Source organism: Actinoallomurus soli, from assembly GCF_024055715.1.
Lineage (GTDB): Bacteria > Actinomycetota > Actinomycetes > Streptosporangiales > Streptosporangiaceae > Actinoallomurus > Actinoallomurus soli.
This window is the reverse complement of record NZ_JAMXMV010000003.1, coordinates 111,190-166,986: the sequence shown is the minus strand read 5'-3', so window position 1 is coordinate 166,986 and position 55,797 is coordinate 111,190. Positions and strand designations below refer to the sequence as shown.

At 71.6% G+C, this 55,797-nt stretch carries 55 protein-coding genes and 1 tRNA gene (2 of these 56 cut by a window edge); 27 read left to right on the top strand and 29 right to left on the bottom strand.

Annotated elements, in window-relative coordinates:
• From mshA to NDW01_RS09980, 4 genes are all read left to right on the top strand, one after another.
• Positions 1 to 1,239: the 3' portion of a D-inositol-3-phosphate glycosyltransferase gene (gene mshA / locus NDW01_RS09995; protein ID WP_406567709.1), read on the top strand. The gene continues 18 nt to the left of window position 1, outside the view; only the last 1,239 of its 1,257 coding nucleotides appear in the window; the start codon falls outside the window, past its left edge; it ends in the stop codon at positions 1,237 to 1,239.
• Positions 1,240 to 1,257: 18 nt separating this feature from the next.
• Entirely contained in the window at positions 1,258 to 1,800 is a 543-nt protein-coding gene (locus NDW01_RS09990) for a type III secretion system chaperone family protein (RefSeq protein WP_252819103.1), read from the top strand.
• Positions 1,801 to 1,961: 161 nt separating this feature from the next.
• Positions 1,962 to 2,774 (top strand): SAM-dependent methyltransferase, encoded by an 813-nt coding sequence (locus NDW01_RS09985; protein WP_252819100.1) that lies wholly within the window; start codon positions 1,962 to 1,964, stop codon positions 2,772 to 2,774.
• 30 nt (positions 2,775 to 2,804) lie between these two features.
• Entirely contained in the window at positions 2,805 to 3,551 is a 747-nt protein-coding gene (locus NDW01_RS09980; protein WP_252778134.1) for a phosphoglyceromutase, read from the top strand.
• A 68-nt stretch (positions 3,552 to 3,619) separates the two neighbouring features.
• Here NDW01_RS09980 and phoU read toward each other — a convergent pair whose 3' ends face one another.
• Positions 3,620 to 4,276: a phosphate signaling complex protein PhoU gene (gene phoU / locus NDW01_RS09975; RefSeq protein ID WP_252819096.1), complete on the bottom strand. Its 657-nt coding sequence runs from the start codon at positions 4,274 to 4,276 to the stop codon at positions 3,620 to 3,622.
• Between the two features lie 159 nt (positions 4,277 to 4,435).
• Between phoU and NDW01_RS09970 the strand changes: the two genes are divergently transcribed.
• Both NDW01_RS09970 and NDW01_RS09965 read left to right on the top strand, forming a co-directional pair.
• Entirely contained in the window at positions 4,436 to 5,608 is a 1,173-nt protein-coding gene (locus NDW01_RS09970; RefSeq protein WP_406566957.1) for a sensor histidine kinase, read from the top strand.
• A complete protein-coding gene (locus tag NDW01_RS09965) occupies positions 5,608 to 6,294 on the top strand; it encodes a response regulator transcription factor (protein ID WP_252819093.1) in 687 nt (228 codons plus the stop codon). The genes NDW01_RS09970 and NDW01_RS09965 overlap by 1 nt, the downstream gene beginning before the upstream one ends.
• A 562-nt stretch (positions 6,295 to 6,856) precedes the next feature.
• Here NDW01_RS09965 and NDW01_RS09960 read toward each other — a convergent pair.
• Together NDW01_RS09960 and NDW01_RS09955 are read right to left on the bottom strand one after the other, a co-directional pair.
• Positions 6,857 to 7,756 carry a hypothetical protein gene (locus tag NDW01_RS09960; RefSeq protein ID WP_252819090.1) on the bottom strand — a complete coding sequence of 300 codons (900 nt, stop codon included), beginning with the start codon at positions 7,754 to 7,756 and terminating at the stop codon, positions 6,857 to 6,859.
• Positions 7,757 to 8,017: 261 nt separating this feature from the next.
• Positions 8,018 to 8,740, bottom strand: a complete 723-nt coding sequence (locus NDW01_RS09955) for a hypothetical protein (protein ID WP_252819087.1) — start codon at positions 8,738 to 8,740, stop codon at positions 8,018 to 8,020.
• 284 nt (positions 8,741 to 9,024) lie between these two features.
• Here NDW01_RS09955 and NDW01_RS09950 point away from each other — a divergent pair, with 284 nt between their 5' ends.
• On the top strand, positions 9,025 to 9,507 hold the full coding sequence (locus NDW01_RS09950) for a CarD family transcriptional regulator (RefSeq protein WP_252778128.1): 483 nt from the start codon (positions 9,025 to 9,027) through the stop codon (positions 9,505 to 9,507).
• Between the two features lie 25 nt (positions 9,508 to 9,532).
• Positions 9,533 to 9,994 (top strand): 2-C-methyl-D-erythritol 2,4-cyclodiphosphate synthase, encoded by a 462-nt coding sequence (ispF, locus tag NDW01_RS09945; RefSeq protein WP_252819084.1) that lies wholly within the window; start codon positions 9,533 to 9,535, stop codon positions 9,992 to 9,994.
• Positions 9,995 to 10,140: 146 nt separating this feature from the next.
• Here ispF and fahA read toward each other — a convergent pair whose 3' ends face one another.
• On the bottom strand, positions 10,141 to 11,346 hold the full coding sequence (fahA, locus tag NDW01_RS09940; protein ID WP_252819838.1) for a fumarylacetoacetase: 1,206 nt from the start codon (positions 11,344 to 11,346) through the stop codon (positions 10,141 to 10,143).
• Positions 11,347 to 11,475: 129 nt separating this feature from the next.
• Between fahA and NDW01_RS09935 the strand changes: the two genes are divergently transcribed.
• Complete coding sequence (locus NDW01_RS09935; RefSeq protein ID WP_252819082.1) at positions 11,476 to 11,928, top strand: hypothetical protein; 453 nt, start codon at positions 11,476 to 11,478, stop codon at positions 11,926 to 11,928.
• Complete coding sequence (locus NDW01_RS09930) at positions 11,915 to 12,433, top strand: DUF3995 domain-containing protein (protein ID WP_252819080.1); 519 nt, start codon at positions 11,915 to 11,917, stop codon at positions 12,431 to 12,433. Before NDW01_RS09935 ends, NDW01_RS09930 begins: the two co-directional genes overlap by 14 nt.
• A 117-nt stretch (positions 12,434 to 12,550) precedes the next feature.
• On the opposite strand, the gene NDW01_RS09925 is transcribed toward NDW01_RS09930, so the two are convergent.
• Positions 12,551 to 13,963 carry a DUF2637 domain-containing protein gene (locus NDW01_RS09925; RefSeq protein ID WP_252819078.1) on the bottom strand — a complete coding sequence of 471 codons (1,413 nt, stop codon included), beginning with the start codon at positions 13,961 to 13,963 and terminating at the stop codon, positions 12,551 to 12,553.
• A gap of 218 nt (positions 13,964 to 14,181) precedes the next feature.
• Between NDW01_RS09925 and NDW01_RS09920 the strand changes: the two genes are divergently transcribed.
• From NDW01_RS09920 to rlmB, 4 genes are all read left to right on the top strand, one after another.
• Positions 14,182 to 15,015, top strand: coding sequence for a DUF6585 family protein (locus tag NDW01_RS09920; protein WP_252819076.1), 834 nt, complete (start codon positions 14,182 to 14,184; stop codon positions 15,013 to 15,015).
• 52 nt (positions 15,016 to 15,067) lie between these two features.
• Positions 15,068 to 16,459: a cysteine--tRNA ligase gene (cysS, locus tag NDW01_RS09915; RefSeq protein WP_252819074.1), complete on the top strand. Its 1,392-nt coding sequence runs from the start codon at positions 15,068 to 15,070 to the stop codon at positions 16,457 to 16,459.
• A gap of 131 nt (positions 16,460 to 16,590) precedes the next feature.
• Entirely contained in the window at positions 16,591 to 17,253 is a 663-nt protein-coding gene (locus NDW01_RS09910; protein ID WP_252819072.1) for a Clp protease N-terminal domain-containing protein, read from the top strand.
• Between the two features lie 73 nt (positions 17,254 to 17,326).
• A complete protein-coding gene (gene rlmB, locus NDW01_RS09905; protein WP_252819069.1) occupies positions 17,327 to 18,238 on the top strand; it encodes a 23S rRNA (guanosine(2251)-2'-O)-methyltransferase RlmB in 912 nt (303 codons plus the stop codon).
• A 52-nt stretch (positions 18,239 to 18,290) separates the two neighbouring features.
• Here the strand turns inward: rlmB and NDW01_RS09900 are convergent, their stop codons facing one another.
• The gene (locus NDW01_RS09900; protein ID WP_252819067.1) at positions 18,291 to 19,202 is read right to left on the bottom strand and encodes an SDR family oxidoreductase; all 912 of its coding nucleotides are present in this window, start codon (positions 19,200 to 19,202) and stop codon (positions 18,291 to 18,293) included.
• Entirely contained in the window at positions 19,199 to 19,810 is a 612-nt protein-coding gene (locus tag NDW01_RS09895; RefSeq protein WP_252819064.1) for a TetR/AcrR family transcriptional regulator, read from the bottom strand. Before NDW01_RS09895 ends, NDW01_RS09900 begins: the two co-directional genes overlap by 4 nt.
• A 135-nt stretch (positions 19,811 to 19,945) precedes the next feature.
• On the opposite strand from NDW01_RS09895, the gene NDW01_RS09890 reads away from it, so the two are divergent.
• Positions 19,946 to 20,018, top strand: a tRNA-Thr gene (locus tag NDW01_RS09890).
• 576 nt (positions 20,019 to 20,594) lie between these two features.
• Here the strand turns inward: NDW01_RS09890 and NDW01_RS09885 are convergent.
• The 6 genes from NDW01_RS09885 to NDW01_RS09865 all read right to left on the bottom strand — a co-directional run bounded on the left by NDW01_RS09885 (position 20,595) and on the right by NDW01_RS09865 (position 25,487).
• Positions 20,595 to 21,377 (bottom strand): hypothetical protein, encoded by a 783-nt coding sequence (locus NDW01_RS09885; protein ID WP_252819063.1) that lies wholly within the window; start codon positions 21,375 to 21,377, stop codon positions 20,595 to 20,597.
• Positions 21,367 to 23,514, bottom strand: a complete 2,148-nt coding sequence (locus NDW01_RS09880) for a S1 family peptidase (RefSeq protein WP_308211671.1) — start codon at positions 23,512 to 23,514, stop codon at positions 21,367 to 21,369. The genes NDW01_RS09885 and NDW01_RS09880 overlap by 11 nt, the downstream gene beginning before the upstream one ends.
• Entirely contained in the window at positions 23,511 to 23,846 is a 336-nt protein-coding gene (locus tag NDW01_RS09875; protein ID WP_252819060.1) for a trypco2 family protein, read from the bottom strand. The genes NDW01_RS09880 and NDW01_RS09875 overlap by 4 nt, the downstream gene beginning before the upstream one ends.
• 23 nt (positions 23,847 to 23,869) lie before the next feature.
• Positions 23,870 to 24,166, bottom strand: coding sequence for a hypothetical protein (locus NDW01_RS44300; RefSeq protein WP_406567708.1), 297 nt, complete (start codon positions 24,164 to 24,166; stop codon positions 23,870 to 23,872).
• A gap of 78 nt (positions 24,167 to 24,244) precedes the next feature.
• Positions 24,245 to 24,919, bottom strand: a complete 675-nt coding sequence (locus NDW01_RS09870; protein ID WP_252819056.1) for a hypothetical protein — start codon at positions 24,917 to 24,919, stop codon at positions 24,245 to 24,247.
• Positions 24,920 to 25,175: 256 nt separating this feature from the next.
• Positions 25,176 to 25,487 carry a hypothetical protein gene (locus NDW01_RS09865; RefSeq protein ID WP_252819054.1) on the bottom strand — a complete coding sequence of 104 codons (312 nt, stop codon included), beginning with the start codon at positions 25,485 to 25,487 and terminating at the stop codon, positions 25,176 to 25,178.
• 372 nt (positions 25,488 to 25,859) lie between these two features.
• Here NDW01_RS09865 and NDW01_RS09860 point away from each other — a divergent pair, with 372 nt between their 5' ends.
• Positions 25,860 to 27,065, top strand: coding sequence for a serine hydrolase domain-containing protein (locus tag NDW01_RS09860; protein ID WP_252819052.1), 1,206 nt, complete (start codon positions 25,860 to 25,862; stop codon positions 27,063 to 27,065).
• Positions 27,066 to 27,191: 126 nt separating this feature from the next.
• Here the strand turns inward: NDW01_RS09860 and NDW01_RS09855 are convergent, their stop codons facing one another.
• Both NDW01_RS09855 and NDW01_RS09850 read right to left on the bottom strand, forming a co-directional pair.
• Positions 27,192 to 28,784 carry a protein kinase domain-containing protein gene (locus NDW01_RS09855; protein WP_252819049.1) on the bottom strand — a complete coding sequence of 531 codons (1,593 nt, stop codon included), beginning with the start codon at positions 28,782 to 28,784 and terminating at the stop codon, positions 27,192 to 27,194.
• 9 nt (positions 28,785 to 28,793) lie between these two features.
• Positions 28,794 to 30,431, bottom strand: coding sequence for a serine/threonine-protein kinase (locus NDW01_RS09850; RefSeq protein WP_252819048.1), 1,638 nt, complete (start codon positions 30,429 to 30,431; stop codon positions 28,794 to 28,796).
• A gap of 104 nt (positions 30,432 to 30,535) precedes the next feature.
• Here NDW01_RS09850 and NDW01_RS09845 point away from each other — a divergent pair, with 104 nt between their 5' ends.
• The gene (locus NDW01_RS09845; RefSeq protein ID WP_252819836.1) at positions 30,536 to 30,961 is read left to right on the top strand and encodes a VOC family protein; all 426 of its coding nucleotides are present in this window, start codon (positions 30,536 to 30,538) and stop codon (positions 30,959 to 30,961) included.
• Between the two features lie 43 nt (positions 30,962 to 31,004).
• Here NDW01_RS09845 and NDW01_RS09840 read toward each other — a convergent pair whose 3' ends face one another.
• Entirely contained in the window at positions 31,005 to 31,934 is a 930-nt protein-coding gene (locus NDW01_RS09840; protein WP_252819045.1) for an MFS transporter, read from the bottom strand.
• Positions 31,935 to 31,981: 47 nt separating this feature from the next.
• Here NDW01_RS09840 and NDW01_RS09835 point away from each other — a divergent pair, with 47 nt between their 5' ends.
• A complete protein-coding gene (locus NDW01_RS09835; RefSeq protein WP_252819043.1) occupies positions 31,982 to 32,539 on the top strand; it encodes a TetR/AcrR family transcriptional regulator in 558 nt (185 codons plus the stop codon).
• 15 nt (positions 32,540 to 32,554) lie between these two features.
• On the opposite strand, the gene NDW01_RS09830 is transcribed toward NDW01_RS09835, so the two are convergent.
• The gene (locus tag NDW01_RS09830) at positions 32,555 to 33,445 is read right to left on the bottom strand and encodes a YwqG family protein (RefSeq protein WP_252819041.1); all 891 of its coding nucleotides are present in this window, start codon (positions 33,443 to 33,445) and stop codon (positions 32,555 to 32,557) included.
• A 197-nt stretch (positions 33,446 to 33,642) separates the two neighbouring features.
• Between NDW01_RS09830 and NDW01_RS09825 the strand changes: the two genes are divergently transcribed.
• Positions 33,643 to 34,818 carry an acyl-CoA thioesterase/BAAT N-terminal domain-containing protein gene (locus NDW01_RS09825; RefSeq protein WP_252819039.1) on the top strand — a complete coding sequence of 392 codons (1,176 nt, stop codon included), beginning with the start codon at positions 33,643 to 33,645 and terminating at the stop codon, positions 34,816 to 34,818.
• A 5-nt stretch (positions 34,819 to 34,823) separates the two neighbouring features.
• On the opposite strand, the gene NDW01_RS09820 is transcribed toward NDW01_RS09825, so the two are convergent.
• Positions 34,824 to 35,342 carry an inositol monophosphatase family protein gene (locus NDW01_RS09820; RefSeq protein WP_252819037.1) on the bottom strand — a complete coding sequence of 173 codons (519 nt, stop codon included), beginning with the start codon at positions 35,340 to 35,342 and terminating at the stop codon, positions 34,824 to 34,826.
• 73 nt (positions 35,343 to 35,415) lie between these two features.
• Here NDW01_RS09820 and NDW01_RS09815 point away from each other — a divergent pair, with 73 nt between their 5' ends.
• Together NDW01_RS09815 and NDW01_RS09810 are read left to right on the top strand one after the other, a co-directional pair.
• Complete coding sequence (locus NDW01_RS09815) at positions 35,416 to 35,958, top strand: DUF4365 domain-containing protein (protein ID WP_252819035.1); 543 nt, start codon at positions 35,416 to 35,418, stop codon at positions 35,956 to 35,958.
• Between the two features lie 161 nt (positions 35,959 to 36,119).
• Entirely contained in the window at positions 36,120 to 37,142 is a 1,023-nt protein-coding gene (locus NDW01_RS09810; RefSeq protein WP_252819033.1) for a hypothetical protein, read from the top strand.
• A 147-nt stretch (positions 37,143 to 37,289) separates the two neighbouring features.
• Here the strand turns inward: NDW01_RS09810 and NDW01_RS09805 are convergent, their stop codons facing one another.
• The 7 genes from NDW01_RS09805 to NDW01_RS09775 all read right to left on the bottom strand — a co-directional run bounded on the left by NDW01_RS09805 (position 37,290) and on the right by NDW01_RS09775 (position 46,780).
• A complete protein-coding gene (locus NDW01_RS09805) occupies positions 37,290 to 37,772 on the bottom strand; it encodes a hypothetical protein (protein ID WP_252819031.1) in 483 nt (160 codons plus the stop codon).
• 148 nt (positions 37,773 to 37,920) lie between these two features.
• Entirely contained in the window at positions 37,921 to 38,571 is a 651-nt protein-coding gene (locus tag NDW01_RS09800) for an ABC transporter ATP-binding protein (RefSeq protein WP_252778106.1), read from the bottom strand.
• A complete protein-coding gene (locus NDW01_RS09795; protein ID WP_252819029.1) occupies positions 38,558 to 39,484 on the bottom strand; it encodes an ABC transporter ATP-binding protein in 927 nt (308 codons plus the stop codon). Before NDW01_RS09795 ends, NDW01_RS09800 begins: the two co-directional genes overlap by 14 nt.
• Positions 39,481 to 42,045, bottom strand: coding sequence for an FtsX-like permease family protein (locus NDW01_RS09790; protein ID WP_252819026.1), 2,565 nt, complete (start codon positions 42,043 to 42,045; stop codon positions 39,481 to 39,483). Before NDW01_RS09790 ends, NDW01_RS09795 begins: the two co-directional genes overlap by 4 nt.
• Positions 42,042 to 45,140 carry an FtsX-like permease family protein gene (locus tag NDW01_RS43735; RefSeq protein WP_252819023.1) on the bottom strand — a complete coding sequence of 1,033 codons (3,099 nt, stop codon included), beginning with the start codon at positions 45,138 to 45,140 and terminating at the stop codon, positions 42,042 to 42,044. Before NDW01_RS43735 ends, NDW01_RS09790 begins: the two co-directional genes overlap by 4 nt.
• A 110-nt stretch (positions 45,141 to 45,250) precedes the next feature.
• The gene (locus NDW01_RS09780) at positions 45,251 to 45,712 is read right to left on the bottom strand and encodes a luciferase domain-containing protein (RefSeq protein ID WP_252819021.1); all 462 of its coding nucleotides are present in this window, start codon (positions 45,710 to 45,712) and stop codon (positions 45,251 to 45,253) included.
• 174 nt (positions 45,713 to 45,886) lie between these two features.
• A complete protein-coding gene (locus NDW01_RS09775; RefSeq protein ID WP_252819019.1) occupies positions 45,887 to 46,780 on the bottom strand; it encodes an NAD-dependent epimerase/dehydratase family protein in 894 nt (297 codons plus the stop codon).
• A gap of 142 nt (positions 46,781 to 46,922) precedes the next feature.
• Here NDW01_RS09775 and NDW01_RS09770 point away from each other — a divergent pair, with 142 nt between their 5' ends.
• Complete coding sequence (locus NDW01_RS09770; RefSeq protein WP_252819017.1) at positions 46,923 to 47,774, top strand: helix-turn-helix transcriptional regulator; 852 nt, start codon at positions 46,923 to 46,925, stop codon at positions 47,772 to 47,774.
• Between the two features lie 25 nt (positions 47,775 to 47,799).
• On the opposite strand, the gene NDW01_RS09765 is transcribed toward NDW01_RS09770, so the two are convergent.
• The gene (locus NDW01_RS09765) at positions 47,800 to 48,588 is read right to left on the bottom strand and encodes a DUF4097 family beta strand repeat-containing protein (protein WP_252819015.1); all 789 of its coding nucleotides are present in this window, start codon (positions 48,586 to 48,588) and stop codon (positions 47,800 to 47,802) included.
• Positions 48,589 to 48,687: 99 nt separating this feature from the next.
• On the bottom strand, positions 48,688 to 51,027 hold the full coding sequence (locus NDW01_RS09760) for a S8 family serine peptidase (RefSeq protein WP_252819013.1): 2,340 nt from the start codon (positions 51,025 to 51,027) through the stop codon (positions 48,688 to 48,690).
• A 308-nt stretch (positions 51,028 to 51,335) separates the two neighbouring features.
• Here NDW01_RS09760 and NDW01_RS09755 point away from each other — a divergent pair, with 308 nt between their 5' ends.
• Complete coding sequence (locus NDW01_RS09755; protein ID WP_252819011.1) at positions 51,336 to 51,593, top strand: SHOCT domain-containing protein; 258 nt, start codon at positions 51,336 to 51,338, stop codon at positions 51,591 to 51,593.
• Between the two features lie 94 nt (positions 51,594 to 51,687).
• Positions 51,688 to 51,915, top strand: coding sequence for a hypothetical protein (locus tag NDW01_RS09750; RefSeq protein ID WP_252819009.1), 228 nt, complete (start codon positions 51,688 to 51,690; stop codon positions 51,913 to 51,915).
• A 16-nt stretch (positions 51,916 to 51,931) separates the two neighbouring features.
• On the opposite strand, the gene NDW01_RS09745 is transcribed toward NDW01_RS09750, so the two are convergent.
• A complete protein-coding gene (locus NDW01_RS09745; RefSeq protein ID WP_252819007.1) occupies positions 51,932 to 53,152 on the bottom strand; it encodes an FUSC family protein in 1,221 nt (406 codons plus the stop codon).
• 40 nt (positions 53,153 to 53,192) lie between these two features.
• Here NDW01_RS09745 and NDW01_RS09740 point away from each other — a divergent pair, with 40 nt between their 5' ends.
• Genes NDW01_RS09740 through NDW01_RS09730 form a run of 3 tightly spaced genes read left to right on the top strand, consistent with a single transcriptional unit; the run spans position 53,193 to position 55,165 of the window.
• The gene (locus NDW01_RS09740; RefSeq protein WP_252819005.1) at positions 53,193 to 53,645 is read left to right on the top strand and encodes a MarR family winged helix-turn-helix transcriptional regulator; all 453 of its coding nucleotides are present in this window, start codon (positions 53,193 to 53,195) and stop codon (positions 53,643 to 53,645) included.
• 47 nt (positions 53,646 to 53,692) lie between these two features.
• Complete coding sequence (locus tag NDW01_RS09735) at positions 53,693 to 54,262, top strand: isochorismatase family cysteine hydrolase (protein WP_252819003.1); 570 nt, start codon at positions 53,693 to 53,695, stop codon at positions 54,260 to 54,262.
• An 18-nt stretch (positions 54,263 to 54,280) separates the two neighbouring features.
• Positions 54,281 to 55,165 (top strand): hypothetical protein, encoded by an 885-nt coding sequence (locus NDW01_RS09730; RefSeq protein WP_252819001.1) that lies wholly within the window; start codon positions 54,281 to 54,283, stop codon positions 55,163 to 55,165.
• A 313-nt stretch (positions 55,166 to 55,478) separates the two neighbouring features.
• On the opposite strand, the gene NDW01_RS09725 is transcribed toward NDW01_RS09730, so the two are convergent.
• Positions 55,479 to 55,797: the 3' portion of a MarR family winged helix-turn-helix transcriptional regulator gene (locus tag NDW01_RS09725; RefSeq protein ID WP_252819000.1), read on the bottom strand. The gene runs 233 nt beyond the window's last position; 319 of the gene's 552 nt are visible here — the last part of the coding sequence; its start codon lies off the right edge, out of view; it ends in the stop codon at positions 55,479 to 55,481.

Below are 55,797 nucleotides of genomic sequence, written 5' to 3'. Positions count from 1 at the left end.
GTAGCGACGATCAGTGTTCACACATCGCCGTTGGAGCAACCGGGGACCGGCGACGCAGGCGGAATGAACGTCTACATCGTCGAGGTCGCCAAGCGAATGGCCGAACGCGGCGTCGAGGTCGACGTGTTCACCCGCGCGACCTCGCGGACGCTCCCGCCCGTCGCCGAGCTGGCGCCGGGCGTCTCGGTGCGGCACGTCGCCGCGGGGCCGCTGGAGGAGCTCGACAAGTCCGAACTGCCGGGTCACCTGTGCGCGTTCACCTCCGACCTGCTGCGTACGGAGGCGGCGCACGAGCCCGGCCACTATGACCTGATCCACTCCCACTACTGGCTCTCCGGCCAGGCGGGCTGGGCCGCGCGGCAGCGCTGGGGCGTCCCGCTCGTCCACTCGATGCACACCCTCGCCAAGGTCAAGAACCTCTGCCTGGCCACCGACGACTCGCCCGAACCGCTCGGCCGGGTGCTGGGCGAGCAGCAGGTCGTCGACTCGGCCGACCGGCTCGTGGCCAACACCGCCGAAGAGGCCCGGCAGCTGATCTCGCTGTACGACGCCGACCCCGAGCAGGTCGCCACCGTGCCGCCCGGCGCGGACCTGTCCCGGTTCACGCCGCGCGGCGGCGCGCGGCGCCGGCTGGGCCTGCCGCAGAACGCGGCCGTCCTGCTGTTCGTCGGCCGCATCCAGCCGCTCAAGGCGCCGGACGTGGTCGTCCGCGCCGCCGCCCGCATGATCGAGGACGATCCGGGCCTCCGCGACCGGCTGATCGTCGCGATCGTCGGCGGGCCGAGCGGGTCCGGCCGCGCCCGGCCGGAGGAGCTGCGGCACCTCGCGCACCGGCTCGGCGTCGCGGACGTCGTACGGTTCGAGCCGCCCTGCCCGCAGGACGCGCTCGCCGACTGGTACCGCGCCGCCGACATCACCGTCGTCCCCTCGCACAGCGAGTCGTTCGGCCTGGTCGCCGTCGAGTCGCAGGCGTGCGGCACCCCGGTGGTCGCTGCGGCGGTCGGCGGGTTGCGCATCGCCGTACGGGACGGCCGGTCCGGAGTGTTGATCGACGGCCATGATCCTGCGGACTACGCTCGCGTGCTGCGCGGTCTGCTCGGTGCTCCCGGGCGGCTGCGCGCGATGTCGGAGGCCGCCGTACGCCACGCCAGGGCGTTCGGCTGGGACGAGACGGCCGACCGCCTCCTGGAGGTCTACGCCGAGGCCGTCGAGGCCCGCACCATGGCCGTCTCGGCCTGATCGACGAGAGGGGACGGCATGGGTGCTAACGCCGACGAGACACTGCGGGCGATCCTGGACGAGCAGGGGCTGGAGTACGAACGGCCGCGCCCCGGCGCGTACCTCGTCAAGCTGCCCGGACGCCACAAGCTGGCCACCATGACCTGGCTGATCGCCGGTGACCACAGCCTGCACGTCGAGGCGTTCTTCTGCCGGCAGCCGGACGAGAACCACGAGGAGTTCTACCGCTGGCTGCTGCGCAAGAACGGCGGGATGTACGGCGTCGCGTTCACCCTCGACCCGGTCGGGGACGTGTACATCGTCGGACGGCTGCCGCTCTCGGCGGTGGAGCCGGAGGAGATCGACCGCATTCTCGGCTGCGTGCTCACCTACTCTGACGACAATTTCGACCGCGCGTTGGAACTCGGGTTCGCCGAGTCGATCAGGCGCGAGTGGGAGTGGCGCGTGAGCCGCGGGGAGAGCGTCGCGAATCTCCGGCCGTTCGCGCGCATCCTGCCCGGAGGTGCCGCTGACGGCGCGGCGGAGAGCGCCGCCTCCGGCCCTTCGATCGGCCCTTCCTGACCGGTCCTTCCTGACCGGCCGGGCCGGCGGGAAGAGCGAGGGCGAGAGCGCCGGGCAGAGCGATAACGCGTTCCACCCTTCTATGCGTATTGCGCACCATTGGTGGCTTTAAGTAGCTAAACTACCTTGGGTCGCAGGAGTCAGGCCGGAGGGGGCATGGAGTGACGGATCGGGACGAGGCCCCTAAGAGTGTCGATCTGAGCACCCCCAACGCGGCCCGCATGTACGACTACTTCCTCGGCGGCAAGGACAACCTGGCGCCCGACCGTGCCGCCGCCGAGATGGTCCTGGGGATCGCCCCCCAGATCCGGTTCGCCGCCCAGCAGAACCGCGCCTTTCTCGGCCGGGCCGTGCGGTACCTCGCCGAGGCGGGCATCCGGCAGTTCCTCGACATCGGCACCGGGCTGCCCACCCAGAACAACGTCCACCAGGTCGCGCACTCGGTCGTCCCCGACGCCTCCGTCGTCTACGTCGACAACGACCCGGTCGTCCTCGCGCACGGCCGCGCGATCCTCGCCGGCGCCCGGAACGTCCACATCGTCCAGGCCGACCTGCGCCGCCCCGAGGAGATCCTCGAGAACCCCGAGGTTCGCGAGCGCCTCGACTTCGACCGGCCCATCGCGATCCTGCTCGTGGCGATCGTCCACTTCCTCCAGGACGCCGACGACCCCGAGAAGGTCGTGACGCGGTTCCGGGACGCCCTTCCGCCGGGCGGGTATTTCGTGCTGAGCCACGTCTGCGGGGACGCGCTCCCGGAGGCCGTCGAGCCCGTCACCGAGATCTACCGGCGCTCCTCGACCCCGATCATCGCCCGCGGCACGGAGCGGATCCGCGGCCTCTTCGGCGACCTCGATCTGGTCGAGCCCGGTCTGGTCAACGTCTCGGCGTGGCGGCCCGACACGGTCGAGTCCAAGCGGATCGCCGAGCGCTATGCGCAGAGCTACTTCCTCGCGGGTGTCGCCCGGAAACACTGAGGCCGAGACGAGGCACTACGCTCGTTTGCCATGGCGACTTTGGTACTTCTCCGGCATGGCGAGAGCGTCTGGAACGCCGAGGGGCTCTTCACGGGCTGGGTGGACGTCGATCTTTCCGAGAAGGGGGAAGAGGAAGCGGTCACCGGCGGTGACCTGCTGCTCGACGCCGACCTCAAGCTCGACGTCGTGCACACCTCGGTGCTCAAGCGGGCGATCCGCACGGCCAACATCGCGCTCGACGCGGCGGAGCAGCTCTGGATCCCCGTACGGCGGTCCTGGCGGCTCAACGAGCGGCACTACGGCGCCCTGCAGGGCAAGAACAAGGCGCAGACGCGTGAGGAGTACGGCGACGAGCAGTTCATGACCTGGCGCCGGTCGTACGACACGCCGCCGCCGCCGATCGCCGACGACGACCCGCTCTCCCAGATCAACGACCCGCGGTACGCCCTCCTGCCCTCGGAGCTCATCCCGCGCACCGAGTGCCTGGCCGACGTCGTCGACCGCCTGCTGCCGTACTGGTACGACGCGATCGTCCCGGACCTCGCGGCCGGCCGTACGGTCCTGATCGCCGCGCACGGCAACTCGCTGCGCGCCCTGGTCAAGCACCTCGACGGCATCTCCGACGAGGACATCGCCGGTCTCAACATCCCGACCGGCATCCCGCTCCTCTACGAGCTCGACGAGGACTTCGAGCCGCTGAAGAAGGGCGGCGAGTACCTCGACCCCGAGGCCGCCAAGAAGTCCATCGAGGCCGTCGCGAACCAGGGCAAGAAGTGATTTAACGCTTCTCCGACACAAAGAAGATCCCGGCAGCGCTCGCTGCCGGGATCCACTCGTCTCGGGGGCTAGTCGGTGATGTCGGCCGCGTGCTCGCCGGTGACCAGGTAGACGACGTTCTCCGCGACGTGGACCGCGTGGTCGGCGAACCGCTCGAAGTAGCGGCCGGCCAGGGAGATGTCCACGGCCGGCTCGACGCCGTGGCGCCATTTCGGCGACAGCAGCGCGTCGAACAGCTTCCGGTGCAGCCGGTCCATCTGGTCGTCGTCGCCGTCGAGCTCCAGGCCCATCTCGACGTCGTGGGAGGCGATGACACTGCCCGCCTTGGCGATCATGCGCTCGGCGATCTGGCCCATCTCCAGGACGGTCGCCTGCAGCTCCGGCGGGATCGCCGACTCGGGGTGCCGCCGGCGGGCGGTCTTGGCGAGGTGGACGGCGAGGTCGCCCATCCGCTCGATATCGCCGCTCATCCGCAGCGCGGCGATCAGCATCCGCAGGTCGCGGGCGACCGGCTGCTGCCGCGCCATCAGGTCGAAGACCGTCTCCTCGATCTCCGTGTTGAGCTTGTTGACCTGCTCGTCGCAGCTGATGACCTCTTCGGCGAGCCGCAGGTCGGCGTCCAGCAGGGCGGTGCTGGCACGTGTCATGGCCGACCGCACCAGCCGCGTCATCTCCACGAGCTTGTCGGAGAGCCCGTCGAGCTCCTCGTGGTAGGCGTCTCGCATAAAGATCCTTAAAAGAGGCGTGGATATCCAGTTGGCAGCATCGTCGGACGGCATGAACGGTCGCGGAGTTGCAGGTTAACTTTTGACGAACGTCCTTGCGTCCGACCTGGTCCGCGCGCGGAGCCCGGCAGGATTCCGCCTACGATCCAAAGTGTGAACGTGGAGGTTGTCGCCGGACTGGCGAGTGGCGTCGGGCTCCTCACCGGCCTGGTGGCAGGGCTGGCCGTGCGCGCGAGCGAGCGCGCCCAGCGGCCCGCCGACGTCCCCTCGCCGGTCTCCGGGCTGCCCAGCGGCGTGGCGTCCGTGCTGAGCGTCCTCCCGTCCTCGGCGGTCGTCATCGACGGCGAGGACCGTGTGCTGCGCGCCAGTTCGGCCGCCCGTGCCTTCGGCCTGGTCAGCGGGGACCGGCTGCTCGTCGACGAGCTCATCGCCATGGCACGTCTGGTGCGCCGCGACGGGGAGATCCGCGAAGAGGAGATCGAGGTCGTCCACGGCCGCCGGGAGGGCCGCTGGTTCTCGGTCCGGGTCGCGCCCATGGGATCGCATGGTCTCGTCCTCGTCCTCGCCGAGGACCTGACCGAGTTCCGCCGCGTCGAGGCCGTCCGCCGCGACTTCGTGGCGAACGTCAGCCACGAGCTCAAGACGCCCGTCGGCGCGCTGTCCCTGCTGTCGGAGACGGTCGAGGAGGCCGCCGACGACCCGGAGGCCGTGCGCCGCTTCTCCAAGCGCATGCAGCACGAGTCCGCCCGCCTGACCAACGTCATCCAGGACCTCATCACACTCACCCGGTTGCAGGGCGGCGAGGTCGTCGAGCGCCCCCGTACGGTCGCCCTCGACGACGTCGTCCACGACGCCGTCGACCGATGCCGCCTCAAGGCGGAGCCGAAGGAGATCACCCTCGCCATCGGCGGCCGCGACGACCTGCGGGTGTACGGCGACGAGGAGCTGCTGATCACCGCGGTCCGCAACCTCGTCGACAACGCGATCGCCTACAGCCCCGAGCGCACGAGGGTCGTCGTCTGCACGCGCCTGGCCGACGAGAGTCACGCCGAGGTCAGCGTGACCGACCAGGGCATCGGCATCCCCGAGGCCGACCTCGAGCGCATCTTCGAGCGGTTCTACCGCGTCGATCCCGCGCGGTCCCGGCAGACCGGCGGCACCGGCCTGGGACTCGCGATCGTCAAGCACGTCACGACCCGGCACCGGGGCGATGTGAACGTCTGGAGCAAGGAGGGATCCGGCTCGACCTTCACCATCCGCCTTCCGCTGCTTTCCACCTCCGCATCCGCGAAGGAAACACCTGAGCAAGACACCGTACGGGAGGCCCCCTAGTGACCCGAGTGCTCGTCGTGGAAGACGAGGAGTCGTTCAGCGACGCGCTGTCGTACATGCTGCGCAAGGAGGGTTTCGAAGTCGCCGTCGCGGCCACCGGGCCGGACGCCCTGGAGTCCTTCGACCGGTCCGGCGCCGACCTCGTCCTGCTCGACCTCATGCTGCCCGGCCTGCCCGGCACCGAGGTGTGCAGGGAGCTGCGCACCAGGTCGAACGTCCCGGTGATCATGCTGACGGCCAAGGACAGCGAGGTCGACAAGGTCGTCGGCCTCGAACTCGGCGCCGACGACTACGTCACCAAGCCGTTCTCCTCACGGGAGCTCGTCGCCCGCATCCGCGCGGTGCTCCGCCGCCGCGGCGACGGTGAGGAGCTCGCGCCCGCGACCCTGGAGGCCGGGCCGGTCCGCATGGACGTCGAGCGTCACGTCGTGACCGTCTCCGGCAACGAGGTGCCGTTGCCGCTGAAGGAGTTCGAGCTGCTCGAGGTGCTGCTGCGCAACGCCGGGCGGGTGCTCACCCGGATGCAGCTGATCGACCGCGTCTGGGGCGCCGACTACGTCGGGGACACCAAGACGCTGGACGTGCACATCAAGCGCCTGCGGGCCAAGATCGAGCCGGCTCCCTCGACGCCGCGTTTCATCATCACCGTGCGCGGACTCGGCTACAAGTTCGAGCCCGACGAGTAAGCCGCGACGGGAACGGCTCGGCGGGAACGGCTCGGCGGCCGTATCGCCACGGGCTCCTGGCACGCCGGAGCCGCCGCGGTACGAGCCGCCTCGTGGCCGTGCCGCGGTGGGACTCGGGGAACACGGGCGCGGCACGAGCCGGAGCGGTACGCCGCAGAAGGCGCGAGCCGCGATACCGACCGCCGCCAGGAAACGTAAGAGCCGCGATGCAGGCCCCCTGCGAGACCTCCTGGCGCGCGAGGGACGGTTCGAGCCTCTGTGAGGCCCATGGGGCCCGAGAGCCGTCTCGGGCCGCTCTGTGAGACCCGTGGGGGCGAGAGCCGTTTCGGGCCGCCCTGTGAGACGCCTGGAGCCCGAGAGCAGCGCTTCAGGCCGCTCCGCGACACGCCTGGGGTCCCAGCGGTGCGGTTCGGGACCCCGTGCGACATCTGGGCCCCAGAAGTGCGGTTCATGCCTCTGTGAGACGCCTGGGAACGCGAGAGCCCGCCGACCCCGATGCGGAGTCCGGCGGGCTTCGTCGTGGGCGCTCCGTGGCGCTCAGGCCGTCGGAGTGCCGTCGCGCTCAGCCGGTGGGCTTCGCGGAGGCCTTCTTGGCCTTGGCGTGCTTGGTCGGCGTGGCCGCCCCCGCGGTGGGGCTGGTGCTCGCACCCGGCGTCGGGCTCGCGCCCGGCGTCGTGGGGGAGCCCGGGGTGCCCGGCTTCGGGGTGGTCGCGATGGTCCCGCTCGGCGCCGGCGGGTAGGTCGAGTAGTAGTCCGCCCGCGGGATGACGGGGACCGTCACGGTCAGCGAGCCGGCCTGCTGGAAGTGCAGGGTGAGCCGGATGTTCTCGCCGCCGTTCAGCGGGGCCGTGAGCCCGCTGAGGATCACCAGCGGGGTCGCGGCCCCGGTGGTGCCGGCCGGGCTCGACGCGCTCGCGGCGGGGCTGCTCGGCGTGCTCTGAGCGGTGGCCGTGCCCGACTTGCCGGGCTTGGCCTTCTTTCCGGCCTTGCCCGGGGTGCCGCTCGCGCCCGGGGTCGCGGTGGCGCCGGGCGAGGTGGCCGGGGTCGGCGTCCCGCTCGGCGAGGTGCCGGGGGTCGGCACGCCGGCCGGGCGGCCGCCGGACTGCGGGTTGAGCGAGATCAGCTGGTTCGACGGCAGGTCGATGCCCCCGCCCGCGATCTGGACCGACTGCGCGACGCCCGGCGCGTCGACGCCGACGAGCCGGTCCGAGCCGGCCTTGTCGACGATGTAGGCGTAGAACGGCGCGTTGGCGCCCTGGGGAAGTCGCTGGCCGGGGTCGGGGCCGAGCACGAAGGCGTTGCGCACGTCGACGTGGCCCACGGAGGCGTTGACGCCTTCGGTCAGGCGGGTCGGCAGCACCGACTGCGGATGCTGGCCGGCGCCGCAGGCGGACACCAGCGGCGCGACGGCGAAGGCACCGGCGATGGCCATGGCGACGGCCCGGCGACGGTTGCGGCTCACGGCGTCGTTCTCTCCTTGGGCAGGGCTTGGGTCTTCCGAGGCGTGCGGAACGCCCGGTCTGAAGCGTAGCGAGGGTATCCGCACCGGCCTTGACGGGGGGCGGCTTTTGTGGTTCCCCGCGGGTGGGCCGGGTGGTCCCCTCGCGGCGGGCCGGGCGGTTCTCCGGAGGCGGGCCGGGCGGTTCTCCGCCGGCGGGCCGGGCCGGTACCCGGAACGACTCTGCCCGGCGGGCCGTAGGAACGTCCTGCCGGATCGGAGCGCTCAGCTCGGGGTGTGCAGCGCCTGCAGGTCCGGGGCGAGGTTCCGGTTCGGCTGGACGCCACGGACGATCTCGCGGACGATCTTGTCCGGCCGGACGAGCACCGCCGTGAGACCCGCCGCGCGGAAGGCGGTCGAGAGCACTCGCTCGGGATCCTCGGCCGGGATGGCGTCGCCGCGCGGGACCGTGTCGGCGAGCCGCCGTACGTCGTCCGCGTCCTTGCCCGTGCGCCCGTCCGCGATCACCCAGGTCTGGACGCCCTGGCTCACGGCCTGCTGGGCGACGTGCGTGACGGCGGCGTCGCAGCGGCAGTCGCGCGGCACGATCAGGACGACCCCGGCCACGTTGATCAGCGTGTCGACGGGCATCGTCCGGCCGTTGACGACAAGGGTCCCGGACGGCAGGGCGCCACCGGGGTCCCCCGGCCGGTGGCGTACGGCGCCGGTGGGCGGCACCTGGACGGCGTGGTTGACGGGGCGCGGCGAGACGACGGTCATCAGCACTCCGCTGATGAGGGCGACGAGGACGGCGCTGGCGATGAAGGGCGCGGCGATGCCGTAGCGCGTGAAGGGGCGGGCGAGCCGTTGCCACCGCTCGCGGCGGCGTTTCTGGCGCAGCTCACGGCGGTACGCGAGCACGTCGCGGTCGAGTTCCCGCGCGTCGTCCGGGACGACGATGTCGACCTTGGGAAGCCCATAGTCGTCAGGGTCGCCGTGAAGCCCCACGCCACACCTACCTTCTCGGACCGCTGCCGGCCCCACCCGGTCCCGTGCCGCGTCCACAGCGGGATCACGGGCCCGTGTCGGCTCGTCCATCTCCAGTATGAGCCGCTTCCGTCGCCGTGTGAGCGGTGTGGCCCAAACCAATCGCCATGGCCCGGTGTTGCACCGAATTCGTGCTTTGTCAATACCCTAATTACCGCGCTGACCTGCGTATATGTCCGGATGGTCGGTTCAGCAGGTCCCTGCAGCGTGCTACCCTTATCCATAGCGGAAGGGGTACTTGTCACATGACTTTCAAGGTCGGCGACACTGTCGTCTACCCCCACCATGGGGCTGCTCGGATCGAAGCCATCGAGACTCGTGCCATCAAAGGTCAGGACAAGACCTACCTGGTCCTGAAGGTCGATAAGGGCGATCTCACCGTTCGCGTTCCCGCGGAGAACGCCGAGCTGGTCGGTGTTCGTGACGTCGTGGGCCAGGAGGGGCTTGAGAAGGTGTTCGAGGTGCTTCGCGCACCCTACACCGAAGAGCCCACGAACTGGTCGAGGCGTTACAAGGCGAACCTCGAGAAGCTCGCATCCGGCGACGTCAACAAGGTCGCCGAGGTCGTCCGAGACCTGTGGCGGCGTGACAAGGAGCGCGGCCTGTCGGCCGGCGAGAAGCGGATGCTGGCCAAGGCGCGGCAGATACTGGTCAGCGAGCTGGCGCTGGCCGAGAAGACCAACGAGGACAAGGCCGAGGCCCTCCTCGACGAGGTCCTGGCCAACTAGCGTCTTGGCGACTCGGTTTCCACGGGTGGGCGTCGGAGTCGACGTCCACCCGTTCGCTTCGGGCCGTCCACTCCGGGTGGCGGGCCTCGACTGGCCCGGTGAGGGCGACGGCCTCGCGGGACACTCCGACGGTGACGTGGCGGCGCACGCGGCCTGCGACGCGCTGCTGTCGGCCGCCGGTCTCGGCGATCTGGGCGCGGTCTTCGGCACCGCCGACCCGCGCTGGGCGGGCGCCTCCGGCGTCGAGCTCCTACGGGAGGTCGACCGCCGCATCACGGCGGCCGGGTACACGATCGGCAACGTCTCGATCCAGGTCATCGGCGTACGCCCGCGGATCGGCAAGCGCCGCGCGGAGGCGGAGAAGACGCTGAGCGAGGCGCTCGGCGGCATCCCGGTCAGCGTGGCCGGCACCACGACGGACGGGCTCGGCCTCACGGGCCGCGGAGAGGGCCTGGCCGCCATCGCCACGGCCCTCGTCCTCGTCTGACTCCACGGCGCGTCCGACCTCCCGGCGCTCCTCGGCGGGTCACGGTCCCGGCGTCCTTTGGCCGTGTCGTGGGTCCGGCGTTCCTTCGTGTGCCCGGCGCGGCCCCGGAGAGCACGTCGCCCGGGTGGTGCGCCGCGGGCACGGGGTCAGTGGAGCGCCGGCAGGACGGTGCCCGTGACCTCGCCGAACCCGATCGGCGCGCCGCCGGGCCCGCTCGCGGTCGCCCGGATCCGTACGGTGTCGCCGTCCTCCAGGTAGGCCCGGCGCCCGTCGGGGAGCTCCAGGGGCTCGCGGCCGTCCCAGGTGAGCTCGATGAGGCTGCCGCGCTGATCCCGCTCCGGCCCGGACACCGTCCCCGAGGCCATCAGGTCACCGGTGCGCAGCGCCGCGCCGTTCACGGTCGCGTGCGCGAGCTGCTGCGGCGCTGTCCAGTACATCGTCGCGAACGGCGGGCGGCTCACCACGTGCCCGTTCAGCTCGACCTCCAGAGTCAGATCCAGCCCCCACGGCTCGTCGCAGCGCAGGTACGGCAACGGCTGCGGGTCCTGGGCCGGCGGGGCCGTACGGGCGCTCTCGAGGGCGGCCAGGGGTACCACCCAGGGTGAGACGGACGTCGCGAAGGACTTGCCGAGGAACGGCCCGAGCGGCTGGTACTCCCACGCCTGGATGTCGCGGGCGCTCCAGTCGTTCACCAGCACGAAGCCGAACACGTGGTCGCGGAACCCGGTCGTCGGCACGGGCCGGCCCGGTTCCGAGGGCACGCCCACGACGAAGCCGACCTCCGCCTCGATGTCCAGCTTGACCGAGGGCCCGAACACCGGCCCGTCCTCGGTCCTGCGCTGCCCGCGCGGCCGTACGATCGGCGTCCCGGACGGCACGACGGTGCCGGACCGGCCGTGGTACCCGATCGGCAGGTGCAGCCAGTTGGGCGGCAGCGCTTCGGCGTCCGGGCGGAAGATCCGGCCGACGTTCGTCGCGTGGTCGCGCGAGGAGTAGAAGTCGACGTAGTCGGCGACCTCGAACGGCAGGTGCAGCTCCACCTCGCCCGGCGGGGCCAGGTGCGGCTCGACCCGGCCTCGGTGCTCCGAATCGGTGAGCAGCACGGTCAAGCGGTCCCGGGTCGCCTCCCAGGCGGGGCGTCCGGCGGACATGAACGCGTTGAGCGTTCCGGCGGCGAACCACCGCCGGTCGGCGAGCAGCCCCGCCGCCGCGAGTCCGGCCAGGTCCAGCACCTGATCACCGATGGCGACCCCCACCCGCGGCGACTCGCCGCGCCGGGAGAACACGCCGTACGGCAGGTTCTCGATCCCGAATCCGCTGCCCTCGGGCACGTCGACCCACGTCTCCATGATCCCTACCTTCCCAGGCGCGCCCGCAGGTCCGAAAGGACCCACGGAGTCGGTCATCCTCCCTCTCGCGGGTGAGCGGGATCCCTCGTCTCCGGGAATCGGCGTCCGACGCGCGCTGGCTACGGTCACGGAATGGTCCTCTTCGATCGGCCGCGACGCTGGCCTGGATGCGCGGTCGCGGTGTTGTTCCTGGGATACGCGGCGGGCAAGGCCGCGTTCGCGGCGCAGTCCCGGCTGGGGTTCCCCGGCGGGCCGCCGGTGTCGGCCGCCGAGAAGGAGCACTACTTCCTGGACGCGGCGACGGCGCAGTGGATGGCGACCGCGACCGGTCTGCTCGGCGCGTGCATGGCGCTCGCCACGGTCACCTCGCTCGGGCGGCGACTGCCGCGTAAGGCGATGCTGGCGGGGCTCGCGGTGATGCTGGCGGCCGTCGGCGCCGGCGCGGTGATCATGGCGGTCGACGGGTTCGTCGGGATGGGCGTGGGCTGGCGCTGGTACCACGGCATCCTCGGGATCGTCGCGGCCGGGCTGGTGGCGGCGATGACCCGGTCCTTCGTCGTGGTGACGCGACGTGCCGGGGTCTGACCGGGTGCGGGCCGGCGCGTACGGCGCGGCCGCCTGCGCGACCGCTTACGGGTCGATGAAGCTGGCCCAGGCGTTGGGGGCGAACGCGCTGGCCGACCGGGATCCGCTGCCTCCGGACCTCCGTGCGCGGCTGCTCGCGCGCGACCCGTTGTTCGTGGCGAGCCACTGGGCACTGGCCGGGGCCGCGGTGATCGGGGTCGTCGTCGCGCTGGCGACCGTGCGGCCCTGGGGCACGGCCATCCCGCGCCGGCCGCTGCTCGTGATCACCTGGACGCTGGGCACCATCATGATCGTTCGGTCGGTCGGGCCGCTGGGCCTCGGGTTCGCCGGCGACGGGCTGCTGCTGGCGGGGGTCCGCCCGGCGCCGGCCGGGCACGCCGCGCTGGTCCGCAGTCTGGCGCGCTGGGATCTCCTGCTGTGGTCGCCGTTCTTCCTGCTGTGGGGGGTGTGCTGGGTGACTGCCGGGTGGCGGCTGGCGAGGAGCCGGCCCGCGAGCGCGGCGTGACGCCGCCGGGCGTCCCTGCCGGGGCCCGGCCCAGGGGACGAGCCGACCGCGAGCGGGCCGGTGACACGGCCGGGCGTCCCTGCCGGGGGCTCGGCCGCACGCGCGGCCCTGGACGGGTCAGCCCCGCGGCGGAGTGGGAGAGCTGCGGAACGTGCTCGACGGCGGCGTCGACGCCACGTCCTCCTCGTCGGAGGCGCTGCCAGGACCGGCCGGACGCCCGCCCTCCGGCGGGCTCCACGGTCCGTCGTCACCGGCCTCGGCGCCGGCGTCCGGGTTCTCGGCACGGTCGTCGGCGTACGCGTCCTCCTGCTCACCGGCGGGCGTCTCGCCGGCCACGCCGGTTATCGGGATGCCGTCCGGATCGGTGTCGCGGAGCCTGATCCCGTCCGGCTGCGTGTCGCCGAGCCGCCTGGTCTGCGGCGGCCCGACCAGCCGGACGTCGGTCGGCAGCGAGGTCCGGGCCACCCAGCGCGGCGGCGGCTCTTCCTGCTCGGGGTCCACGGGCGTGTCCTGCACGGGCACCATCACCTCCGCGTCGGTATCCGGTACGAGGTCGTCGTCCGGCTCGGTGCGTTCCGCGGGCCGGGAGGTCTCGTCGGTGTCCTGCGCGGCCTCGGGCTCCGCGCCCGGAGGCAGGGCGGGGCCGGGCTGCCACGCGCGATCCGCCTGCCGCTCCAGTTCGGGCGGGAGCGCCGGTTCCGGATCCGCTGCGACGGGGGCGGCCGGGCGGGGCAGGGGGATCCGGTCCTCGCGGGTCCGATCCGGTGCGGTCTCCGGCTCGCCGTCCGCCTCCGCGACGCCGTCGTGGCGCGCCCCGGCCGGTGGGAGGTCCGGGTCCGTCTCCCGGCCCGGTACGGTCCCGGGTTCGGGTCGGGGCTCGTCCGACGCGGTCGTCACCGCGCTCTCGCGCGGCCGGTCCCGTACGGCGTCGTGGCCGGGTTCCAGGGCGAGGGGCGGGGCCGGGCGGGGGAGCGGCCGGGTCTCGGCGTACGCCTCGTCCCCGAGACCGGGGATGAACGCCCGGTCGCCGTCCGTCGTGTCCGGCGGGGAGTCCGGGGCCGCGGGGGCCGCCGGTGGCACGGCGTCGCGCCGCCGGGTCCGTACGAGCTGTTTGATCATGGAGAGCCACAGCCAGACGGCGACGGCGAGGATCACCCAGGGCGCCGCCGCGACCCCTCCGGACAGCCACGTGCGGGACAGGCCGCCGTAGCCGTGGACCGCGCGTTCGACCCCGGCCGCGCCGGCGCCGACGATCAGCGCGAGGAGCAGCAGCCAGCGGATCGCGCGCGCCCACCAGGGGGACCGGCGCGCGGTGAGGATCGACAGGATCGTCACGACGATCAGGCCGTCGACCATGCCGGGGTACAGGAACGCCCGGTGCCGGTCCGCGCCGCCCTGGAGGGCGAGCGCTCGCAGGTCGTCGTAGGACAGCACGAACGTCGCGCCGGCCAGCGCCGCGACGCCGACGCCGCCGGCCGCCGTCAGCAGCCGCCGCTGCGCCGTGGAGTACGGAGCGGGGGAGTCACTCATAGCAGGGAAGCCAACCATCGTCTCGGAGGGTTCCCTTATCTTGACCGGATCAACGTGCTCCTGCTCTCACCGCGCGCCCGCGTGTCGCCCGGCTCGGCGCGGGAGGGGTCCGAGCCGCGTCCGATCGGGACCGGGGAAGTGGCCGGATCCGGCGCTCCGGCTTCAAGGCGCCCGCTGGTGGGTATGCGGGCGGTCGTATGTCAGATTCTTCCCTCTTCATGGTGAAAACAGGGACCGCGGCCGATCTCCCGGCTCGGGTCCGCCGGGCCGCCGAGGACGCGCGGGTCGGCGAGTTCCGGGCCGTGTACCGTCCCCGGTCCGCAGACCGGCGGTCCCGCACGTGGCTCGTGCTGCTCGGCCTGCCGGGTCTCGTGCTGCTGCCCTTCGCCGTCGCGTTCCTGCTCGACGGCTTCGGCTGGGCGTCCGGGCTCTCCCTGCTGCTCACCGCCGCGTACCTCGGCGCGGCCGGCCGCGTCCTCGTACAGGAGGTCCTGCCGGGACAGAGCCCGACGACCGTCCACCTGTTCGAGGACGGCGTCGTGCTGTCCTCCTGGCGCGCGGTGACCCCGTTCACGTGGGACGCCGTCACGGAACTGCGCGTCTCCGGCGTACGGTCGGCCGCGACCGGCGTGGCCACGTGGCACCTGACATTGTCCGGCCGGCCCGGGACCGAGGGGGAGGCCCTGATCGACGGGGACGTCCCCGGCGCCCGCGAACTGGTCGAGACCGTTTCCCGCGAGGTGACCGAACGGGTGCTGCCGAAGTACCTGTCCCGCGTCGAGACCGGCGGCAAGGTGCGCCTCGGGCCCTTCAGCGTCACCCGCCAGGGCATCGCCAAGGACGGCGAGTTCGTCCCCTGGGAGAACGTCGACCGGGTGGAGATCGAGGGCGGAATGGTCCACGTCGACCGCTCCGACCGCCCGGCGGGGCTGACGGCGATCGCCGCCGAGGTCCCGAACGCCGTGGCGTTCGGCGAGCTGACACGGCGGCTGCGCGGCGACGTACGGCCGGACGGGAACGGCGGACGATCGGTGAGGTCAATGAATGGGTGAGGGACGCGATTTCAGTCACGGGAGACGACCGGCATCGAATAGCCTCTTACGCGTGAGCCTGCGCCTATACGACACCGGTACCCGTGGCATCCGCGAATTCGTCCCGCTGCAGGCGGGCCGGGCGGGGATCTACGTCTGTGGTGCCACCCCGCAGGCCGCTCCGCACATCGGGCACATGCGCTCCGGTGTGATCTACGATCTCGTCTACCGCTGGCTGCTCGCCTCCGGATACGACGTGACGTTCGTCCGGAACATCACCGACATCGACGACAAGATCATCCGGGTCTCGGCGGAGACCGGCGTCCCGTGGTTCGCGGTGGCCGAGGCCAACCAGCGCGTCTTCGGCCGCGGCTACGACGCGCTCGGCTGCCTGCCGCCGACCATCGAGCCGCGCGCGACGGGCCACGTCCCCGAGATGATCGTGCTGATGCGCCGCCTCATCGAGGCCGGCCACGCGTACACCGTCGAGGGCGACGTCTACTTCGACGTGGCGTCCTGGGCCGAGCATTACGGCGCGCTGTCCAACCAGCGGCTCGACAGCATGCGCCCGGCCGGGGACACGCCCAACGAGGCGGCGAAGCGCGACCCGCGCGACTTCGCGCTGTGGAAGGGCGCCAAGCCGGGCGAGCCGAGCTGGGAGACGCCCTGGGGTCCCGGCCGCCCCGGCTGGCACCTCGAGTGCTCGGCGATGTCGACCAAGTACCTCGGCGCGACGTTCGACATCCACGGCGGCGGCGTCGACCTGATCTTCCCGCACCACGAGAACGAGCTCGCGCAGTCGAGCGCGGCCGGCGACGGGTTCGCCCGCTACTGGCTGCACAACGGCCTGCTCACCGTGAACGGCGAGAAGATGAGCAAGTCCGTCGGCAACGTCGTGCTGCTCACCGACCTGCTCGACCGCGCCCGGCCGGTCGAGGTCCGCTACTACCTCGCCGCCGCGCACTACCGGTCGATCATCGACTACTCCGACGAGGCGCTCCGCGAGGCCGCGGTGGCCTACCAGCGCGTCGAGGGGTTCGTGACCCGCGCCGTCGAGCTGGCCGGGCGGGTCGAGCCCGGTGCCCTGCCGGCCCCGTTCACCGACGCGATGAACGACGACCTCGGGGTGCCGCAGGCGCTGGCCGTCGTGCACGAGGCGGTCCGCGAGGGCAACACCGCGCTCGCCACCGGCGACAAGGACACCGTGATCCGCGTCCTCGCCGAGGTGCGCGCGATGCTCGGCGTCCTCGGCCTCGACCCGCTGTCGGAGCAGTGGGAGGGCGCGGCCGGCGACCTTCGCGACGTCGTCGACGCGCTCGTGTCGGTGGCCCTGGAGCAGCGGCAGGCGGCCCGTGCCCGCAAGGACTACGCAGCCGCGGACGCCATCCGCGACGGCCTGACCGCCGCCGGCATCGTCATCGAGGACACCCCGCGCGGGCCCCGCTGGGAGCTCAAGCGCTCCTGACCGCACGCCGGGAGGGGCAACGGTGATGGGGCCCCCGATCCGGTTAAGCGTGCCGTTCCGGTGGGGACGTACGGTTCGGGGAGATCGGGACCCACCGGCCGCCCCGGCCGGGCCGTACCTCCCCTGCCGAGGTGGTGCACGTGTTGGAGCGGTTCACCGACACCGCCCGACGAGTCGTCGTCCACGCCCAGGAAGAGGCCCACGCCCTCGAACACGGGCACATCGGCACCGAGCATCTCCTCCTCGGTCTGCTGCGCGGCGACACCGACGGCGCGGTGCGCGCCCTCGATGCCGCCGGCCTCACCCTCGACACCGCGCGCGGGGACGTCGAGGAGCTCGTCGGGAGGGGCACGGCGCCGCCCGACACCGAGGTGCCGTTCACCCCGCGCGCCAAGAAGGTCCTCGAACTGTCGCTGCGCGAGGCACTGCAGTTCGGCCACGACTACATCCGCAGCGAGCACATCCTCCTCGGCCTCATGCGGGAGACCGAGGGCACCGGCGCCCGGATCCTCCGACGGTGCGGCGTCGACACCCTCGAACTGCGCCGCGACGTCATGACCTTCCTCCGCAGCCCCGAGCCGCCCCCTGACGAGCCGCCGACGGCACCCCCGGTACGACCGGCCGGGGAGGAGGGCCCGCGAGCGGCGGGGGAGGGGTCGCGGTCGGCGGCCGAGCATGTGACGGGGCCGCAGCCGCCGGAGACGGCGATCGAACGACGCCTGAGCGCCATCGAGCACCGTCTGGAGCGCATCGAGCGGCTCCTTCGGGACGGCCCGGGTCCCGGTTCCGCGTAGAGTCTGGTGGGGGGCGAAAGATCGCCCGTTCTGGGGGCGGGACAGCGCCCTGTGCACCAGCGGAGGGCAAACCATGGCGAAGCGTCGCAAAAAGGGGCCGAGTCACACCCCGAAGGCCGAGGACCGGCACTGGTACGGCAACCGGCAGGTCGCCCGTGCCGCCAAGTCGGCGACGCGGACCGGCACGGCCACCGTCGGCTCGCGCCGTACGCCCTCGTCGTCCGCTCCCGCCGAGCGCACCGGCCGGCGATCCGCGCCCGAAGGACCCGAGCTGGTCACCGGCCGTAACCCGGTCGTCGAGGCCCTGCGCGCGGGCATCCCGGCGAGCGCCCTCTACGTCATGACCGGCGCGTCCGACGACCGCGTCCGCGAGTCAATCAAGCTCGCCACGGACGCCGGTGTGCCGCTGCTCGAGGCCGGCCGGACCGAGCTCGACCGGATGACCGACCGGGCCGTGCACCAGGGCATCGTCCTGCAGGTCCCCGAGTACCGCTACGCGCACCCCGACGACCTGCTGCAGCGCGGCACCCCCCAGCTCATCGTGGCCCTCGACGGGGTCACCGACCCGCGCAACCTGGGGGCGATCGTCCGGTCGGCCGCCGCGTTCGGCGCGAACGGCGTGCTCGTCCCCGAGCGCCGCGCGGCCGGCGTGACCGCCGGAGCGTGGAAGACCTCCGCCGGCACCCTCGCCTCGGTCCCGGTCGCCCGCGCCACGAACCTCGTACGGACCCTGAAGTCGTACCAGAGCGCCGGCCTGTTCGTCGCGGGCCTCGACGCCCGGGGCGCGGTCGGCGTCGGCGACCTGGAGGCCGCGAGCGGCCCGCTCGTGCTCGTCGTCGGCTCGGAGGGCAAGGGCCTGTCGCGCCTCGTCGCCGAGACCTGCGACCTACTGGTCACCATCCCCATGGGCCCGAAGGCCGAGTCCCTGAACGCCGGCGTCGCGGCGGGCATCGCCATGTACGAGATCTCCCGCCGCCGCTCCTGACCACAGCGCCGAGGTTCTTCGCGCCCACGGCGACGAAGAACCTCGGCACAAGTCAGCGATAGTCCTCGACGGGGGCGTCCTTCTTACCGAAGTAGACCTCCTCGAAGAAACGGCTCGCCTCCGGCTGCGAGCCGTCGAGGTCGGTGAACCCGTAGTGCTTGGCCAGCACCCCGGACGACAGCGCCCTGCCGGACCAGCGGCCCACCTCCGGGTCGGCGGCCAGCGCGGCGACCGCCCGCCCGATGTACCGCGGCGTCTCCGAGATCGCGAACCACTGGTCCTTGGCGATCCCGTCCCGCCAGTTCTCCTCGGTGACGCCGAAGTGCTCCAGGACCTCCTCCGACCGCAGGAACCCGGGCGTCAGCGACAGTGACGTGACCCCGTGCGGGGCCAGCTCGTCCCGCAGCATCTTGCCGAGCCGCGTGATCGCCACCTTCACCATGTCGAAGAACATCGAGCCCCGGTAGCGGTCGTTGAACATGTCGTCCCCGTCGGTGACCTCGACGACCAGCCCCCGCCCCCGCCGTACGAGCAGGGGAAGGACCGTGTGCAGCGTGATCAGATGGGTCTCCAGGCCGTTGCGGAGCGCCCGCAGGCCGTTGTCCAGGTCGTGCTCCCAGAGCGGCTTCCACTCGACCCACTGATCGCCGCCCCAGGTGTCGTCGACGAGGACGTCCAGACGGCCGTCCTGCTCCTCCTCGATCCGCTGCACCAGCGCCCGTACGTCGGCGGGGACCATGTGGTCGCAGCGCACCGGAATGCCCCGGCCGCCCGCCTCCGTGACCAGCTCGGCGGTCTCCTCGATCGTCTCCGGACGGCCCAGCGGGCTGCGTGCCTCCCGCGTCGTACGGCCGGTGACGTACACCGTCGCACCGGCCGCACCCAACTCGACCGCCATGCCGCGACCGGCCCCCCGGGTGCCCCCGGTGACCAGCGCGACCTGTCCCTTCAACGGACCGGTCACATACCCTCCTCGATCATCGCTTCCGAATCGCGGCACCAGCCGGCGAGCACCGCGCCGAGGTCGGTACGCAGCCGGTCGCGGAGGCTCCCCGCCGGCCGCGCCGACCAGTGCAGCGCCGTGCCGTCGGTGACCGCGGCCAGGATCCGCGCGGCCACCGCGGGAGGGGGCGCCGCCGGCAGCCGGCCCTCCCGCACCGCCCGGTCGAGGAGAGGGACCAGCCCCTCCTCCAGTGCCGCGTGCAGGTCCGCCAGCAGCCCGCGCAGCTCCTCATCGGCCAGGTCGACGGCCAGCTGCGCCAGGTTGTTGGCCGCCCGTGCGGGATCGTCCAACGGCGCGAACGCGTCGACCAGCACGTCGACCACCATGCCCAGGGGATCGCCGTCCGTCTCCGCGGCCGCGCGCATGCCCTCCCGAGCGGACCCCACCGCCGTCCTGGTCATCGCCGCCAGGAGCCCGTGCTTGGACCCGAACCGCTGCGCCACCGTCCCCACGGCGACCCCGGCCTCCCGCGCGACGTCCGCCAGCGTGAACCCTGGCCCCAACCGGCTGATCACCGCCGCGGCGGCCGTCAGCAGACGCTCATCGGTGAACTTCCTCGGCCGTGCCACGCCGTTATTGAAGCACGGTTCATTAACTGGTGCCAGGCGCCGAACGATCGAGGTGGCGATGAGGGCAACGCGCCAGGAACGGAGTCTGACTCGCGGCGTATACGCGCTATCGTGGTGAGGCTGCGAAAGCAGCACGCCTCCGTAGCTCAGCTGGCAGAGCGTCCGCCTTGTAAGCGGCAGGTCGCCGGTTCGATCCCGGCCGGAGGCTCTCGTTTTCCCAGGTGAGAGCCTGGGGCGGGATCAACTGGACACGCCTTCTTGACGGCAACGGCGAACACCGTAGAGCGGACGGTCGAGCTGGCCGAGACTGGTGCGCCGACTTTGCCGGGGTTCAGGAGAAGGCCGGCCGACGAGCATTGGTGGTAGCGGGGAGGACATCCAGGCTGAGGCGCACCGTCGTCGCCCTGAGCTGGTCGATCCCAGCGTCAGGTCAAGGCGCGCGCCGAACTCGCCGTCGACGGCTGTGGCCCATCAAGCGCTCCTCTCGAACACGTGAGAGGTGGCCAGATCGTGCTCTGCTTCGCACTGCTTCTCGGCCGCGATTGCTCGGTTGATATCGGCGGTCTGAGTCGCGGACGTAGCCATAGGCAGCAGCGACCTGGAGGGCCGTCCAGCCATGCGAATCAAAGGGCTTTTGCACGTCCGTGCCCACTCCAGCAAGACCGGCAACATTTCAGAAGACCGCAGCCAGCGCCAACCCGTTCAGCAACGGCGAATGACCGTTGGCCGCGCCGTCAAAACGCCTCCCGTATTCGGCGACTAAGTCCGCCGACTTCGGCGCCCTTTACGGGACCTCTTTCAGCAACTCCAGCAGATCCTCCCTCTTGTACTGCCAGATCCGTGCGACCTCGTGGGGATCACTCAACTGGCCCACGAGCGTGTAATGCCGGGAGATATGCCTCTCTGCCTGGGACTTCGCCTCGGCGGTCTCCATAGGATCGATTCGTTGCGCCAGGCTCGCGATGTCCTCGATCACCAGGGCCCGACGGCCCGGGTAGAGCTTCCACAGAGGCGCAGAGGTACGCCGGAGGAGTATCCGCGCCTCTTCGACCGGGTCGGTGAGAACCTTGGTGTGCGGGGCGAGGTACAGGCTCCATGCGGAATCGAGCACGATCAGCGCACTCACCAACGCGACGTCCTCTTCGCGCCAGGCGGACACATGATCCGGCGGGCGGCTGTCATCGCTCTGGGCCCGTTTGACGTCCTTGGCCGCCCGGACCCACCTCTCGGCGGCGGCCGCGTCGATGCCCGTCTTGGCCGCAAGCTTGCTCGCACCCAGATCGATGACATGAGCGGCGGTGACGATCCCGGCGTACGTGAGATGCCGGGGATTGACCCTGGGATCCTTGCGCAGCAGCGTGACCACCGGCGTTGTCTCCAGCCGGTGCCGGGCACTGCGTCTCTTCTTGGTGTCCTTGGCCCTGAAGGCATCCTTCTTGGCGTCATCCAAGATGACTTTGATTCGGCCACAGACCTCGGGTTCCAATACGATCTGCTCTTTGAGCCACTGCCTGACCGCCTTGCGATCGAACTGGCCGGCCGCGTCGGGGGACGCTTCAAAGGTCACGGTTCCTCCCGTCGCCTGGCGGAAGCCGCCGGGCTCGATCCGGGTCATGAGGGTCCAACAACGCGCGGTACGCCTCGGCACGGTCGCGGGGCGACCGTGATCGCACCCCCTGAACAAGCGGCGTCAGCGGGCTGTTCTTTCCAGTCTCGTACTCGCGTAGCCGTTCCTGGTGCTCCTCGTCCCAGTCGTGCATGCCGCCCCTTCGTGTGAACCTGAAGACGCAGATCATCGCCAGCGCGACGTACACGGTGGTCAGGACGGACCCCAGGTCGTGGACCAGCACACCCACGACCACAGGCGCCACCAGCACACCGACGGTTCGGGCCAACACGGCCCGGGCGTCCGGCCCGCGCCCACCGCCCGCCCAGGTGAGCAGCGGCGGGCGGTATGCCGCGCCGAGCCGTACGACCCCGGGAAGCCGACCCGCGAAGGCGGCCAGCGCGAACAACGCGAACTGCCAGGACGTCTCCCGTGCGATGGCGGGCTCGGGCAGACCCCACACCAGCCAGGTGAGCCCGATCAGGGCCGCGGCCCACTCTGCGATCCAGACCGCGGCCCGAAGCGCCGCGCCGAGCCGGGCAGCGAGCGAACGCCGGCCGACCTCGTAGGCGGCCCACTCCCGGTCGTACCGCTCGGCGGCGGCGCGCGTCACACCGTTCGTCAGCCACTGCTCGCGTTCGCGCACCAGGTCGGCCGTCGCGAACCCGGCGATGTCGGTACGCAGCAGCTTTCCGACAGGGCTGTCGGGGTCAGAGTTCCGCGCGGTCATCTCGTCGTACCACCAGACCGCTCCGGTGGCCGGAGGGGTGACGCGCTCGGCGACAGCGTGTATGACGCGCTGCGTGACGGCGTCGGGAAGGACGGCCGCCAAGAGCATTCCCCGAGAAGGCCCGCTGGCCCACTCTCTGACCTCGATCGGCAGCCGTGTCCCGAACTCCGCGACCAACTCGCACCAGGTGCTCCAGGCCGTGTCCCAGTCGCGTTGCGTCCCGCGGAGCGTCCGTAGCTCGGCGAACTCCGCAAGGGCGTCCAGCAGTCCCCCTGCGCACAGGTCGCGATACAACCGTGCCGCCGGGCCTTCTTCCTCCACGCGGCCGGCCAGGCACGCTTCGGCCAGCGACTCGATCGTCAGGGTCGTCCCGCACCAGACGGCCGGGCCCTGGGGATCCAGCCAGGACAAGAGGCGCAACAGTTTCAGATCGGGCGAGAGATCCGGGCTGGTCAGCCATCGATCGACCAGCTCCAACCGGCTCTCCACATCATCGATGGCCGGGTCGTCGAACTCCCGTATCCATGCCAGCAGGTTCGCCCAGCCCTCGGATGGACGCTCGGCCGTGCCCATGGTCTCGAAGAACCGTCCCCGGGCCATGCTCCACTCGGCGCGTACCGTCTCCGCCAACTGCTCCGGGGTCGAATGCAGTGCGCCGCCGAGCGCCAACTGTGTGCGGTGCCGTGTGACCGCGGGCAATTCGATCATCGTGGGAGCCGTCGAGATGTACTGGGAGAGAGCCTCCACGAACTGCGGGTCGTCCAGGAGCATCCGGCTCTTGGCCGCTTCCAGCCGCCGGTGTCCCCAGTTCCTAGACGCGGCAACCACGACGCCGAGCACATGGCCCCGCGCGAAGAGCGCGGCACCCGACATGCCCTGCCAAGGCGACTCTCCCTTGACCGGCTCAGGAGCCACGTCCTTGATGTCAAGGATGTAACGGTCACGAACAATGCCCGATCCGGGGCGAAGTGCGCATTCGATGTGCTGAACGTCCAGAAGTTCATCGGGACGCCGTTCCGCATGCGGAAAGCCCATCACCTGACAGTCATCGATAGGCGAATCGTCTGGAGGCCGTGCCCAGCGCACAGGTTCCAGCCGAGCGGCCACATCCGTCCTGACGAGGTCGCGATCCGCTAGCAGGAGCGCTACGTCGCTTTGTGGGCTCTGCCAGATGAGGCGGCAGTCTCGCACACCGGTGCCGCGTACGGCCGCCGCCCGTAGGCTGCGCACGTCCGCCACGGCGTGCGCGGCCGTTAGCACCAGCCGGGGCGCCAGCAGATATCCGCTGCCGGTTCGGCCGCTGAGCACGGCGACCACGCGCTCATGCTGGGGGCCTGCCGCGCGGCCGCCTCTCGCAGCGCCCGTCACAGCGGCCCAGCATCGGCCAGGCCAGCCGGGTCTCCCTCACCGTCCGCGGCGATCAGCAAGGGACCGCCGTCGGCCGTCCGGCGAGGAGTCAGGGATAGGGAGACCCGATGGGTACGAACCTGGCTCTTGCCCGCGTTGGCCTCCGCAGAGACGATGTAAGCCCGTATTCCACCGCGGGTCTGCGTGTCCCTGCGCAACTCTACGCTGAATTCGAGATCGATCGGTCCGACCTCGAACGAAACTTCGCTGCCGGCACCTTGGGTGGCGGCTCTCAACAGCTCGTCACGTACGGCTCTGACAGCCTCCGCGAGTTCCATATCGTCCAGTGCCAAACGATGCTCCCGAATCCGTGCCCTCACGCCATTCCGTCAGAAGCAGCGTAAGACAAAGAATCGACGTTGTCTGTCGGGAGTCCGCATGCGGGCCTCACACCGGGGGCGGCGGGCGGTCCGCCCGACGGCGCCGCCCGCACGGTCAGGCGGGACCGTCGGGGAGCAACTGCCGTCATGAGTTCATTCTGCACGTATGTATCATCACCCGAACGATCAAGCGGCCATGCGATGAAGAATCCTGCCTCGGCAGGATTGGGCACCGATGTCAGAAGGCGTGAGACCTCCGCGCCGCCGACCAGCGTTGTAGTGCAGCGACCCACCTCGCTCGGTGCGCTGGGAGGGGTGATGCCTCCGCCGACGGCGGTGACCGCACTGATGCACGGCCGGGATGGGCGTCGTCATGCGGGTATGGCCGTCGCCTGGGCGAGTAGATATTGACCGAGCCGCCGCACGGCGGTGTTCATCTGAGTCCTGTTGATGTCACCCCGGCTGTAGCCGAGCACGAGCACGACATTGCCCCGTCGCGCGTCGAGCCCGGCGCTGCTGCCGTCGGGCTCGTCCGTAGGGGCGAGGCTCCCCATCTTCACCGAGCTCCAAGACTCGTCGGCTCCGGGTATCGGAGCGGTGCTCGACAGCGGACCCGAGGGCTTGTTGGCGCGGAACAAATTCCGGTAGTCGCTCTGGGCGAGCTGCGTGCCCGTCTCCCCGTACCGCGAGTCGTAGTGCCAGGTAATGGTGACGTTGATGCTGCCGGCGCCGCGCGGTGCCTTCGGCCCGTTCCAGTTCGTCGACCATGTGCAGTCGCGGCTCGTCTCGGACGCGTCACTATAGCGCGTGCCCCCGGCGCTCTTGGGTGCGGTGATGTACGTCGAGGCGACCTGGTCGGAAAGCAGCGCGCAGACGTTACCGACCGCCTTGTACCGCGGTCCGGCCGGCGTGGGCGACGGCTTCGCAGGCGTGAGAGTGGTCGGCTCGGTGACGGGCGGATGCGACGAACCGCATGCGTCGGTGCCGGCTGCCAGACCAAGACTCAGGACTGCGGCAGTGAAAAGGCTCGAGGTCCGGCGGGACATCTCAGTGGCTCCTTCGCTTCTCTGGATTCGCGGACGATGAGACTCCTCATGCGTGCCATCGGTTTCGCCGAGCTTTGGGCGAGCTGCGGCGGTGAAGAGCGGCGGATGATCACCGTGAAAGATGCCCGCGACACTTCATCTACGGTCGGACCGACTCGCAGGTACCGAAGCCGAGGCGGCGTCGGGCTTGGGGGAATCGGCCGGATTCAGGGCCAGGTACCGGGGACGCTACTCGACCTTCGGCCCTGGCCTGAGATCACCAGGTCGTGTTGCAGATGGGGACGAATCCAGTGACGCCGGTCGCGATGTCGCGGCCGTGCAACGCCCCCCATGACGTCACGCCGTTGTCGCACGTGTAGGCGGCGCTGGTATAGACGGTGTCGACGTCGAAGCCCTGGCCCGGGTAGCCCAGCCCGAGGATTCCCGAGTAGGGGTTGTCGGACGCCCAGATCCTGACGCCGGCCACCCGGAAATCTGTTCCGGTCCCAGCGTCGGCAGGTGCCGCCAGCGGCCCGACCGCCGCCACCATGGCGCCGGCCATGAGAGCGGCCACCGTGATCTTCCCCATGCGCACTTCGAATCGTCCCCTTGATCGCGGCGGAATGACTTCACGCGAAAATACATGATCTTCGCCTCATGGGTCCATAGTGAATCATTGCTCACTGCGATGGCTTTCGGTTCAGGATTCGCGCGAATAGCCGACTCGTTATCGACCTGTCAATACCACCAAAGTGGAAGTCGATATTGGGGACGTTTCTTATTCCGTTCTCGCGGAACAGGAACCGCTGCAACGCCTCCGGCTCCCGCTGCGGTGTCCGTCGAGGCGATGTCATCACGCCACGGGCGGAGAGCCAGGTTCCCCCGGCATGGTGACGCCGCAGCGGGCCGTGGGGGCGTTGAGTGCTGCCGTGGCATTCGACGTACTCACAGGAGGTGTCTGATGGACGCACGTGCGAAGGCCCGGTGGCGGACCGTGACCGTGTGGGCGGCCTGCCTGGCCGCGCTGGCGGTCCCGATCACTTCGGCCCGTGCCGCAGGTGGCCGGGCGCCGGTCTCGTCGGCCCGGGGAGAGCGGCTGCAGCGGTCGCTGGACGCGGTGACGGCTGCGGGGGCGGTGGGGGCGCAGGCCGAAGTGGTCGGCACCGACGGCCGGTGGCGGGGTGTCAGTGGGCACGCCCGGCTGGGTGGCGCGGAACCGGTGCCCCGGCAGGGGCGCTTCCGGATCGGGAGCATCACCAAGTCGTTCACCGCGACGGTCCTGCTCCAACTCGCGGCGCAGGGGAGGGTGGGACTGGACGACCCGGTCGAGCGGTACCTGCCCGGCCTGGTGCCCGGCGGGCAGCACATCACGCTGCGGCAGCTCCTGAACCACACCTCGGGGATCGCCGACTACCTCGATGACACCGAGACCTATCCGATAGCCGGCCGGCCGTTCCTGGAGAAGGTGCGGTTCCACACGTTCCCGGCCGGACAGCTCGCCCGCAGCGGCGCCGCGCTTCCGCGGTACTTCCCGCCGGGCGAGGGCTGGCACTATTCGAACACGAACTACGTGCTGGCCGGTCTCATCATCGAAAAGGTCACCGGCCGGCCCTGGCACGACGAGGTCACCCGCCGGATCGTACGGCCGCTGGGGCTGCACGACACGACCGTGCCCTACCACGACCCCGGCATTCCCGGCCCGCATGCGCACGGATACATGGAGATCGACGGCCGGGCCGTGGACATCACCCGGATGAACCCCTCGATCGCGGGGCCCGCGGGCGCGATGATCTCCACCACCGGAGACCTCGACCGGTTCTACGCCGCGCTGCTCGGCGGCCGGCTGCTGCCCGCGAGGTGGCTCGCCGAGATGGAGAGGACGGTTCCGATTCCCGACGGCGGCCCGGCCGGGGCGGCGGACGGGCTGGGCATCGACAGCATGCGACTCCCCTGTGGCGTCACGGTCTGGGGCTACGACGGGGGCATCGTCGGCTACGGCAGCCAGAGCCTGCACACCGTCGACGGCCGTCGCGGCATCACCCTGTCCGTGACCCTGCGCGACCTCTCCGACCCCCACACCCCACAGATTCTGGACGCGCTCCAGAGCACGGTCGACACCGCCTTCTGTGGCACCGCTGACGGCGTTCCGCACCGTGTCCACCCATGACCGGGCCGTCACCCGCTCGGTGGCGATGCCCGGGCGGGTACGGGGCGTCGCCGGGAGTCCGCGATTCGTCCGGCGGGCGATATCGAGGCCGACGCGCCGTGACGGCCGTGGCCGGCCCCGCCGGACTCACGCCAGCGGACGGATCGTGTCGACGATCTGACGCAGCCTCTTGTCGCTCACGCTGCCCGGCCCGGTGCTGTTGGAGTAGACGTAGAAGGTGACCGGTGCGCCCTGCCGGGAGGCGAACGTCGCGGCGTACACCGTGCCCCCGTTCGGCTCGCACGCGGTCCCCTTACCGCCCTTCGTCGTGGCCACGACCTTCTGCACCACGGCCTGGAGGCCGCCGATCCTCGCGTGCTCCGCGGGCGCTTCCACCGTACGGGGCAGCACACCTCCGCGCTGGTAACCGAAGTTCGCCCATTGGACCGCGTTGTGGGCGGCGGTCACCTCAAGCGACTGCAGCTGGCCCGTTGTCGCCGAGGTGATGCCCGCACCACCGAGCAGCCCCGACTGGACGATCGTGCAGTCGGCGTAGTGGGGGCCGTTCTGGCTGATGTCGGCGACGCCGTTCGAACCGACGGCGACATTCCCGCTGGCGTCGGTGAGGCCCACCCCGGTGCCGGGATCCTCGACCTTCCACCCCGGCGGGACGTCGTACACCACGCCGAAGTTGGCCGCGACCACGACCTGCCAACCCGGGACCAGCGGCGGCGATTTCGGGCCGACACCGGGCGGTGCCGGGGCCGTGGTGCCCGCGGTGGACCTGCCGGCCACCGGACGCGACGGCGCCTTGGCGGCCGTACCGCCGTGCACGAGATACCCACCGGCCGCCGCGGCCGCCACCAGCACGGCGGCCCCCGCGATCTCCGCCAGGAGACGCCCCCGGCCGCTCTTGCTCGCGGCCTCGACCGGTACGCCGTCGTTGACGGTCGAGGCCGGCCCCGAGGGACTCGCCGGTGCCCAACGGGCCGTGGGCTGGAGAGCGGGCCCCATCGACTCACGGAGAACCGCGAGGGCGGCGGCCGCGCTCTGTGGTCGTGCGGCGGAGTCCTCGGTCAGGAGATCCAGCACCAGACGGTCGAGGTACGGGGGGACGTCGGCGCGGCGGGACGCCGGCGGTACGGGGGATGACTCCGCCGGCGGTGCGCCGGTCAGCAGTTCGTAGAGGACGCGGCCGAGGGCGTACAGATCCGTACGGGGATCGGCGGTGCCCGTCCGCGTCACGCCGACGCCCAGGTTGCAGAGCCTCACGTCCCCGCTGTCGAGCAGGAACAGGTCGGCGGACGTGAGGCCACCGTGAACGACGCCCTGGGCGTGCGCGGCCGTCATGGCGTCGAGGACCTGTTCGGCCACTCTGGTGACCTGCCCGACGGGCAGCCCGCCGCCCTGCGTCGCCAGGACGGTCTTCAGGTCCTGCCCTTCGAGGTGCTCGGTCACGAGGAACAGCGGGGACTCGGCGGTTCCGATGTCCAGCATCGCCTCGACCACGGGATGCCGCACCGCCGCCGCCTTCTCGGCCTGACGACGGAACGCGGCGACGCCTGCCTGGTCGCTGGCGGCCGGTGCGGCGAAGGTCTTGACGGTGACGACCCGGTTCAGCCGGAGGTCGAACGCGCGCCATACCTCACCGACCGCGGCGCCGGGGCCGCCGATCACCGCGTCGAGACGGTACCGCCCGGCCAGTGCCTCACCGGGTTGCCGCCCCAAGGTACTTCGCATGGTCGCCCCTCACCGTTTCCAGTAGATGCCCTGGTCCTTGCCGATGTCGTAGGGTTCCTGGCACCACTGCACCGTGGTGATGTCCCCGGATCGGGGATTCAGGATGACCGTGCAGGTGTCGTAACGGGCGCCGTGATGGAAGCCGCCGTCTTCGATGACCACCGGGCGACACTGCGTGGGGTATGACTTCGCGTCCCTCGACGTGATGGTGTCGCCGACGGCAATGCCCGCGGAGTCGGCCCCGTGCATCGAGTAGGTGGGATTGAAGGTCATATAGGGGTCGTCGGGCCCGAGGTTGGTCAGCGAGAAGTGGACGTAGTACGGGGTCTTGTCCTTGACCGACCGCGACAACGCCAGGGGGGCCAGGTCGGCCTTGGAACCCTTGACGATCGAGGTCACGGTCACCCCCACCGCATCCGTACGCATCCCCTGGATGACGGGCACGACGGCCGTCTGGCCGAGCTGTTTCCAGGTGCCGGGACCGGCCTGGCCCGGCACCGTGTCACCGACCGGATGGAGCGTCGGGAGTCCGGTGGAGGACGGATGCGCCATGGCCGTCGTCCTCGGCTTCGAGCCGTGGCCACCGAAGGCGTTCGGCAGTGCGAGGGCCCCGGCCGTGAGCAGCGCCGCTCCCAGCACGCCACCGACGGCGGCGACAACGCCCTTCCGGCTCTTCGGCGCGACGGAGGGCGCGGTGACCGTCGGCGTCCCCGGAGCCTGGTCGACGGTGGGCGGCTGCGGGCGCAGGTACGGCGGCGGCCCGGCGGGCGGAACGGCGGTGTGCCCGGACCGGCGCAGGAAGTCCCGTACGGCGGCGGCGCTGACGGGCCTCTGGCCGGCCGGCTTGGCCAACAGGTCCAGGACCAGCCGCTCGAGGTGAACGGGGATGTCCGGACGGTGTGACCGCAACGGCAGGGGCGCCTCGTTGAGGTGCTTGTACATGATCGAGGCGAGTCCCGGGTCGTCCGTGTCGAACGCGGGCCTCCCCGTGAACAGCTCGTACAGCACCCCGCCGAGCGCATAGAGGTCGGCGCGGTGGTCGGCCGGCACGCCGCGGAACTCCTCTGGAGCCATGTAACGAGGCGTGCCGAGCAGCCCGCCGGTGGCCGTCAGCGTCGTACGGTCGGCCAGCCGGGCGATGCCGAAGTCACAGATCTTCACCCGGCCGTCCTGCTGCAGGAACAGGTTCGCCGGTTTGATGTCCCGGTGGACGACACCGCGTGCGTGCGCCACCGCGAGCGCGTCGGTGATCTGCTCCGCCAGTCCCACGACCTGGTCGATCGGCAGCCCGGCGGGATGCGCCGCGACGAGCCGGGCCAGGTCGGATCCTTCGAGGAGTTCCATCACGAGGAACATGACGGAGTCGTGCAGGTCGATGTCGAAGACCGCGCAGATGCCGGGGTGCTGAAGACCGGCGGCGGATTCGGCCTCCCGGCGGAACCGCGCGACTCCGGTCTGGTCCTGCGCCACGTGCGGCGGGAGGATCTTGATAGCGATCGGCCGGTTCAGGCCGAGGTCCACCCCACGCCACACCTGACCCATGGCGCCCGCGCCGATGGGGGCGTCCAGCCGGTACCGCCGGGCCAGCAGCAGCCCGGCCTCCAGGCTCAGCTCACCCGGCAACGTCTCTCCCCGAACGATCTTCATACGACTGCCCGACATTCCACCACGAAGAGCCTGAAGGCGTGCGGCGTTGCGGAGAACCGGCGGCTCACCGCGGTCTATGCTCGGGGACCGTGAGCGTTCAGCGGATGGACAACGTCGCCATCGTCGTCGACGACCTGGACGCGGCCGTCGCGTTCTTCACCGAGCTCGGCCTGGAGCTGGAGGGCAAGGCACAGATCGAAGGCCTTTTCGCCGACCACACCGTCGGACTCGACGGCGTCCGGAGCGACATCGCGATGATGCGGACCCCGGACGGCCACAGCAAGCTGGAGCTGACGAAGTACCACCACCCCGCCGCGGTCGGCGCCGAGCCGGAGAACCCGCCGCCCAACACCCTGGGCCTGCACCGCGTCATGTTCGCCGTCGACGACATCGACGCCACCATCGCCCGCCTGCGCCCCCACGGTGCCGAACTCCTCGGTGAGGTGGCGCAGTACGAGAGCATCTTCCGGCTCTGCTACCTCCGCGGCCCCGCCGGCATCATCGTCGCCCTGGCCGAACAGATCGGCTGACGCGCCGCCTCCGTTCTCACACCGTGGCCGGCCTTGGCAGGATTCAGCGCTGCCGGTGTCTGCTCGTTCCGGCCACCAGGGCGACGAGCGCGACAAGCGCGGCAGTGATGCCCGCAACGAGCATGGCGACGCTGTACCCGTGGACGACACGCTCCAGCGAGTCGGTGGAGCGTGAGCGGGCGGTCGCCGTACTGGCGACGGTGGCCAGGGCGGCGAGACCTATCGCGCCTCCGGTCTGCCGTGCGGTGTTGACGAGCCCTGACGCGAGGCCCGCGTGTTCGGCGGCGATGCCGGCGGTGGCGAGGGCGGCGCAGGGCATGGTCACGATGCCCGCTCCGGCCGCCCAGATGAGGGTCGGCCCGAGGACGTGCAGCAGATAGTCGTCGTGTGCCGGGATGGTGGCCGGCCAGGCCAGACCGCCTGCCATCAGGAGGCCTCCCGCGGCTACGAGCGGGCGTGCGCCGAACCGGGACAGCAGCGACTTGGAAGTGATAGCGCCGAGGGTCAGGACGGCGCTCATCGGTACGAGGGCGAGCCCGGTGCGCAGCGGGCTGTCCCCGAGGATTCGCTGCTGGTAGAGGGAGAGGAAGTACAGGGTCGCCGTCATGATCGCGCTGAGGCCGGCGACGATCGTGTTCGCGACCAGGACGTTGCCACGCCGCAGGATCGACGGCGGCACCAGAGGGGCCGGGCTGCGCTGCTCGACGACGACGAACAGTCCCAGCATGGTGACCGCGACGAGGAGTGCGACGATGACGCGCTCCGAGGTCCACCCGTATCCGCCGACCTGGGAGATGCCATAGGTCAGTGCCGCTGCGCCGAGAGTCACCGTGAGCGCTCCGGGAAGGTCGAGGGGCCGTCGGTCGCGGTCGCGTGACGGGTCGAGGCACGCGGAGGCCAGGACCCACAGCGCGGCGCCGATCGGGACGTTGATGAGCAGCACCCAGCGCCAGCCCAGACCCGTTGTGATCACTCCGCCGAGTACGAGGCCGAGCGCCCCTGCCGAGCCGGACGTCGCGCTTGGACGCGCTGACGATGCGCCGACTGGCCGCCGCGGCCGAGGTCACTCCAGGCGCGCTCTACAAGCACTTCCGGGACAAGCGCGATCTCCAACGTGCCATGGCCGACGCCGTCTACGCCACGATCGACCTGGCCGGCATTGACACGGACTCGCCCACCGTCGACCAGGTGATCACCTGCTGCGAACGCCTGCGCGCGGCCATGCTCGGGTTCCGCGACGGCGGCCGCATTGTGGCCGGCTCCTACTCACCCTTCGCCGCGACCGCGACGATCTCCGCCACGTTGCGCAAGCTGCTGGAGGGCTTGATCCTGCCGTCCCTCGACGCGGGGGACGTCGCCTACGCCCTCCGTAACTACACCACTGGCTTCGTGATCGAAGAACAGGCCTACCTCACCCTCCTCGCCGGCGGGGAGTGGGACGCCCTCGTCCAGTCGCTGCCACGCCAGGGCGGCACCGAAGCCGGCCGAAGCTCCGACGCCGTCGCGATCCTTACCGGCGATCGCGACCTGCGATTCCGGGCAGGCCTAAAAGTAATCTTGACCGGAACCGTCGCCTGAGCCGAACGCTCCAGGTCACTGGGTGAGGAACATGGCCGGGTGCTCGGCAACGGCCGAGCAGGTGAAGAAGCCGCCGTGACTGTGGCGGCTGATCTGCAGGCCGGTCGGCTCGTGAGCCAGAGCGTAGTCGCTGGTGCCGAATTCCAGGTGCCGATCCTCCAGCGGCTGCCACCGGAGCCCGAGCGGGTCGGTGGACCATTCGCGGCTGTCCAGCTGCAGCAGCAGGTTCACGGGCGCGCCGCAGGCATCGCACGTGGGCGGCTCGCCCATGTCGCCGACCTCCCAGGACATTCCGCCGCCGACTTTGCAGCCGGGCACCACCGACAACATGCGCTGGTACAGACTCTCCCCGGCCTCCCACTCGTCCAGCTCCTCGCGGAGATCCTTGGGGAGCTCCTCATGCCACGGAAACTCGATCACGCGTTCCGGGTGCAGCACGCATGGCCGCGGCACATAGTCCTCCTCACCGACGAAGCGCGGTGCCGGCGGAGCCGCGAGAGTCTCGGTCACGGTGGCGGAGTCGCGCCAGACGAGCCGGAACGCCGGCGCGTAGTCCCACGCCGGGTGATCGCTCGGGCACCACAGGATCTGCGCGAGATCGGTGCCGGTGGGGAAGGAGATCTCAGGAAAGTCCACCGCGGCGAGCTGGGCCACCGCGACCATCGCCACCGGACGGTCCGGCTCCTTGTCCCCGCCGTCCCCCCAGTAGGCGTCCGAGCAGTACGGCCATGGCTCATCCACCGGCCACAACAGCGGACCACCGATGTGACTGCCCGAAGCATCGGGCGTGCCAGGCCGGGGATGCAACCGCACCACCGTACGGGCGTAGGCGCCCAGACCAGGGACGGCGTCGGCGATGTCAAGCGGAGGTGCCTCGGTCGTACGGACCATCCGGGCGCTGTTCATGACCTCACCGTAGAGTTCCCCGCCGACACTGCCGGGGGATCGCCGTGGCCTCGTCGAATCAGCGTTATATCGTCATGTTCACGGACCCGGTCATCAGGGGGAATGGGATGCGGTTAAGAGATCGGGCACTCGGGGTTTTAGCCATCGCGGTCGGCTGCATGGTGACGGGGTGCGGCCCGCGGCACAGCGACCGTGCCGTGATCGGAGTCGACGCCCCGGCCGCTTTGGCCGATCGGCCGATCCACCTCACGATCCGCGGTCTCGCACCCCACGACACCGTCGAGGTGAGCGCTGCCGCCCGGGACTACGCCGAGGGGGAATGGCGCAGCCGGGCCGTGTTCCGCGCGGACGGCCACGGGACGGTCGATCTCGACCACGCCCGCCCGCGCTCCGGCACGTACACCGGTGCCGAAGGGATGGGGCTGTTCTGGTCGATGGCCCCGCCCGGCGGCGACCCCGACGAGCGGGCCTTCCACCCCCTGCCTCCGGAGATATCGCCCTCCTACAGCGTGCAGATCACCGTCGCCGTGCACGGCCATCGGCTGGCGACGAGGACACTGACCCGGCAGTGGCTCACCCCCGGCGTCACCCACAAGAGCTTCACGGTCGCGGCGGACAAGGTGGACGGCGACCTGTTCCTGCCGCCGGCGGGCGGGGGCCGCCACCCCGCGGTGCTGCTGTTCGGCGGTTCCGAAGGCGGCAAGTTCGGGGACTACGAGGCCGCCCTGCTCGCCTCACACGGCCATCCGGCGCTCTCCCTGGCCTACTTCCGCGATCCGGGCCTGCCCGGCAGCCTCACCGACATCCCGCTGGAGTACTTCGCCCGGGCGGCCCGTTCGCTCGCCGCCCAACCGGGAGTCGACCCGGCGCACGTGGTGACCAGCGGCTACTCGCGCGGTACGGAGGCGGCCCTACTGCTCGGTCAGTTCTATCCCGACCTGATCCACGGCGTCATCGTGTACTCGCCGTCGAACAGGGTCAACCCGGGTATCGGCGCCCACGGGACCGGAGGGAACGCCTGGACGTGGCACGGCCGGCCGATACCGCAGGACACCATCCCTCTCGACCACATCGACGGCCCGGTCCTGGCGATCGCCGGGGACCGGGACGCGGTCTGGGCCTCGGCGGTCTCGGCCCGGCAGATCGTGACCGAACTCGACCGCGAGCACAACCGCATCCCGCACCAGGCACTGGTGTATCCCGGAGCGGGCCACCAGGTCGGCACCTTCCCCTACCTCCCGACGGGCGTCCGCTTCTGGAACGCGACCGCCGGAGAGTTCATCGAGAACGGCGGTACCCGCGCCGCGGACGCCGTCGCACAGGCGGAAGGCTGGCCGAAGACGCTCGCCTTCCTGGCGGCGATGGGAGGCTGACAGACCTACCGGCCGGGCGGGAGCCGGTCGCCGATGAGGTCCAGCAACGCCGTGTGCGTCTCCCGGTCTGCCGCCACGACGAGCCCGCCCGGGCCGGTGTGCAGCGGCTGACCGTGGATGCCGGTCACCACGCAGCCGGCCGCCTGGAACAACGCGATGCCGGCGGCGAAGTGCACGCTGTCCCGCAGATGGCCGTCGGTGACGTACGCGGCCCGCCGCCCGGCGGCGACCCAGGCGACCGCCAAGGTGGTGGAGACGACGCGCGGGCGGAAGCGTTCCACGAATCCGGCCTCGGCGAGCAGCCGGACGGCGCGGAAACCCGGCGCGTTCGGGAACGGCGGATCGAGGTTGACGTCCACCAGCCGCGAATCAGGTGAGGGCTCGAGCGGCTCGTCCACCCCGTCGCGGCGGACGTACGCGCGAGCGCCGTCCGTCCAGAACACCTCACAGCCGTCCCCTCCCTCTGCTGCCGCAGTAGGCCATGCTTCGTACTGCTTGTGGGCGGCGACGCGGCCTCGACGCATGACCAATCCCGTATCAAAGGCCATTGTGTCCAACTCACCGCGTCCCGTTGCCTAATGCGGCACAATCAGCCACGTGCGGGACCGAGACCAGAACACCCTGCAAGGTGACTTCGGCGAAGCCTGGCTAGAGGCGGTCGCTGCCGGGTGCGGTCTCCTCCATAGCCGGTCCACCACAGTGGATCTCCAGAAGGCGGACGTGCAACTTGTGTACCCAGGGGAAGAACTAGGGACTTACTACCCTACGGTGAACGTTCAAGTGAAGACCACGATCAAGCTGAGGCAGCTTGCGTCGGGTGTTTTCAGCTATGACCTTGACATCGAGACCTACGATGTACTCAGGCGTCGGGATCACGCCGTTGGTAGGGTGCTTGTCGTTATCGGCGTTCCTGAGGAAGGTGAGCACGTGCGCCTCCACAGCGAAGGAACGCTCCTATGCGGTCGCGGAGCATGGGTGTCGCTGGAAGGCATGGAGCCTTCGGTGAACAAGACGAGCCAGGCGATACACCTTCCCGTCGAGAATACCCTGGATCAGGCAGGGTTGCACAGAATGCTTAAAACGCATGGGATTCGGCGATCGACTCCTGTTCCCGCTATCGACGTCTGGGGGCAGCCATGAGTCGGCTGAGCCCTGTCTCTGGAGTGGAGACTGGAAAGATCCCAAGTCTAGGGGCGCTTGCGGCCTATCTTGATGGCTCTGGGTGGACCCTCGAAGATGTAGATGGCCGGACTAGTCTTTGGCGGTCCCCGAGTAGTCAAACCAATGACGATGTTCGTGTCGTGCTACCGGCGGAAAAAAGCGTCCTAGATTACGTAGAACTCGTCACCGAAGCACTGAAGGCGATATCGTTCGTCGAACGGCGTCTGCCAGAGGAGATCGCTGATGATATCACTCATGGTGGAGTAGATAACGTAGCGGTCCGTCTGACTCCGAATGCTCCTGAGGGTGAGGCGCCCCTGTTCCTGGCGCACTCCGCAATCTCTGCGCTCAAGAACTTCGTCGTTGCGTCGGCCGCCGCGTTGGATCATGACTCCTTGGTTCTCCCTCCTCGGCGACCGCAACGCGCGGAGGCCTATGCGGCTCAGGCCAGACTATCCACCCGGCCGGGGAGTTTCGTTCTGTCGCTTGCTCTTCCGCTGGCAGACGTTTACTCGGACGACGATTCAGATGTTGCAACTCCTGAAGGTCAGGATGTTTTGATGGAGGTTCCTCCTCGGCCTTTCGGGCGTAGAGTAACGAATCGAATGCTGACAACCGCCCGGAAGGCGCAACAGTTGGCGGAGCGCGTTAGTGAGGGGGATCTACCGCTATCCTCGTTCGGGAAGTTCGCGCCGGACACCCCTAACGCTACAGAATTGGCGGCACTAAGTGCCTTGGGCGGTCCAGATTATGAGGTCTATCAACTTCGTTTCGCCGGGTCACCTCTCGTTCGTGAACATTTCGCTCCTGTGCTCCTTCGAATCACTCCTGGGCAGCAGCGAATTCTCGGCGAAGCTGCAGACTATCTGAGAACGAAGCAGCCTAGGTCGGGAGTGACGGTAGCCGGCCTGGTGGTCCGCCTCTTCCGAGAAGGTAATTACGGGCGTGGCGAGGTGGTTATTCAAGGGGTAGCCGATGATTCTGGCGATGCCCGTCGGTACAGGGTCGAGCTAAGCGAGTCCGATTACAACGAAGCTGTCCGGGCGCATGGCGATGGGTTGCAGGTCACCGCTACGGGAGACCTAGATATCAGAGGCACGAGGCGATCGCTGCGGAGGTTGACCTCGTTTGCTGTCATCCCGGGTATTGATGAGGAGTCGTGAAGGCGGGTCGCTGCCACGACCTCAAAGCACCGCGTGGGGTCTCCGCAATGCGTAGCGCTCACCGACGACGTCGGTGACGGCAGCGGCGGGCCGTCGGCGCTTGCTCGCATATGCCGGACGTCGTCGGGCGGGCGGTCCGGGTCGGTGTCACACGGCGATGTTGACGTAGGTGACGGTGACGTCGTCGGGGACGGCGGTCCCGCTCGTGGGCAGGGGGACGAACCGGATGGTGCCAGTGCCGTAGCAGGGCAGCGAGATCGACGTCGGGATGTCCTGCGGGACGTTGTAGGCGTGGAACACGATCGGCTCGCCGGTGGACACCGCGGAGAGGGCGACGGCGACGGCGACGGAGGTGCCCAGGCTGCCGGTGTACCCGCCGCCCTTCGTCGAGACGGCACCCGGGGCCACTGCCAGCGTCTGACCTGCGATGGGATGCCCGGTCTGGTCCGGATAGGCGGGACCGGGACAGACCATCTTGATCACCGCTTTGTCGTGCGCGCCGTTCACGAGGCCGTGGAACCCCTGGTCGGGCCCGATGGGAACGATGACGTCGGCGCCGGCCGCGCTCGGAGCGGCCGTGATGCCGCCGGCCAGGACGCCGAGTGCCGCTAACAGGTGACTGGTCCTCACGTGTTCCGTCCTCTCGAGAGGTCTCGGGATCGAACTCGATGGGGTCGTGGCGAAACAACCCCACTTCGGTGGATAGCACGACCACCGCCCCGGAACCACGGTTCGGCGTGACCTGCTTGAGCCACGGCGGCGACCTGCCCCTTCGCGCTCAGGACACGGCGCCGTCGCGGAGTTCGATGACGCGGTCGGCGTGGCGGACCAGGAGGGGGTCATGGGTCGCGACGACGGCCGTGACGCCCTGGTCGCGGACGACGGCGCGGATCAGCTGCATGATCGACTGGGCGGTCTCGGAGTCGAGCTGTCCTGTGGGTTCGTCCGCGATGAGCACCTGCGGCGACCGGGCCAGGGCGCGGGCGATGGCGACGCGTTGCTGCTGGCCGCCGGACAGTTCGTACGGGCGCTGCCGGGCATGGTCGGCGAGGCCCACCATGGCCAGCAGCAGCCGTACGCGCTCCTCGCGTTCGCGGGCCGGGGTCCGCGTCAGCCGCAGTGGCACGCCGACGTTCTCCGCCGCCGACAGCACCGGGATCAGCCCGAACGACTGGAACACGAACCCGACCGTCTCCCGCCGCATGCGCTGCAGCTCCGCCGGGCCGGACGATGTCACCTCCCACGGGCCGACGACGACCCGGCCGGAGGCCGGGCTGTCGAGCCCGCCGATGAGGTTCAGCAGCGTCGTCTTCCCCGAACCCGAACGGCCGCGGACGGCCAGGAGCTCCCCGGCCTCGACCGTGAAGCTCACGTCCCGGAGGACGTGGTTCGCCCCGTACGCCTTGTTCAGGCCCTCAACGGTGATCATCAGGCCAGACTCCGATGTGGTCCGTCTCCAGTTCCAGGCGTACCCGGTCCTTCATGTCCAGCGCCGTGGTGAACGACCGGGGGAGCTGCAGCCGCCCCGCGCGGTCGAGCACGGCGTACTCCGCGACGACGACGTCGCCGGACTCGGAGGTGCGGCGGAGGATCTCGCTGCTCGTCCGCCCGTCGCGGATGCCGATCGTACGGTCGACGTTGCCGGCGACCTCCGGGTCGTGGGTGACGATGACGGTCGTGACGCCGAGGGACCGGTTCGCGGTGCGGAGGGCGGAGAACACCGACGCGCCGGTCGCCGTGTCGAGCTCGCCGGTGGGCTCGTCGGCGAGGACGACCTTCGGCCGGTTCGCGACGGCCACCGCGATGGCGACGCGCTGCTGTTCGCCACCGGACATCTCGGCCGGTCGCGCCGTGGCGCGGTCGGCCAGGCCGACCAGGTCGAGCAGTTCGAGGGCGCGCGTGCGCCGTGCCTTCCGCCCGAGACCGGCGAACCGCATCGGCATCTCGACGTTCTCCGCGGCCGACAGGTACGGGAGGAGGTTCCGCGCGGTCTGCTGCCACACGAACCCGACGAGTTCCCGCCGGAACCGCAGCCGGTCGCGGCCGGACATGTCGAGCAGGTCGACCCCGGCGACCCGCGCCACGCCCGCGGTCGGCACGTCCAGCCCGGCCAGGATGTTCAGCAGCGTCGACTTGCCCGACCCGGACGCGCCGACGAGCGCCACCATCTCGCCCTCCTCGACGAGCAGGTCCAGGCCCTGCAGCGCGATCACCTCGACGCCCTGCGTCTGGTAGATCCGCACCAGGTTGTCGCAGACGATGTGGGCGTCCGCGCCGTACGCCGGGCCGGTGCTGCCGGCGCGGCGCTCCAGCTCCGCCAGGTCGGGTTCGTCCAGGCTCATACCTCTCCGATCCGCAGCACGCCGCCGAGGCCGCGCCGCGTCGCGACCAGGGCGTCGATGAACACGGCCAGGGCCGCGAAGACCAGCAGTCCGCCGGCGAGCGACGCGGAGACCGCCAGGTCGGGCACGAAGTGCCGGACCGGCGACCCGCCCGTGTACGGGCTCAGGTCGATGGCGGGTCCCAGCAGACCCGGCAGGACGAGCCCGAGCGCCCACCCGCCGGCGAACGCGACGAACAGCACCGGCGCGATCTCGACGACGGCCAGCCAGTGCGCCTGCCGCCGGCTCAGCCCGAGCGTGCGCAGGTACGACACGGCGCGCCCGCGGCCTCGCGCGCCCGCGAACAGCATCACCAGGATCGCGAGCGTTCCGTAGCAGGTCACGAGGGCGGCCGTCAGGCCGAACCCCTGACCGACGATCCGGCCGAGCGTCCCCTGGGTGAGGGCGGCGTGCTCCTGGCGGTACGTCGTCACGGCGTTCTTCTCGGCGGCGCCGAGTGACGGCTGGGCGGCGGCGCGCGACAGCGCCGCCGCGTCGATGTGGTCGCCGCGGACGAAGATGGAGACCGAGCCGGTGTTGCCGCCGCCGGTGGCGCGGCCGAGCGCGTCGGCGGGCACGAGGACGAACGGGTCGTCGGCGGACTGGCCGGGGAAGCCCGTGACCGTGCCGGCGTTCCGCAGCGGCATGCTCTGGCCGTAGTCGGTGGACACGCTGACCCCCGACTTCGGCGCGTGCGCGGTGGGGGAGAACAGCGCCGGGATCCCGGGGCCGCGCGGCCACGCGGGCGGCCGCAGGGGCGTGTCGGCCATCATCCGCCGGTAGGCGGGCAGGTCGACGCCGATCACGGTGAGCTCGCTGATGAGCTGGCCGTCCACGGACATCCGGGCCGCGTGGACGGTCTGGGCGGGCACGACGGCCCGTACGCCCGGCGTGCGGCGCACCCGGTCGATCACGTCCCGGCTCATGGTCACCGCGTCGACCCGCGCGTCCCCGCCCACCGACGCGTACGTCGCGAGGCGCTGCGCGCGGCTCAGGCTCGCCTCGACCGTCGAGCCGAACCCGATGACCGCCACGGCCAGCAGCACGACGACGAGCGGCAGCGCCGCCGTCGACACGCGGGCGACGCCGATGAACGGGACCGCCGACCGCCCCCGCGCGAGAATCCGCTGGACCGGCCGCAGGACGTACGGGAGGGCGCGCAGGAGCACGAGCCCGGCGGCCACGGCCAGGAGCACGGGGACGGCGGACAGGAACGGATCGACGCTCCCGGTGGCGGGGAGGCCGCGCCGGCGGACGAGGTACGTCCCGGCCACCGCGAGCACGACGAGCAGGCCCTCGGCGACCAGCCGTCGCCCCGGGAGACGGAGCCCGGCGGCCGTCGGCCCGCCGATCGCCGTCAGGACCAGGATCGCCACCGCGGCGTACGACACGGTCTGCGCCGGGCCGTCGACGAGGAGCGCGGACAGCGCGAGGCCGGCGGCGGCGGCCGGCAGCGTCACCAGGGCCGTGACGCCGGCGGTGAGCCCGGCGAGCCGGAGCCGTGAGGCGCCGCGGGCGGCCTGCAGGTGGAGGTCGGGGTTCATCCGCCGGAGCAGGAGCCCGACGGCGAGGGCCAGCACGCCGAGCGCGGCGGCGAACAGCCCGGAGACCGACAGGAACATCAGCGCCTGCGTCGTCCGGAGCCGCTGCACGAAGTCGTCGAGCACCCAGTCCAGCCGCGTGCTCATCGAGGTGTTCTCGCCCGCGATCCTCTCGGCGGACCGGTGGACGTCGTCCACGAGCGTCTTCGCGGACCCGGCCGTGACCCGGTCGGTGCCGGGCGTGTACGTCCAGGTGACGTTGACCCCGAACGGCGTCCGGGTGCACAGCGCGCGGTAGCCGGCCGGGTCGAGGATCCCGGTCGCCAGGACGACGTCGTTCCCGTCGGGCGTCTTCCTCAGCTCGGCGTCCGCGAACTTCGCGTGCGACGCGGACGCCCAGTACCGGTCGCCGGGGTCCGCCGGGACGAACAGCCCCGTGATCCGCACGTTGAGGGCCGGCTGGGTCGCGGTGCGCAGGACGTCGCCGGCGGCGACGCCCAGCCGCCGCGCCGCGCGTTCGGGCAGCGCGGTCTCGAGCGCGGGGCCGGGCGGGCGGCCCGAGACGTACCGGATGTGGGCGTTCGCGCTGCTGGAGTAGCCGAGGCCCAGCGTCTGGTTCACGCCGTGCGCGAGCGGCAGGAACGATGAGCCGGCGAAGTAGTCGCTCGTCACGATGGTGTCCCGCAGCGGCTTCGGGAACGTCGCGCGCCACTGCCGCGCCGCCGTCGCGAGCCCGTCCGTGCTCGCGAGGAGACGCGCGCCGCGCGCCTGCGCCTCGTCCGCCGCGGTCGACGGCAGCCCGGACGACACGACGAGGTCGGTGGCGCCGGACGGCGCCCCGGCCATCGTCTCCCGCGCGGCGCGGTCGTACCCGGAGACGAGCGCCCGCGGCCCCGCGTCGGCCAGGAACGTCGTGACGAGGACGAGCAGCCCGAGGACGAGCAGCGCCGGCCGGTGCGCCCGCGCGGTCCGCCGGATCATCGCTCCTCCAGGGGACGGCCGTGCCGCAGCGAGCGGGCGAACAGCAGCAGCACCGCGGCGATCAGCACGACGATCGCGCCCAGCATCGAGACGATCGCGGGCCACCGCAGGATGACGTGCACGGGCGGGTACGGAGTGGTGGCGGCCGCCGTGAGCACGACGTGCGGAACGACGAGACGGGCCAGCACGATCCCGAGCAGCAGACCGCCGGCCAGGCCCAGCCCGACGAGGAACGCCTGCTCGACGGCGACGAGCCCGAGGACCTGCCGCCCGCCGACGCCGAGCGCCCGCAGGACCGCGAACTCACCGGCGCGCTCCCGCGCCGACACGGCCGTGTGGACCGCGAACCCGATCGCCGCGAGCACCAGCGCGGCGCCGAACCCGAGGATGAGGGCGCCCCGCAGCCCGCGCCCCAGCGGGGCGTCGCGCAACCGGTGCCGCAGGGCGTTCCGGTCGACGACGGTCTGCCCCGCGAGCGCCTTCGCGACCGGCGCGGTGTCGCGGGCCGTCAGCCACCATTCGCCGGGCGCGGGCGCGGGTACACCGGCGGCGAGGTCCCGGTCGCTCAGCGCGGCCCAGTCGACCATCACGCCGGGCTTGCCCGGCGCGACCGACGGCAGTGCGGGGACGATCCCCGCGACCGTGATCGGATGGGCGAGGCCGCCCTGGTCGAGGCTGAGCCGGCCGCCCACGCCGACGTGCGCGCGGGCGGCGAGGTCACGGGTGACGATCGCCGGGAGGGGCGCGCCGGCCTGCCCGCCGCGCACCAGGGCGCTGCCGACGAGCTGCGGCGACTGCCACTCGGCGGTGGACGCGGGCGGCAGACGCAGGCTCAGCAGCCCGCCCGGCTCGGGCCGCAGGTTCTCGGCGAGGCCGTCGCTCGCCGTGATCTGCCCGGTCCACTGAACGCCCGCCGGCGAACCCAGCGCCGGCACGGTCAGCGTGAGGTCGCCCGGACGGCCGCCGGACGCGCCGACGTAGGAGAAGCGGAAGCCGCGGACCGCGATCGGGTAGGCGATGGCGCCGCCGGTTCCGGCCGCCGCCGACAGGTCGACGTCCTCGGTGTGGGTGCTCCCGTCGGCGGCCACGGAGCCGATGTCGACCTCGTACGTCACGTGGAACGCGTCGGTGAGGATCATCGAGAGCTCGACCGGGCCGCCCGTCCGGTCGGCGCGCACCCCGACGGACAGCCGCGACGGCCGCCCCGGGACCGGTACCGCCGCGCCCGTACGGCCTGCCGCGAGCCGCGCCGGGTCCGCCGGGAACGGGGTCCGCAGCATCCGTGCGATCTTGCCGGCGTCGGCCGCGAGCACCGTGACGTCCGAACTCGCGGTCCCGCCGAACGCCCGCAGGACCGGGCTCACCGCCGTCACACCGGGCAGCGCGGCGTACCGGCCGCCCTGCCCCGCCGTCTGCGGCGACGTGTCGTCGGTCGGCGCGGTGACCCGCAGGTCGGCGCCGGCCTGGAAGTCCGCCTGGTCGAGCTGCGACTGCCGCCACGTCACGCCGGTCGTGACCGACAGCACGCCCACCGCCACCGTCATCACCAGCAGCAGAGTGGGGCCGGCGGTACGCAGCGGCCTGCGGCTGACCTGCCGCGTGGCCACCGCGGGCGCCAGGCCGCGGCCGTGCGTGGTGGCCCGCTCCCCGGCGCGCGAGGCGACCGGCACGAGCCGCAGGACGAGGACGCCTCCGGCGAGGAGCGCGAGCGCCGGACCGGCCACGATCAGCGGGTCGATGCCGAGCCCCCGCGTCGCCGTCGCGGTGACCGGGCCGCCGTAGTGCGCGAGCTGCCAGACCGCCAGCGCCGCGAGGACGACGAGGGCCAGGTCGCCGCCGGCCCGCTGGATCGCCGCGCGCCGCTCGCCCCGGCCGCGCTCGGCGAGGGCCGCGACGTACGTTCGCCGGATGCCGCTCAGCGCCGGCAGGCCGAGGGCGGCGGCGCACGCCAGCGCGCCCGCGACCGCGATCGCCCAGGCCAGTACCGGTGACGGTGGCGTGGCGGTGCCTCCCGCGACGGCGCGTACGAGCGGTGGCGCGAGGAACGGCGCGGCCACCGCGGCCGGGAGGGCGAGCAGCAGGCCCTCGGACGCGGCGAGGCCCGCGATCTGACGCGTCGACGCGCCACGGGCGCGCATGAGCATGACCTCCACCCGCCGGTGCTCGGCGAGGAGCCGCGCGACGAGCGTCAGCGTGTACACGGCGAGGACGACGAGCTGCAGCGCCGGGATCAGCAGCGTCGACCGCGCGACGAGCAGCGCCCGGCCGACCTGCGTCAGCAGGTCCGCCAGCGAGGACTTGACGCTGTAGGAGCCGCCGAGCGCGGCGGGCAGCGCGCGGGCCCGCGCGGCGACGTCCGTCAGCTCGTTCGCGCGGATCTCCCGCATGGACGGGGACACGAGCCAGCGCACGGTCACCGTCGTGGCGAAGCGCGCGCTGAACGTCGCCGGAGGCACCACGAGCGGGCCGAACGTGGTGTAACCGAGGCGCTCGGCCCCGGTCGTGACGAGCCGGTCGCCGCCCCAGAACCAGTCGTCCGCGTGCCGCACCTCGAACAGCCCGGTGACGGTGACCGTGACCGGCGGGCCGCCGACCCGGCTGTGCAGGGTGACGGTACGGCCGGGGGACAGCCGCATCGCCCGCGCCGCCGGCACGGGCAGGGCGGCCTCGATCCCGTTCGCGGTCGGCCAGCGGCCCGCGACGAGGCGGGCGTGGCCCTCGATCCCGTCGTACGTCGCGAACGTCGTGAGCTGCGGGTGCGGACTCCGCTCCTGCCCCGGCACGGCGTACGAGTCGCCGCGCGCGCTGACCACGACGGCCGCCGGGACGTGCCCGTACACCCTGCGGACGGCGGCCGTGACCGTACGCCGCGCGGCGGGAATGTCATGCGCGGCGACGCTGGTGGTGATCCGCGTGCCGGCGTCGTCGAACGTCGCCGCGGCCAGGGTGGCGCGCAGCCCGTCGCCCGTCACGGTCGCGGCGTAGCCGCCGAGCGCGGTCAGGATCGTGACGGCGAACAGCACGGTCGCCGAGGCCGCCAGGACGAGGAGTCGATGGCCGAGCGCGCGCCGGACCGTGAACTCCGCCCGTCGCACCCCCCGTCGCCTCCCTCACCTCGCCGCGATCAGGCCATCTTCACGATCGGGACATGATTCGGGCAAGTGCGCGGGAGAACGACGCCCGGACCGGTGCCCGCGATTCGCCGTCACCGGGGACGGAGGCGGGGCTCCCGCAGGTCGTTCGGGACGGTGGCCGGGCGGCCGGACAGCACGGCGCCGTCGACCTCGGCGCGGGCCAGCGTCATGCAGGCCCCGGTGCGTTCCCTCCGCGCGCCGGACGTGTTCGCCTTGATGGCGACACTGGCCAGGGAGGTGAACAGGTCGACGTCGCCGTCGCTGTCGAGTCGTACGCGGATCCAGTCCCCGCCGGGGGCCAGCTGCACGCGCCCCGACTCCAGGAGGGGACGGCGCAGACGCCCGATGACCGGCCAGGTCAGCCGCAGCTCCGCGCAGCCGTCGGCGTGCACATGGGCGAGCTGCCGGCCGTCGATCTTCAGCGCCGTGCCGAGACCACAGGCGGCGCGTCCTCTGCGTACGCCGGGCCACGAGGCCACCTGCGCCATCGCGCGATCGGCGTACGACGTCGCCGGAACCTTTCTTCCCCGCATGACAACCAATCGTTCACCCTCCGACCCCGCCATAGGAAGACTTGTGACACAAAAAGCCTCTATGCGGGGAACGGCGTGGGCAGAGGCCGCCGGGTGCCCGGGGCGGGTGGCCGCCGCCGGGGGCCGGACGCGGGCAGGCCGCCGGGGACCGGGCGCGGGGAGGGGCGCCGGGGGTCAGACGCGGGTGGCGGTGGCGTAGGACCCGGTGCGCAGCTCGTCGAGGAGGCCGCGTTCGACCGGCTTCCAGCCGAACACCCGCTCGGCGCGGGAGGGATCCAGCGGCGAGGACCGGGTGAGCACGCCGGCGAAGGGGCCGAGCGCCTGCCGAGCCTGTTCGAGAGTGATCGACATCGCGCGGGCTCCCGTGGTGTCGGCCACCGCCTCGGCGATCTGCCGCATGGAGGTACGGCTCCGGGTCGCGGCGTTGACGACGAGATGTCGCTCGCCCCGCTCCAGCGCGGCGACGTACAGCCTGGCGAGGTCGTCGACGTGCACCGAGCTCCAATCGTTGGCGCCGTCGCCGATGTACGTGGCGACTCCCCGCTCCCGTGCGCCCGCGATCATGCCCTGGAGCAGCCCGGAACCGCCCCGTCCGTAGATCAGCGCGGCCCGAATCACCGTCACCGCCGGCCCGTCGGCGGCCAGCACCTGCCGCTCGCCCAGCACCTTGTACGGCTGCGGGGAGTGTTCGGAGTCGACCGGGGTGTCCTCGTCGACCGGCACTCCCCGGGTGTCCGGATAGACCAGGCCGGTGCTGGTGTAGACGAACGGGCTCCCCGGCCTGAGCCCGGCGAGCATCGCCGCCAGCGCCGGCTCCTCCAGCGTCCGCATGGCGGGGTCGGTGAAGTCCACCGCGGCGTGGACGACGGCGTCTGCCCCCTCTGCGGCGAGACGGAGGGCCGCCGTGTCCGCGAGGTCCCCCGGAACCGCCTCCGCCCCCAGCTCGGTCACCCGGTCCCGAGCCGCCTGTGACCGGGCGAGCGCGCTCACCCGGTGGCCCGCCGCGACGAGGTGCTCGGTGAGCACACCGCCGAGATAACCGCTCGCACCCGTCAGGAAGATCTTCATGGTCCTGTCCTCGCTGGTAGACGGCGGCCGCCGATCCGCGGCCACTCCGCCCAGCGTTCGTGAGCGGGCCGTGGCCAGCCAGGGACCATCGGTCCGTGGCTGAGCGCGGGTCGGGGCCGCGGCGGGGCCGTACCGTGGGGCCATGGACAAGCACGCGCTGGCGGCGTTCCTGCGCAGCAGGAGAGAGCAGGTCCGGCCGGAGGACGTGGGCCTGCCGCGGGGGTCGCGGCGCCGCACCCCGGGGCTGCGGCGGGAGGAGGTCGCGCAGCTCGCCCACATCTCCACGGACCACTACAGCCGTCTGGAGCAGGCGCGCGGTCGGCACCCGTCACGCCAGGTGCTCCGGGGCATCGCCCGCGCGCTGCGCCTGTCCGATCAGGAGCGGGCCCACCTCTTCTCTCTGGCCGGTGAGCTGGAGGACGATCCGGGGCGGCTGCCGTCGCGCGAGGTCGCCCCCTCCACCGCCGCCCTGCTGGACCGCCTCGCCGACACCCCCGCGATGGTGCTGGACGACACGTGCCAGGTGCTCGCGTGGAACCCGCTCGCCGCCGCCCTGTTCGAGGACTTCTCGGCCCTGCGGGCGGCGGACCGCAACGTCCTGCGCCGCATCTTCCTGCACCCCGACCACGACCACGGCGTGTACGGGATCACCGGCCACGAGCGCCTGGCGATCAACGCCGTCAGCTATCTGCGGGTCGCCACCACCCGCTACCCGGACAGCGCCGAGTTGCGTTCGCTGATCGACGAGCTCCTGGCCGGCAGCGCGACCTTCGCCCGGCTGTGGAACTCCCAGGAGCTCCGCATCGAACACCATTCCCGGCAGGTCTTCCAGCACCCGAAGGTGGGGCCGATCGAGCTGGACTTCGACATCCTCACCGTGCCGGACGCCGACCAGCACCTGGTGCTCTTCACCGCCGAGCCGGGCTCCGCCTCGTACCGGAACCTGCAGTTCCTCGGGGTGATCGGCGCACAGCGGATGGACGCGCCCACCTGAGCCGGAGCGCGCGCCGCGACGCCGCTCAGGACGTCGTGTGCTCGGCGGTCAGGTGACCCGAGTCGGTGCGCAGGTAGAGCCTTCGCGGGGCACGCTGGTCGTGCGGAACGCCGGCGACGTCCTTGCCGCCGCTGTCGGTGTCGGCGTCCACGTTGTACGGGCCGCCGGGGACCGCCACGCGAAGGGAGGCGGAGTCGGTCGTCGCGTTCACGTTGGTGGGCGGGGCGGCGAAGGTCAGCCGGACGCTCCCGGACTTCGAATGCGCCCGTACGGTCGCCGCGGTCAGCCGCGTGGCGTGGATCGACCCCGAGTCGGTCGTGAGGGTGAGGGGGCTGCCGACGTCCTCCACGACGATCGAGCCCGAGTCGCTGTGGGCCCGGACCGCGCCCTTGACCGAGTGGATCGCGACCGATCCGGAGTCGCTGCTCGCGTCGGCGGTCGCGACCCCGGTGACGTCGATCCTGCCGCTGTCGGCGCGGGCCTGGACGGTGACGGAGGCGGGGACCGTGAGCTCGTAGTCGACCTTGCAGCGGGAGCAGCCCCTGGTGAACGTCAGGGTCCCGGAGTCGAGCCGCTGGCCGGGATGCGGAGTGCCGTCCTGGTAGTGCACGACCCGGTGAATCCGCACCGCGGAGCCACCCGCCCTGATGACGAGCCGGCCGTCTTTCGAGTCGAGATTCACGGCCTTCACCTGGCCGTTCACGGTGGCGTCGGAGGTGAGTTCGTTCTTGTAGTCGCCGAAGTGCACGCTGACACCGCACCCGGAGAGGCCGAGAACGGCGAGCAGGGGCAGGGCCAGGCCACCTTTGCGCACGGACGTACTCCTCCCCGTCGGACTGCCAGCACGCTATCCGGACCGCCCGGCCGCGGCCATGGGGACCGCAGGCGTCACGGGGGTGGGGTTAGCCCCCCGTCAGGTACCAGAACCGTCCTCGGGCTCGGCGGGCGGCGGGTCCGTACGCTCCTCCGAATCCGGCACCGAGGAGTCCGACTCGGAGGCATCCGGCTCGGCGGAGTCCAGCGAGGTGGACCAGCCGCCGAACAGGGGCGACCCCCAGTTGCGGGTGTCCTCCTTCAGCCGGTCGAAACCGCGGCGGATGCTCTCCCAGCTCTCGTCCGCGAGCGGAGTGCCGACGTCGGCGGAGGAGTCGATCGGCGCGTCACCGAGCGGATCCGGGCTCTGGGGCTCCGGCGTCTCCGGGTACCGGCCGCTCGGCGACGTCGCGTCGCCGCGCTCGCCCGGTGGTGTCCAGAGCGGCTGTCGTTCCGGCGCGGACGGCGGGCGTACGGGGTCGGCGGGGGACGGCTCGCCCGGGGCCTCGTATCGCTCCGGCGCGGACGCCGGCCCGGCCTGCGGCGTGAAGGACGAAGGGCCGGAGGAGGCCTCGCCGTCCGCCGCCGGGGCGGAGAAGGACGCGGTGCGCGGGGGCTCCCCTGCGGCGGTCCCGTACGGGGGCGGTTCGACCGGGGACCGGTCGTCGTCCGTACGGGAGAACGGCCGTCCCGGCGCGGGATCCGGTGGCGGCGGCCCCCAGGACGACGAAGCCTCGGACGGCAGAGGATCACGGGACGACGGCCCGGGTGTGCGTGGTTCCCAGGGAGACGGTGGCTCCGGCGGCCGGGATCGCCCGGACGACGGCGGCTCGGGCGGGCGGGGCTGCCCGGACGACGCAGGCTCGGGCGACGAGGGTTCGCGGGAGCGGGGTTCTCTGGGGGACGGCGGCTCGGGCGGGCGGGGATCCCAGGGCGGCGGTGGCGCGGACGGCCGGGGACTCCAGGACGGTGACGCCTCCTCCGCGCGGAGCTCCCAGGACGACTGCGGTCCGGTCGGCCGCGCCTCCCAGGGGGACGGTGACTCGGAGGATCTGGGCTCCCAGGGCGAGCGGCCCGGCGCTCCGCCCTGACGAGGGGCACGCGCGGGCGGGCGCTGCCGCCAGGGATCGTCCTCGGCCGGAGCCGAGGCGGCGACCGGCACGGCGACGTCCTCGTCGCCGGCGTCGGCCAGGGCGAGCCGCCGGCGACGCTGCCGCCAGCCCAGAATGAGGCTGAGGACGAGGAGCGTGCCGCCGCCGCTGAGCACGGCGACGAGCATGAGGTCGGGGCCGCCGCCCCCCGACGGGGACCCGTTGGCGTCCGGCTTGGTGGACGAGGACTGCGGCTGCTTGACGGTGGCGCCGCCGTGCTCGGCCTTGTTGATGCGCGCCGCCGCGCGCAGCGCGCCCAGGGCGTCGGCCACGCCGGTGCCGGTCGCGGTGCTCCGGCCGTCGGGCGGGCGGTGGGTGGTGCCCTGTTCGAGGGCCTGCTTGACCTCGGCCGCCGAGAGGCGCGGATAACGCGCCTTGAGGAGCGCGCTGATGCCGGCGACGAGCGCGGCCGACGAACTGGTGCCGGTGCCCAGCACGTAGCCGTGGCCCGCCACGTCGGCGCTGACGATCTCGACGCCCGGCGCCGCGACCGAGACGTACGCGTGGCGGTTCGTGAACTTGGCCGGCTTGAAAGCGCGGTCCACCGCGCCGACGGCGATCACGCCGGGGTAGGCGGCCGGGTAGTTGCGGCGGTTTCCGGTGGCGCCGTCGTTGCCGGAGGACGCCACGAGGACGACGCCCTTGTCCAGGGCGTACTTGATGGCCGACTCCTCCAGCGGGTTGCCGTCGTAGAACAGCTTGCCGCCGCCGAGGGACATGTTGATGACCTGCGCGCCGTGGTCGGTGGCGTACCGGATGCCCTGGGCGATGGCGTCACGGGAGCGCGCCACCTGCGCGTGGTCGTTCCGCATCGGGTCACCGAGCTCCCACGTGACCCTGATCGACAGGACCTTCGCCTCCGGCGCCACGCCCATGATGCCCGCGCCGCCGGCGGCGCCGTGACCGTGGCCCGCGATCAGGCTGGCCATCTCGGTGCCGTGGCGGCCCCAGTAGCGGTTGCCCGGCTTGCGCGCGTGGCCGGTGAAGTCGGGGCCGTCGATCACGCGCCCGGTGAGGTCCGGCTGATGGCCGTCGACGCCGGTGTCGAGGACGGCGACCGTCACGCCGTCGCCCCGGGAGTACTTCCAGGCGCGTGACAGGTGCAGAGCGCCGAGCGTCCACTGCTGACCGCGGTACAGGTCGGCCGTTGCCGCGCGGGCGGGTGGGCGGAGCGGTCGGCTCGGCACGGCGGACTGGGCGGCCGGAACGGACAGCACCGCGACGGCGGCGCCGGCCAGCAGCGCGGAGACGAGGCGAGGAAAGGTGCGGCGGGGCTCGGATACGGGCACCGGTTTCCTCCCCGGTATCGGCGGCGGGCGTCATTCTGCCACGGAGGGGCGCCGGAGCGCTCCCATGAGCGACCGCCTCTGGTGCGCCGAGGGCCGGTCCCGCGCACGGAGCGGCCCACCGGTCCGGGTACGGTTTCAGGGCGGTACGAGCGCCGGGCCGGCACTCTCTGGCCGCACGTGGCCTTCCGCGTGCCCTTCCCTGGCGGCCAGCCGGATTCCGGCCCGGTTCCGTCTGCTCCGCCGGGCGTACAGCAGAAGCCTCCCGCCGTATGACGACCCGTCCGGAGGCCCGGGCGCACGATCGGGGCATGGAAACGATGAGCCTGGCCGCGTACGGCCCCTGGCAGCACGGTCCCTGGCAGCACGGAGACGGCCCCGGCTGGTGGCCCGTCATCCCTCTCGCGTTCGGTCTGTTCTGGCTGCTCCTCCTCGGCGGAGGCGGCTACCTGCTCTGGCGCCGTACGAAGACGCCGGCGCGCGCGGAGTCGGTGCTCGCCGAACGGTACGCGCGAGGCGAGATCGACGAGGAGGAGTACCGCGAGCGGCTGGCCGTCCTGCGCTCCTGAGGCCTGCGCGCTGCCGAAGGGGCGCGCAGTGCTGTCCGGTGGTCGGCCGGGTGCGCACCGCATCGAGGGCATCAGGATCGGTTGCATCCCGCCGATGTGCGACCTGGACCTGCCGGACGAGATCGTCCCGATCGCCACCGCCGAGGACATGGCCAGGCGCCTGGCCCGCGAGGAGGGCCTGTTCGCCGGTACATCGTCAGGCGCGAACGTGCTCGCCCCGATCCAGGTCGGCCAGCGCCTCGGCCCGACCGCCAGGATCGCGACCTTATTGGTCGATTCCGGCCTGAAGCATCTCAGCACCGCTGTGTACCAACGCGGATGAATTCGACAACATGCCCTCACTGACACCGAGGGGCCGCGGACCGGGATGTGGCCGGGGTGTCGTGGGGAACAACGGGTTCGAGGTTGTCGGCGGCTCGGGTGTGCAGGCGTTCACCGGGAAGGCCGGTCGGGGTGAGCAGCACGGCGACGCGGTCGAGCAGGCGGGCGTGTGCTTCGAGAACGGCCGCGAGGCGGTCCGGTATGCGGTCCTGTTCGCGTGCGGGCCAGATCAGCAGGGTGGCGAGCGCGGCCAGGAGCGCGCCAGCGGCGTTGTAGGTGCTGCGTTCGAGTGCGTCGATCCACCCGATGGTGCCGCTGGTGTCGGTCAGCAGGAGGGCCACGGGGGCGGAGAAGACGGGCCAGAAGCCGTAGTTGATCCGCCGGAGGGGCTGGCCGAGTCCGCTGAGGAGGGCGACGGCGGCCATGAGGACGTAGGGGGACACCCCGGCGGCGACCACGAGCAGTGCGGCGGCGAGCGCGGAGCCCAGCACGGTGCCGCCGACGCGTTTGACGATCCGGCGTGTGGTCTGGCCCCAGCTCGGGCGCAGCGTCGTGACGATGCCGATGATCACCAGCTGGCCGCCGGGCAATCCGGTTGCGGTGATCAGGACGTAGGCCGCGGTGACGCAGACACCGAGCCGGACCGCGTGCCGGAAACGAGGGTCGCCCTCGCCAGCGGCAATGCGCAGGGCGGCGAGGGCGGCACGGACGCGGACCGCGGCGGGCTCGCGTGGGGGGCGGGGTCGCGGCGAGTCGTGCCGGCCACCGAAGTACGGGATGAGCAGCAGGGCGGTGGCGAACAGTCCGCCGGCCAGAAAAAGCGCCGTGTTCAGCCACACGTCGGGGTGCGGCTGCCCGGCGCCGACAACGACGCACAGCGCGGGGAACGGCCCGAGGACTCGAAGCGGGGCGCTGAAAGCGGCCGGCGCCAGGATGGGCAGTGCGGCCCAGCCCCCGGTGAGCATCCCGAGCGCGACGCCCGCGGCCATGAGAAGGCTGCGCCGCACGAGCGAGACGATGCGGTTGCGGGTGTCGCCCCGGGGTGTGGATCGCATCACCAGCCATGCGGCCATCGCGGTCAGGATGCCGGCGCCCTGCTGGTCGAGTGCGACCCCGAGGCAGGCGGGCAGGCCCACGGCGATGGCGGCGGCCGCGCCGATCCGCCAGTCGTAGGCGACACCGGGTTCACGAGAGAGGTACGTGCGCACGATCCCGCGCACCGCCCCGATCGCGGTCATCACCATTTGATTATGTGGCATAGTTATGTAGAATAACATTATGCGGGATGATGAGATCGAGCGCCTGCGCACCCAGATCAAGCTGCTGCAGCGCCGGCTGCGACAGGAGGCCCTGCCGGTCACGGGCCTGTCACTCTCAGGCTTCCGGGTCCTTGCAGCGGTCGCGCGGACACCCGAGGATGCGCAGCCGAGCCGGTTGGCCGAACGATTGACGATGAGCGGCCCGAACGTGTCCGCGGCGCTGCGCGAGTTGGCAGCGGGGGGCCTGATCGTCCGCGCGAAGGATCCGGACGACGCTCGCAAGGTGCGCATCGTCCTGACCGCCGCCGGCCAGGAAATGATCGACCGCAGCCGGCACGAGCGCGACTCCTGGCTGGGCCAGGCCATCGCGGCGCTGCTCGACGACGACGAGCAGCAGATGCTCCGCGCCGCGGGCGACCTGATGCAGCGCCTGGCCGGCTACCAGCCGTCCACGCCTCCGACGACCCCCTGATCCCCGCGCACGTCCAGTACGGCCTGCACGCACAAGGAGACCCTCCCATGCCGCTGAGTACCATCGACCCCGCCTGCGCCCTGCTCGTCGTCGACCTCCAGAAGGGCGTCACCGCGCGCCCGGAGATCAAGGAGGTCCTGGACAACGCCGTCGCTCTCGCGGCCGAATTCCGTCGGCGCGATCTGCCGGTCGTCCTGGTCACCGTCGACGGCGGCGCCCCCGGACGCACCGACGCCCGCCCCGGCACCACCGGGAACAGGGCGCCGCGTCCAGCCGATTGGGCCGAACTCGCTCCCGAGCTCGACCCCCAGCCGGGTGACATCCACATCACGAAACAGCGGTGGGGCGCCTTCACCGGCACCGACCTGCACCGGCGCCTGCAAGAACGAGGCGTCACCCAGACGGTGATCACCGGGGTCGCCACCAGCATCGGCGTGGAGTCCACCGCCCGCGCCGCCCACGAGCACGGCTACCACGTCGTGCTCGCCACCGACGCCATGGCCGACCTCGATGCCGCGGCGCACCGGCACAGCATCGAGCGGATCTTCCCCCGACTCGGCGAAACCGCCACCACCACCGACATCCTCACCACGCTGCGCACCCGCCAGAACGACTGACCACGCAAAGGCAGTGCCATGCAGACCGTCATCGCCGCCGAGGTCCCCGTCCGGGCCCAGGACCCCACCCGCTCCGCCCGCCCCGGTTCGATCCTGCGTCAGAACCTCCTGGCCGACACCGCGGACGACACACTGAGCTTCCGGCTCATCCGCAGCCAGTACCAACGCGGCGAACTGGCCTTCGAAAGCCCCCGCCATCACCACGCCTTCCAGCAACTGCGCTGGACCGAATCCGGCTCCGTCAACTACGCACCCGGCCAGGACATCCCGGAAGGCGACCTCGCCTACTTCCCCCGCGGGGCCTACTACGGGCCGCAGCGCAAGGACCAGGGAACCGCCCTACTCCTGCAGTACGGATTCGGTGACGAGTTCCTCCACCGCCGCGGCCGGCAAGGACAGGACGACGCCGGGGATGGGGAGAAGGTGCTCCAGCGGCTGCGCGCAAGCGGCACCTTCACCGGCGGACAGTACGTCGACACCGACCCGGACACCGGACGCCGCCGGCACCGCGACGCCGTGCAGGCCATCTACGACGCGCGCACTGGAGGCGGCTTTACCGTCCCGCCCGCCGGCTACGAGGCCCCGATCCTCATCCACCCGGCCGCCTTCACCTACTACACGGCCGGACCGGGCGTCGAGATCAAACCCCTGGGCAGCTTCTACGACCATCCCGGCCCCCACGCCGACCTGCGCATCAGCGTCGTCCGTCTCACCGACGACGCTACCTATGTCTTCACCGCCGACCGCGCGCAGATCGCCTGGACCACCACCAACGGACTCTGCGTCGACGGCCGGCCGCACCCCACACTCACCTGCCTGTACAGCCCCCGCGGCGACACAGCCACCGTCACCGGCACTGGCGGAGTCGAACTCGTCGTCCTCGACATGCCCCGGCTGGACTGACCGTCGCCCCGAAAGGCACCCACGATGAGTTCCTTGACCCCTCGGCCTGCTGGGCCTGCTGCTGCGCGGCGAACGTGCGGGCCTGGAACACAGCGTGCAGCGCGCCGGAACTGGCCGCCCGGCACACCATGGACCTGACCTCCCCCTCGTTCGGCCACGGTCGGCGACTGATCCATCACGATGATCGAGATAGCCGGCGGGGAGCCTCTCGGGGTCCGGTCCGTGGCCCGCGTCAGCCCCCGGAAGCCTCTCGATCCGGTCGGCGGCCCGCGTCAGCTTCGGGGAGCCTCCTGGGGCCGGTCGGCGGCCCGCGTCAGCTTCGGGGAGCCTCCTGGGGCCGGTCGGCGGCGGGCGTCGCCGCCTCCAGGAGCCGGCCGGCCTCGGCCTCGTCGATGGAGACGCCGGCCGCCGCCTCGCTGAACCGCCGCAGGAGGCGGGCGAACTCGGAGCGTTCGGCCGGGGTCCAGTCGGCGACGAGCCGGGCGATGAAGTGCCTGCGGAACTCGTCGGCCCGATGCTGGATCCGGCGGCCGGCGTCGGTCAGCTGCAGGTGGGCGCGCCGGGCGTCGACCGGCGACGCCTGACGGGACACGAAGCCGGCGTCGATGGCGTGGCCGACGAGCCGGCTGGCG

What these genes read in the sequence shown, in the direction of transcription:
- NDW01_RS09730 (WP_252819001.1), top strand. Translation starts at nt 54,281, where the DNA reads ATGCAGACCGTCATCGCCGCCGAGGTCCCCGTCCGGGCCCAGGACCCC.
- NDW01_RS09770 (WP_252819017.1), top strand. Translation starts at nt 46,923, where the DNA reads ATGGACAAGCACGCGCTGGCGGCGTTCCTGCGCAGCAGGAGAGAGCAG.
- NDW01_RS09820 (WP_252819037.1), bottom strand. Translation starts at nt 35,342, where the DNA reads ATGCGTCGAGGCCGCGTCGCCGCCCACAAGCAGTACGAAGCATGGCCT.
- NDW01_RS09790 (WP_252819026.1), bottom strand. Translation starts at nt 42,045, where the DNA reads ATGATCCGGCGGACCGCGCGGGCGCACCGGCCGGCGCTGCTCGTCCTC.
- rlmB (WP_252819069.1), top strand. Translation starts at nt 17,327, where the DNA reads ATGGCGAAGCGTCGCAAAAAGGGGCCGAGTCACACCCCGAAGGCCGAG.
- NDW01_RS09980 (WP_252778134.1), top strand. Translation starts at nt 2,805, where the DNA reads ATGGCGACTTTGGTACTTCTCCGGCATGGCGAGAGCGTCTGGAACGCC.
- NDW01_RS09740 (WP_252819005.1), top strand. Translation starts at nt 53,193, where the DNA reads ATGCGGGATGATGAGATCGAGCGCCTGCGCACCCAGATCAAGCTGCTG.
- NDW01_RS09775 (WP_252819019.1), bottom strand. Translation starts at nt 46,780, where the DNA reads ATGAAGATCTTCCTGACGGGTGCGAGCGGTTATCTCGGCGGTGTGCTC.
- NDW01_RS09845 (WP_252819836.1), top strand. Translation starts at nt 30,536, where the DNA reads ATGGACAACGTCGCCATCGTCGTCGACGACCTGGACGCGGCCGTCGCG.
- NDW01_RS09755 (WP_252819011.1), top strand. Translation starts at nt 51,336, where the DNA reads ATGGAAACGATGAGCCTGGCCGCGTACGGCCCCTGGCAGCACGGTCCC.
- NDW01_RS09925 (WP_252819078.1), bottom strand. Translation starts at nt 13,963, where the DNA reads ATGAGTGACTCCCCCGCTCCGTACTCCACGGCGCAGCGGCGGCTGCTG.
- phoU (WP_252819096.1), bottom strand. Translation starts at nt 4,276, where the DNA reads ATGCGAGACGCCTACCACGAGGAGCTCGACGGGCTCTCCGACAAGCTC.
- NDW01_RS09990 (WP_252819103.1), top strand. Translation starts at nt 1,258, where the DNA reads ATGGGTGCTAACGCCGACGAGACACTGCGGGCGATCCTGGACGAGCAG.
- NDW01_RS09745 (WP_252819007.1), bottom strand. Translation starts at nt 53,152, where the DNA reads ATGACCGCGATCGGGGCGGTGCGCGGGATCGTGCGCACGTACCTCTCT.
- NDW01_RS09795 (WP_252819029.1), bottom strand. Translation starts at nt 39,484, where the DNA reads ATGAGCCTGGACGAACCCGACCTGGCGGAGCTGGAGCGCCGCGCCGGC.
- NDW01_RS09750 (WP_252819009.1), top strand. Translation starts at nt 51,688, where the DNA reads ATGTGCGACCTGGACCTGCCGGACGAGATCGTCCCGATCGCCACCGCC.
- NDW01_RS09850 (WP_252819048.1), bottom strand. Translation starts at nt 30,431, where the DNA reads ATGAAGATCGTTCGGGGAGAGACGTTGCCGGGTGAGCTGAGCCTGGAG.
- NDW01_RS09860 (WP_252819052.1), top strand. Translation starts at nt 25,860, where the DNA reads ATGGACGCACGTGCGAAGGCCCGGTGGCGGACCGTGACCGTGTGGGCG.
- NDW01_RS09855 (WP_252819049.1), bottom strand. Translation starts at nt 28,784, where the DNA reads ATGCGAAGTACCTTGGGGCGGCAACCCGGTGAGGCACTGGCCGGGCGG.
- NDW01_RS09865 (WP_252819054.1), bottom strand. Translation starts at nt 25,487, where the DNA reads ATGGGGAAGATCACGGTGGCCGCTCTCATGGCCGGCGCCATGGTGGCG.
- NDW01_RS09950 (WP_252778128.1), top strand. Translation starts at nt 9,025, where the DNA reads ATGACTTTCAAGGTCGGCGACACTGTCGTCTACCCCCACCATGGGGCT.
- NDW01_RS09920 (WP_252819076.1), top strand. Translation starts at nt 14,182, where the DNA reads ATGGTGAAAACAGGGACCGCGGCCGATCTCCCGGCTCGGGTCCGCCGG.
- NDW01_RS09830 (WP_252819041.1), bottom strand. Translation starts at nt 33,445, where the DNA reads ATGAACAGCGCCCGGATGGTCCGTACGACCGAGGCACCTCCGCTTGAC.
- NDW01_RS09935 (WP_252819082.1), top strand. Translation starts at nt 11,476, where the DNA reads ATGGTCCTCTTCGATCGGCCGCGACGCTGGCCTGGATGCGCGGTCGCG.
- NDW01_RS09780 (WP_252819021.1), bottom strand. Translation starts at nt 45,712, where the DNA reads ATGCGGGGAAGAAAGGTTCCGGCGACGTCGTACGCCGATCGCGCGATG.
- NDW01_RS09870 (WP_252819056.1), bottom strand. Translation starts at nt 24,919, where the DNA reads ATGTCCCGCCGGACCTCGAGCCTTTTCACTGCCGCAGTCCTGAGTCTT.
- NDW01_RS09800 (WP_252778106.1), bottom strand. Translation starts at nt 38,571, where the DNA reads ATGATCACCGTTGAGGGCCTGAACAAGGCGTACGGGGCGAACCACGTC.
- NDW01_RS09735 (WP_252819003.1), top strand. Translation starts at nt 53,693, where the DNA reads ATGCCGCTGAGTACCATCGACCCCGCCTGCGCCCTGCTCGTCGTCGAC.